Here is a 46,529-nt window from a genome sequence, read left to right as displayed (position 1 = left end):
AAAGGCAGCCGGGCGGGTGGAAGAAATTGACCCGCGGCGTTGCCGGGAAAGGGTAGGCAAAATGTTCCGGTCGGAGGCAATGGTGGCCGCTTACGAACAGATGTATATGAAAGCTCTGTCGTAAAATTATTCTTGAACGAGGTGCGGTATGCTTTTAAGACTATCGTCAGATGAGGGATGGACCATATCCGGGGATAGTATTGAGACAGCAAGAATGGGGTTTTGGGAAACAGTATTCACCCTGGGAAACGGCTACCTGGGGTCGAGGGGAATTCTGGAGGAGGGGTGCGAAAAAGGTTGCGCGGGCACTTACTTTGCGGGCGTATATGACCGCGGCGCAGGACAGTCTTACGAGCTTGTAAACGCGCCCAACCCGGTCCGGGTGGAGATATGTGCCGGCGGTAGAAAGCTTTCCGTGGACGATATGGAGGTTGTTGAACACCACCGCATACTGGATTTAAAAAAAGCGGCCCTGTGGAGGCGGACGGTTTTTAAAGACGGGGACAAAAGGTACGAGTACGAGTCAGTGCGCTTTTTCAGCCTTTCTGACATGCACGCGGGAGCAATGGCCTTTTCTTTCCGGTCGCTGGATGGTGACGTCCAGGTGATTGTGCGGCATATTATCGACGGGACGACGGAAAACGCGGGGCAGGCCGTCGGAAGTCCGATCAAGCATTATGCCGTGACGCGGGCGGAGGCTTTCGAAGCCGGGGGCGAAGCGGTATATTTGGAAGCGAAGACAAATGACTACGGGATTGCGCTGGGCATTGCCGCTGCTTTAGACATGAAGGCTGCCAGGCTAAAAGCGCGGGCCGGGTGGCAGAACCTTATGGGGAAGGATTATGCCGGGAGGCAGTGTGCTTTTAAGGCCGGGAAGGGAAAGAAGTACCGCTTTGACGTGTATCTTTCCCTGTATACTTCACGCGAAAAAAAGCAGGGGGTTAAGGAAGCCTGTCTTGACGAGCTAAGAACTGCCGGAAGGCGGGGGTTCGCTTACCTGTTTAAAAAGCACGTGCATGCCTGGGAAAACAGGTGGCGGCATTCCGGCGTCGAAATCGAGGGGGATAGTTTTTTGCAAAAGGCTGTCCGCTTCAATATCTACCACCTGCTGGCGGCGGCTCCTCCGGCAGACATAGATGTGAGCGTGGGAGCCAAGACCCTGTCGGGCGAGTGGTACAAGGGGCATGTTTTTTGGGATACGGAAATCTTCGTGCTTCCCCTTTTTGTGTTTACCCAGCCGGAAGTTGCGAAAAATTTCCTCCTGTACCGGTACCGCCGCCTGCCGCAAGCGCGGGAAGGGACGCGGGCGCAGGGCTACAGGGGCGCCCTGTGGCCGTGGGAATCGGCGGCCGGCGGCCGGGACGAAACGCCGCAGACGTGGGTCAATTTTGACGGTACGGTAATACCGGTGCATACTTCCAAGAGAGAGCACCACATCGCCGGCGATATAGTTTACGGCATTTCCCTTTACCACCGGGCCACCGCCGATGACGATTTCATGTGGCGGTACGGCGCCGAAATGGTTTTTGAAACCGCCCGGTTCTGGGCCTCCCGGGTTTCTTACGACCGGACCGGGGAGTGCTATGAAATCAAGGGCGTCATCGGCCCGAATGAGTTTCAGGAGTGTGTGGATAATAATTCTTATACCAATGCCCTGGCCCGGTGGGTTTTGAGGTACGCGGCCGATCTCTATTACCGCCTGCAAAAGAGCCGTCCGCGCCGGCTTGATTTTATCGCTAAAAAAATCGGGCTGAGCGGTAGTGAAGTCGACGCCTGGCGGGAGACGGCCGAAAGGATTGTCTTTCTCGTTTCACCTGACGGCCTGATTGAAGAGTTTGAGGGCTACTTTAAAAAAAAGGATGTTACCATAACTGAACTGGATAAGAACGGCATGCCGGTCTGGCCTGCCGGGGTGAGCCTGGCTGAAGTAAAAGAGACGCAACTGGTCAAACAGGCGGATGTAATCCTGCTTTTGCAGTTGTTTTCAGGTGAATTTTCGCCGGACGTAAAAAAAATAAACTTCGATTATTACATAAAAAGAACGACGCACAAGTCGAGCTTGAGTCTTTCCAGCCACGCCATAATTGCCCTTGAACTGGGCGATGAGAAAAGGGCCTATGATTATTTTATCCAGGCGGCTAAGACCGACCTGGTCGATCTGTACGGCAATACGGACCTCGGCATCCATGCGGCGGCCCTGGGCGGAGTATGGCAGATTATCGGGTACGGTTTTGCCGGTATAGCGCTGCCGGACGGCATGCTGAAAGTAAACCCGGTTTTGCCCCGGCAGTGGCGCCGGCTTGCTTTGCGGCTCTGGTTTAAAAAGACGCTTGTCGAGCTTGCTGTTACAAAAGACACGACAAAGGTGTTTATAGTGAAGACGAAAGCAAGGAATCCGGGGTTTGATATAGAAATTTATGGTAAAAAGTATTTCTTAGGGCCGGGTGAAGAAATAATCGTAAAGAGGTGATAAAATTGGCAATCAGTGTGGGTTTTATCTGGGACATTGACGGCGTTGTGGTGGACAGCCCCCACATTGTAATAAAATAGAATATATATACACGGGCACAGGCAATTGCCTGTGTATTTTTGTTTTGTTAAAAGCATAATAAAAAGAGTTAAAATGATGGAGGGGGTTAAAATTATTGTTTACGTCGGAAATTGTGCCGGAACCGGAAACTGTGCCTTTGCCTGATCCGGACGTGGATCCGGAACCGGAGCCGGATCAGCCTGAAAATCCCGACCGGAAAGCCGACCCGGAGCGGGTTAAAGTAACCGGTCATTCTAAAAGTTCAATGGAAGCGATGAAGGAGATGGGCGCTGTTGGGATGCCGGAGGTAAAGAGCAACATCCACTGTCTTACTATCGTAGGCCAGATCGAGGGCCACCTGGTTCTGCCGCCGCAAAACAAAACCACCAAGTATGAGCATATGATCCCTCAACTGGTGGCGCTGGAGCAGTCGCCGGAGGTGGAAGGGGTGCTGATCCTGCTCAACACGGTGGGCGGTGACGTGGAAGCCGGTCTGGCTATTGCCGAAATGATCGCCGGCATATCCAAACCGACGGTGTCGGTTGTTCTCGGCGGCGGTCATTCCATCGGCGTGCCTATACCACCCATGACACTACCCTACGCGAAAAAGCGAGAAATACCAAGGCTTACAGGGCAAAAAACGCTTAAAGCGGTCACCTTTTTCGGGCTGACCGCTTTTTGTTTTTCACGAAAAAATATTTTTTTCCACCTCTCCATAAACGACCTCCGCCGCCCGGCGCGATAAACCGTAACACTCCGCGAACCGGAAAACGTCATAACCGCACTCCTCAAACCCATCCCTGTTCCAAAGCAAAAGGTAAGTGAGGGCAAACAGGTCGGCTTCGGTCTCATACCTTCCAGGCTGGAAAAATGTAGACCGTTCAAGGAAAAAACGATTCACGCCGGGGTGCAACAAGAAGTGCCCGACCTCATGAAGCAGCACGCCCCTGCGATATTGATTGGACAGCGAAGAATTCAAAGCGATGAGCCGCCTGCCCGCGATAGTCATGGAACATCCCCTCACCTGTTTTGTGTTTACGTCTAAGGTGACAACATTGAAACCACCTGCTAACTCTTCAGGCGGCAATAATCCATACCGGGAGATAACCGATTTTACTATGGCGAATATTTTATGGAACACTCGCGTGCCCCCCCTGTTTCTCCTGCTTCTCCCGCGCTTTTCTCCCCAAATATGCAGTAACAATAGTTTTTACGTCTTCAACCGTATCATTGTTAAATTCATGGAGATGTTTTCCATCGAACATGATGTGCGTCGATTGGAAAACCTCGGTTAGCGCCTGATCTATGTCTATTAGCTGTATCGCCTGCGCCGGCCGCGGCGCCGGGTCGTCAGTGCGGCCGAAGAGATAATCAATTGAAACATTAAGCGAATCCGCAAGTCTGTTAAGTATTTTAACGTCCGGGTTATACTTACCGGCCTCATATCGGGAAAGTGTTGCATGAGAAATTCCGACCTTTGCGGACAACTCCTTTAGCATGTATCCTTTTTTTTGACGCGCAGATTTCAATCGCTCGCCGAAAATTATATTTTGTTGTTCTTTATCTTTAGCCATGGGCGTTCCTCCTTTCCCGTTTTCAGTTTAAGTAAAAATTACGCACACTGTAAATTATATATCAGAAAAATAAATTTGTAAATAAAAAGTTACGCAGAGTGAGTGAAAAGGTATTGACATGTGCTTAGAGTGCACCTATAATTAAATTGTAGGTGCACTGTGCGTAACTCACATCGAGAAAACGCCAGGAAAGAAGGTTTTCGGCTTGGTTTACGAGGTTGACCTGCAAAAAATAAAAGAGATACGTAAGAGGAAAAGAATCAAGCAACGCGAGATTGCCGAAAAACTGGGTTACCAGTCGTGCGTCAGCTATCACCGCCTGGAAACCGGCTGCTGCGAAATAAAAGCAAAACAGCTTCCAGTCATCGCTTCTATCTTGGGAGTATCCATTGGCGATTTGTACATAGCCGCCGAAGGGGTGTGCGAGATCCCCGGTTGCAACCGGCCCGTTTTCGGCGAACCGCCCGAAGAGAAAAGGGGACTGAAAGAAAAAGAAAACCGGGGGAAACAAAGCCTTCCGGCGGCAATTAACGCTGCCCGGCGAAGAACGAGGTTTCTGCGCCGGAGGAGGAAAACAATTCCTCGCAAGCCTCCCTAAAACGCTCTAATTGCTTCGTTAACCAATCTATTAAAGAAGGTTGGTGGTGCTTTGGAGCTAAACGTACCCTTGGAAATATTAAGCTCTCAACAAGAACAAATACAGAGGTTGTTAAACGAGGGGTACGGTTCAAAAATAATATCGAAAAAGATAGGAATAAGCGTAGACCATACGAAGCAACAGATTAGAAGAATCAAAAACAAAAAAGAAGCAACCGGGGGGGGTAACAAAAATGACCCAAAATACCTCCGACGCAATACCTCTGTGCAAAAATCTTCCATATGTTGGGAAACAACAAAAGAAATAGCCGGTATTATGGAAGATGTTCCCACAACACGCATGTCTGTGGGAGAATATCAGGTCCTGCAGTTGGCCGGAAACGGTATGACGGTTAAAGCCGTTGCCGGCAGGATAGGAAAAAGCGAGAATGCTATAAGGCAGATATTAAAGCGACGGAACGTAAGCGTGTGCGATTATAAGAAAATTGATATTAAAAATATAGTTATTCCTGATGTATTATCGCCACTGGAAAAAGAAAAGACATTCATTGCAGATGCAACGAATGTCAGAATAGCCAGGTTTTATTTCTCAAACTACAATGAACCGGTTTCGGAAGAAAAAGTCCTGGCTGAAATTAGTTTGCGGGCGGCGGGAAAAATATTGAGGACGCCGGCGATATTCAAACGCAACGCGGAAACATTAAAGCGACTGCTGGCGTTATCGTCAGGTAAAAAAGTGGTTTGTATGACGCCGGAGCAAAAAAGAGATGTAGCGGAAGAGATCGAGCACTACAGGCCGCAGAGGTTGTACGTTAACATCGATTGCGTCGTTGACGATGCCGGAAAAGTAAAGAAAACAGAATATCTCGCAATGGAAAGCGGCGCATGGCAGTATTTTCAACAGGCTTTCGCCGCTTCAAACGTAAAAGATTAACCCGGTTCGTCCGGGTTTTCTTTTTTTTAAGTAAAAAAACATTTTGCAGGTGGCGCAAGTCGGCCTGCAGCAAAAAAAGGAAGGGGTGGTAAACCTGGAGCAAATCAGCGGCACAATCCGCCGCTTTATTTATCGAAACGACGACTTCGCCATCGCTGTCATGTGCGACAACATCATGTGTGACAGAACCCAGGATATTATTGTTTTGGGTTCTTTGTTTGGCGTAAAACAAGGCGAAGAAATAATCGCAAACGGTACTTGGGAAAACCATCCCAAACACGGCAAACAGTTCAAAATCGAACACTGGGAAAGGCCGATGCCGACCACGGCGGAGCAGGCGGTCGAGTTCCTATCGTCAAGCCTGGTGAAAGGCGTCGGCCCGGTGAGCGCGGAGCGGATAGTCGAGAGGCTCGGTTCGGACGCGATAACCGAGATTGTGGAAAAAGGGCCGGATGTCCTTAGAGGAATCAAGGGCATAACCCCCCAAAAAGCTGAAGCAATTCACACCAGCTTACTGGAAAACTACGAAATGCAGAAAGTCGTCGCCCGGCTTACGCCGCTGGGGTTGACCGTCAAAATGGCGCAGAAAGCATACAAGCATTTTGGCGGCCTCGCGGTTGAGCGCATCAGGCAAAACCCTTATTGCCTGATGGACATGGACATGATAGGTTTCGTAAGAGCCGACGAAATAGCGGTAAAGGCGATGGTATCGAAAGACTCGCCGTACCGCATCAAAGCCGCCGTCCGCCACGTCCTCGAAGAAGCCTGCTGGGGATTGGGGCACTGCTACCTACCTTTTGATGAACACATAGCCTCAACGTTGAAACTGCTCAATCGAGACGCCGAAGATGTTTCAGAAAGCGATGTCAAAACAGCGCTGAAAACAATGGTAAGGGAATTAGAGATGGTTGTCGAAGGCAACGCGGTATACCTTGCCTGGTTGCACAAGGCCGAAGCGCGGACGGCTGAGAGGGTCAAAACTCTCTGCCGCGCCGGGAGCGCCCGGAATGGTATGCGCGTACCGGTCTGGTCGAAGGAATTTGAGTTGAGATACCGGGTAACGCTCACGGCAGAGCAGAAAGAAGCGGCTGAAAGGCTGCTCGGGGAAAACCTGCTCATCCTGACCGGCAACCCCGGCACAGGTAAAACTACGACGGTCAAATACGTCCTTGAAACCTTTCGGAAGCTAAAACCTGACGCTGAAATACTGCTGGCCGCGCCGACCGGGAGAGCGAGTTGCCGGCTGGCCGAAGTCGCCGGCATGGAGGCGTCGACGATACACTCCATGCTGGGCATACGCCCGGGAGAGGGACCCGCATACAATAGAAACAACCCCCTGCCGTGCGACCTGCTGGTGGTGGACGAAGTTTCCATGCTCGACCTGCAGCTTGCGAACCTTTTGTTCGACGCCGTAAAACCGGGCACGAAAATGCTACTGGTGGGAGACGCCGACCAGTTGCCGGCGGTCGGCCCAGGAAACGTCTTAAGAGACATGATTGACGCCGGCCTCCCGGCGGTGCGATTAAAAGTAGTGCACCGTCAGGCGGCGGAGAGCCAGATTATCACAAACGCCCACCGCATTTTGAACGGGCGGATTCCGGCGGCCGACCACTCCAAAGGCGACTTTTACTTCATAGAAAAAGAAGCGCCGGAGGAGATTGCCAGGGTCATCCTGGCAAGCGTCGTGAGATTCCTGCAGTTGGGCTATAAAATGTCCGACATTTTAGTCTTGTCACCAATGAAAAGGGGACCGATAGGAACGAGGGAAATAAACGTTCTTATCCAGAAAACCGTTAACCCGCCCTCCGCCGCAAAGCCGGAGGTAATATATGGAAGCACAGTGTTCCGGGTTGGCGACAAGGTTATGCAGACCAGAAATAATAAGGAGGCAAACGTCTCCAACGGGGATATCGGTATAATCGATAAAATCGAAAAAACATTTGACGAAGGCGGAGTGGAGACCGGAGAAATATCCCTAGTGGTTAGTTACCCCTATGCCGGCGAGGTAAGATATGGCAATGGTCAAATGAAAGACCTGCTGCCGGCCTACGCAGTAACAATTCATAAGGCGCAGGGGAGCGAGTCGCCGGTGGTTATCATGCCGGTGAGCACGCAGCACTATATTATGTTGAGCCGCAACCTTTATTACACTGCTGTAACCCGGGCGCAAAAAAAAGTCGTTATGGTCGGCGCGAAGAAGGCGCTGGCGATAGCGGTGAAAAATGATAAGCCGGTGCAGAGGAATACCAGATTAAAAGAGAGACTGAGAGAAGCAAGGGCCGCATCTGGAGAAGGACAGGGGATGGTTGCGGGGCGATAAAGCTGGGTGGTATGCGCATACCACCCGGTTTTGTTTTTGGTGGGGGTGGTTTTTATCATGACGCGCCGTAAAACCCCCGACTTCAGCCGTGGGGATATAAGGCGCGCCGGGCGTTAGCCCGGTATCTTTTTTGCTTTGTATGTAGAAGGTGGTGGAGAAATGGAACAGGTAACCACACTCAAACTCAAGCTGTACAAACCCACGCAGGCCAAACAAGAGGTGTACCAGACGATGGCAGGCAGGTGCACAGAATTTGCCAACACATACCTTGGTTTGGTTAAGGAATTACGACCCAGAACATCAAAGCAAGCCGGGGAATACTCCGGCCCCCTGCCGTCAGCCGTTTTGAACCAGGCCATCCGGGACATCTGCTCAAAGAAGAAGGCCAGGAAATTCAAGCATCTCTGGCCCGGCTTTAACAGCCAGAACTTCCGGGTGGAAAAAGAAATATCCCAAGATGGCGGAGCCGTCTGGAAAGCGTCTTTTCCCACGCTGGAAAAAAGAGTAGGCGTACCTGTTGTGGTCCAACCATACCAGGAAAAGCGCCTGGACAGGCTGCTGTCAGGCGAAGCCAGGCAGGGAACTGCTTACCTGGTAAAGAAAGGCGGAAGCTGGTATATCCACCTGTCAATGACCGTCGCTGTCGAGCAAGAGCAAAAGCCTGAGAAAATCATGGGCGTAGACCTGGGGCTAATCGACCTGCTGGTAGCCAGCGTGTCCGGCTATACCCTTTTCTTCCCCGGAGGAGAGCTGGCTTACGTCCGGCGGCGTTACGCAAACCTGCGGCGCGAACTCCAGAAGGCCGGGGCGCACCGGGCGCTGAAAAAACTTGACGACAGAGAACACCGCTGGGTGACTGATGTAAACCACAAAATCAGCCGAGCGCTCATAGACTTTGCAATTACTCAAGGAGCAACAAAAATCCACCTGGAAGACTTAACCGGCGTCCGGTGGACAAAACAGCAGCGCCGGAAACAGAGAAAAGACCCCGGCAGGAGCCTGCACAGTTGGGCTTTCTACCAGTTGCAGCAGTTCGTCGAGTATAAAGCAGCCCTTGCGGGCATAGCGGTAGAGTACGTCAACCGGGACAAAACCAGCGTCGCCTGCAGCCGGTGCGGAGAAGTAGTAGAGAGCAGGCCCAGAGGCCGGTGGTTCATATGCCCCCGCTGCAAGAAAATCAAGCACATCGACGCGAACGCCGCGGACAACATAGCCCAGGCGATAAGCGGCCTGGCGGCGTAAATCTTAGCGGCATGGTCACAGTGTCGCCGCCCGGTTGGGTAGAAGGCAAGTGGTCTTTTGAACCGACCGGGGCGGGCCGTGTTGGCGCGGCCCAATGGGTGAGGCGGTGAAGCCCGGCAGAAATGTACAGGCGGAGCTGAATCCCGACCACAACCGGGCGCGAACCCGAAAAGGGTACGTAATTCCCGGGGAATCCTCTGAATTCAGTCAGGGGAGGACGTCAAACGAATTAGATAATATGCAAATGAATCGAAGAAGCCGGGCCGGATAAATATGTGCCCGGCTTGTTTTTGGTGGGGGTGGTTTTTGTGGACAAGAAAACAGGCGAAAAAACGTTGATAATTCTTGATCCTGTGCTAAAAAAGGGTTTCGTAGCTACCCCCAACCTAATTTTAGCCGCGCCGGGGTTATCTTTGCCGGCAAAAGCGTTGTACTCCATTCTCTTAATGTTTGCTTGGCAGAAGGAAGAATGTTTTCCCGGTCAGGAAAAACTGGCGGAGGTGGCTGGATGCACCGACAGGACGATAAGAAAATATCTCGACGAACTTCGGGAATATGGTTTGATCTCGTGGACGCAGAGGGGATTAAACCAGACAAATATTTACTACATTAACGATATTTCAAAAGTCGGCAGGCTGCAAGCCTTGTGCTGCAAGGACCGGAAAGAGCTTTCCGGTCCGGACCGGAAAGGATGTTCCGTTCAAAACCGGAAAGAGCTTTCCGACAAAAAAGACTCAGATCAATATAATGTTGTTGTAGAGAGCCCCGACTGCCACAAATTGCCAGAGAAGAAAACACTGACTGCCAGAAGGTGCCTCTCAGCTGACACTAAAAGGACAGGGGATGATTCACAAGAGCCTCCAGTTGTCTCGATGGAGGCAGACAGTGAAGAGGATGACAAGGTAGACTCACCTGCTGTCCAAATAACGGAGGCTGACGTGGTGAGAGATCTCCAGAGTGTAGTAAAGGCTGTTTGCGCCTCGGAGATTCCGGAGGACGTGCTGAGAAAACTTGCCCTGTGCTACGGGATTGTCAAGGTTAAGGAGAAACTCCGCCTTCTGCAGTATGTCTCCGAAGTAAACAACGTGGTCGGGTGGCTGATTTCTGCTCTCAAAAATGACTACAGGAGAGTTCCGGGGTCAAATCAATCGCGCAGGCAGACCCGCAATAACTGGCCGGGGAAAAAGAGCAGGCCGGCGGAGCGGCGGATAACGGAGGACAGGTACAGCGAGAAAGAGCGGGAGATAATTAAGTCTCTGTACCTTTCGTAAGGCAATGTGGATCTGGAGAACAGGGCGTTGTTGGAAGTGTCGCTTGGTCAATTCCCGAAGAAAAGGGAACTGAAAGAAAGACAGAAACCGCACTTGGTCGGGTGAAATTTCTATCCCCAGTTCTTCCGCTACTCCCCTTATCATGACGCGCCGTCCTCCCCCCTGGCTTCAGCCATGGGGAGGACGGCAACGCTGTCCTGTAGAGGGGTCCGGCCCGCCGTTTGGGCCGGCGTCTACCGGTTTGCTGGATTCCTCAGCTTTAATGCCACACGCCGGACAGGTGGAAGAAGTGTTCTCTTCCCCGACCAACACCATCTCAATCTTGCGGGCAGCCAGCTTGTATTTGAGCAAACTGAACATCTGCCGAACATCCACTGGCGCATTCGCTGGTTATGCCGGCGCCCATAATCTTTTTTAGATGACTATTGGATGCCAAGCTGAAACAAACCTGGCTTTTTTTGATCTTTCCTACTGCTTCAGAAAGGAGTGCATGTACATGTCTTTAGTGGCTCAAAGCATACCCGCCGGCAGAAAGATAATTCAATCCGTCCGCTCGGGAGACTGCGAGATCCCCGGCTGCAACCGGCCCGTTTTCGGCGAACCCCACCACATAAAAACCAGAGGCTCCGGCGGCCGCGACATCAGGCCCAATCTGATCAACCTTTGCGCCGAACACCACCGGCAAGCCCAGGAGTACAAAATCGACCGCTTGGAGTTAGCGCAAATCGTAGCCGGCCGGGAGGACATAACGCCAGAAGAAGTTTGCGTCGCCGCCGGCCTACCCATCCCTGACACCTTCCCTGTCCTGAAAGAAAAACCACCAGAACCGTCCATAGAAGAACTCATTCAAGCGTACATAAGCCTGGAGGAACAAGAGCGCGAGTGCAAGTGGGCCAAAGGCCAGATTTTGGACGCCATGCTCCAAACAGGTGTGAAAGCTAGTTGGATAGCCTCACAGGTAGGCGCGAGCGCAGCGCAGGTCCGGGAACTGGTCAAAGTCCACCGTGCATTCCCCGACGAAGGTATGCGCGTACCCGATTTAAGCTGGTATCACCACCGCGTTGCGGCAAATACCGACCGCCCGGTTGAATGGATAAACCGGGCGGTCGGTGAACAGATGAGCACCAGAGAGATGAGAAAAGCAATTTTACAAGAGGAGGCAGGGGATGAAGCAAAATCTGCTGCGGAACATTTCGCGAGAGTGGAGGAAGAAAAAGAAGTTCAAGAAGCAAAAAATGTATTCGCGAAAACCAAGAAAGTGCTTGCAAAAGGAGGAGCCGGAGCTGAATGGCTCCGAGGAAAATTAAAGGATGTTTTCCAAGAAAAGGAGGTTTGTCATGGTACAGTGGACCTGTCCCAAATGCGGGAAAACGATGCATAGCTCCTGGGACATGCGCGACCGGGAAGCGGTCAAGTGCATCCATTGTGGGACGATTTTCATAAACCCCTATCACGAAAAGCCTGGCTAAGTCCGGGCTCTTTTTTTAACTAAAAAAACATGCGGGCGGCTTAAGCAAAGCCCGTCAAAAGGAAGGAGAAGAAAAGTTGAGATTATCCACTTCATTCCTTATGCCGGGCATGAAGCTTTCCCGGCCCATTTTCGGTTTAAACGGAGAACTGCTCCTGCGAGCGGGAGCGGTATTGACGGCGCGTAATATAATGTCGCTGCGCCGCAACGGGGTCTTGGCCGTCGAGATAAACGGCCCCATCAGCTTTGAAGGCGACAGAGACGTTATAACCGACGAAGTGCGCCGAAATATGATGGGCGTCGTCCGCGAATGGACGTTCAAACGTTGTGACGAGGTTGCTGTTAAAACCGGCAAAACGGAATTGGTCGAAATCACGAAATCAGTGGAAGTAATAGTCGAGGAAATCCTCTCCGGTAAAGAAGTCGCCGGGAGCCTGGCTGAAATATGCTCGTGTGATATTTACACGTATGCCCACTCGGTTGATGTGTGCATCCTGTCGCTCATGGTAGGAGTTAAATTGGGCTACCCAAAGCCCAAGCTGCTTCGATTGGGAGTGGGTAGCCTGCTCCACGACATAGGCAAAGTAAAGGTACCAGCGGAGATACTGAACAAACCGGGCGAATTAACCCCAAATGAATTTGCCGAGATTAAAAAACATCCTGAGTACGGGCGCCAGATGTTCGTAAACATACGCAACGCCAGTTCACAAAGCGCGGCGATTATCCTGAACCACCACGAAAGGTACGACGGCAGCGGCTATCCGCGCAGCTTGAAGGGGGACAAAATCGATGAAATGTCCGCCATATGCGGCGTCGCCGACGTTTACAACGCAATAACCACAGACAGGGTTTACAGGAAAGCGCTGCCGCCGCACGAAGCTTACGAGATGATAATGGCTTCCGGCGGCTTTATGTTTAATTTTAAAGTGGTAAACGCTTTCCTGGAATGCGTAACGCCGTATCCTGTCGGTTCGATGGTCAGGTTAAGCAACGGCCTGGCCGGGGTCGTGTGCAAGTTGAATGTTGCGCCCTTCAGGCCGGTAGTCAAAACGGTTGAAGGCGAAGAAATTGATCTGCTGGATAGGGCTAACATAAGCGTTGTTATTGCAGATGTTATGCATCCGGAGGAGTTGCGGAACCTGGCAAGTAAAGAAACAGACACAATCAACGCGGCTGCTCACGGGAAAAAGACGGTGCAGGCGCGAGGGTAAAGTAATCAGGGATATCAAAAAAACCGCGAAGAAAGGAAGATTTTTTTGGTTCAAAACACTGGAAATGCGGCAATCTCCTGGGGTATAATATTCCCAGGGGTGGATGTTATGGATATAGAAAAAATCAAAGAAATAGCCGTCCCGATATTGCGGCGGCACGGCGTAGCAAGGGCGTCTATCTTTGGCTCCCACGCGAAAGGAAGAGAAAACGAAATCAGCGACGTAGATGTCCTGATTGAGTATGCTCCTGGTGTTAGGAAATCACTCCTCACCCGCGCCAGAATAATTGACGAGTTAAGGGAATCTCTTCAAAAAGATGTGGACGTGGTAACGGAAGGTGCTTTGTCCCATTATTTCCGAGAAGAAGTATTACGGGAAAAAAAGGTGATCATGTGAAGGAAAAAGGCGATAAGGTGCGGCTTAACCACGTCTTAGAAAGCACCGGCTTAATTTCGAAATGGGTCACTGGCAAGGGAAAAGAAGGCTTTCTTGGTGACAAGATGCTTCAGGAAGCGGTAATCAGACAAATCGAGGTAATCGGAGAAGCGGTCAAGAGTGTGTCGAACCAGCTTAAAGAAAAACATCCAGAAGTACCGTGGAGAGAAATAGCAGGAATGAGGAATATCTTGATCCACGAATATTTTGGGGTGGACTTAGAAGAAGTTTGGGGAACAGTTATCGAAGACATTCCTGAATTGCTTAAACAAATCAAGATTATCCTTCAAGAGATGGATTAATAGCATAATCCTAAAAAGGTCAACAAGTCATGAGTTCGAGACACCTTCGAGCTTATGACTTGTTTTTTTTGGAGGGAGGATTCACATTTGCTAAAACAAAACCGTTTAAATAACCACGCCAATCGCGGTAAAACACTTGAGGATCTGATCATATCATCCAACCAACTATACAGAGAGAAAAAAATCGCTTTGATCCATAAAGTGCCGACAGAATGGTTGCCCATAAGAGATCGTTCTGGCAAAATAATGTCCGCCAAAGTGGACAAAAAATCTGCGGTGGACTTCCTTGGGCACATTAATTCGCCGAAGGCAATAATTCCCCTATCCTTCGACGCGAAAGAGGTGGCAAGGGGAGACAGATGGCCCCTCCCGAAGCTCGAAGATCACCAGTACGAATACCTGAAAGACAGCGCCGAAACCGGCGCTTTTTCATTTCTCCTGATTGCGTATTGGGAATTGCAAAAATTCTTCGTGCTCCCTTTTCCTGAATTGGAGAAGCGATGGCAGGCGTGGAAAACAAAAACAGGCCCCGCTTCGGTTAAAGCCGGTGAAAACGGATTAATCGAAGTGAGGTTCATGCGGTATTTAGATTTTTTGCCGAGAGGTGATTAAATGCTTGGCCGTACTCATATTTTAGCGGGCTTAACCGCCGGACTGATTGTCTCAAGGTACACCGGCCAGGGCGGAGAGTTAATAACAATGGGCGTTGCGGCGGCAGCGGCTCTCCTGCCGGATATAGACTCGTCGAAATCGATGATAAGCAGGAACGTTCCGGTCGCGCCCTGGGTGCTTGAGAACACAATGGGGCATAGGGGGGCTATGCATTCAATTGCAGGGGCTCTGGCGGTTAGTTTGCTGATTTCTTTTCTACTGCGTCAATGGTATCCGGCTGCAATAATCCAAAGCATGATACCTGCTTTCATGGCAGGGTATCTATCTCACCTGGTTTTAGACACCCTGACCAACTCCGGCGTTCCCTGGCTCTGGCCCCTGCCGCTGAGGATAAGATTGCCTCTGGCGCAAACCGGAGGATTGCTGGAAAGAACGGTGGTGATGCCCGCGCTGGTTTTGGTGTTTCTGGTTCTGATTAGTTCTTTTTGGAGGGGGTTGTTTTGGTGAAAACCACAATCGACGACGAACTCAGAAAAAAGGTCTTAACCCTGTATGACAAGTATCACCCGAAAACCGTCATGGAAGCGGTAAGAATAGCGGCAGGCTGGAGCCCCGTGCTCGGAGATGGAGAAGCAGAAAGAGCAATCAAAGCAGTCAAAGCCTCAATCTGCGACCTGGAACAAGCGACCACGAAAACATCGTTTTTTTCAGCGGTGGAGCAGCTGAACAAAAGCGCCCACCGGATACAATGCCTGGCAAATTGCACACATATTTGTGAATCCGAGCCGTCGTAAAATCGCCGGCTCTCTTTTTTAGTAGCAACGGGGGAGTACAAAGAGGGATAAAGCGGAAGGGGGTGAAAACGTTGATTTGTCTGGAGAAAATAGACTATAAGAACTTTAATTTGATTGCAGCAAAAATGTTTTTAATCGCAATCCTGATAGCCGCGCTTTTTTATGGCGAAGAGCGGGCGGAAGGCGCCCCGCCGCCGGCTGTTATTGAAACTGCTGTTGATAAGAGCGACGCCGGGAAAGAAGAGACTCGATTGCCTCAAAAAATCCAACCCAATAATGGAGGCCAAAGCCAAAAAGGTTCATCTGCAACAAACGGAAACTTTGGAATTAAACCCGTATCTCCGGGAGAGTTCGTCGGGAAAGTTGAAAACATAATAAGCGGCGCGAACGTGGCTTTGGGAAGTATAATAGTCCAGCTAGCCATATTTGGTATGTTGGTTAGCCTTGCCGTGCTCGCAGTTGGTGGATTGTTCGGAATCGGTCTAGTAAAGCGCGTAGGATTCGGAGGGTTGTTAATGAGCGCATTTGGACTTTTGGTTTACTTTTTGATACCTGTAATTTTAGGATTGATTAAATCTTTCGCCGGTCAATTTGAAAATTAAAAAAGAAAGGAGTCAATGAAACATGTTTAACATTCAAAACATCTTTTGCCGCGCTTTTTGGTTTTACGTTTTGACCATGCCTTTCGCCGCCGCAGCGTATGCCGAGCCCGTGACACCGGTTGACGCGACAACGCTGGGAGACAAAATAGCTGAAATCGTCAAAACCATCGGCATGCCGCTCGGCGGCGCAATATTGTTTTTAGCTGTCTGTCTGATAGCAATAAAGATGATGCTCAGCGGCATAAATCCCGACCGTAAAGCAGACGCCATGAGCGGTTTGTTCTACGTCGGCTTGGGAGGGATAATCCTCGGGGCGGCCATGTTCGTCGCTGGAGCGATACTGGGCATCGGCCAAAAGCTGCAATAACTTCAGAAAGGACGGTGTGCAGTAATGCGGTTTTTCCCTGTCCCGCTTGATTTGAACGAGGAGGAAAAAACGTTCGGCGGTATATTCTCGGTCCGTCAAGTTGTCTATATGCTAATAGGCGTCATATTAACGGTGTTGGTCCTGCTTTTACCAAAAACCCTGCCGTTGCCGGTCAGGGTTTTTTTGAGCGCGCCGTTTGCCGTAGCCGGAGTATCGCTTGCTTTTGTAGAGCTTTACTCCGTAAAGCTCGATAGGTATGTAGTGCTGCTAATCAACTACTGCCGCCGCCGAAAACAGTTTGTCTTGCGGGGTGATGATTAAACTTGGTCGGAATAATATTTGTGATTCTAGCAATCCTGGTGGGCGCGTTAACGCCTTTTCTAAAAAAAGTAGCCGAGAACAAGGCCACCGGAGGTAGGACGGCAAACCCGACAAACGTTAAAATAAGGAAAAATAAAAAGTTAAATTTGAAAGAACTATGGGACATAGAAGACATAAAAAACGATGTAATTCTTTTAACCGGAAACCGGTACCGGGCAGTAATACGTGTCGGGTCGGTTGATTATCATCTCATGTCAGAGCCTGAGCAGCATTCGGTTGAATCCGCTCTAATGTCGCTATCGCTTGCGCTCGGTTTTCCAATACAAACTATTGTCACAACTGAAATGGTTGACGCAAAGCAGTCAATTTCTGAGATATATGAGAGCACAGGCGGCAATGCTCCGGCGGAGTTGAAAGAGTACGCCTTGCATATAGCAAGCAGCCTTGAAAATATAATGCAAGACAGGGCTGTTTATAGCAGGCGAAGCTACGTCGTTATAATGAACGACACGATAGAACCGTTTGAACGGACAAGGGCGGAGTTGATCAGGCGCGCCGGCGTTTTTATGGAATCGCTCAGCCGCGCCGGCGTGACGGCGGAAATGTTGAGAACGGAAGAAATAGTTGACTTGCTTCACAGAATATTAAACCGCGGTCGCACGGTTAAACCCTCGGAACTGGTCGCGGCAGGGGGGATGGAATTCTACCATGTTTAAGGCGTTTAAGAAACCTCAAAAAACAGAAATCGATATAGAAAAAAACGTGCCCAGGCTTCATGATTTGTTCAGCCCGGACGGACTGGAAGAGCGGTTCGATATGCTTGCGCTAGGCGCATCCAAATACTGCCGGGTTTATGTTTTGACAGTGTATCCCAGAGAAATTAGCGTCGCCTGGCTGGATAGAATATTTTCTCTCGGCAGTGTGGACCTTTCAGTGCATGTTGATCCGATCCCTGACCGGAAGATAGTGTACAAGCTAACAGAAAAGGTTGCTTCAGCTCAGGCGCAAAGGGTGGTCGACATGAAGGCCGGTAATATCCTGCGTTTGCCTTACCTGGAAAACGTCATCGGCGACCTGGAGTCCGTGCGTTCGGCGATCCAAACGAACAGGGAGCGCATGTTTTACGTCACCGTCGTTATTGCGCTGCACGCTTTTTCTGAAGAAGAACTCGAAAGAAAAAGCAACATATTAGATGATATATTGGCGAGGAACTCGGCGTACTTGCGCGTTCTGGTGATGCGCCAGGTCGATGGCTTGAAGAGCGCTCTGCCGGTGGGAAACCTCGTTATACAGGACTATAACCGCAACCTGACCACAGGAGGCGTGGCGGCCATGATGCCCGTATCAAACCCGGACCTTTCGCATCCGGGAGGGGTGTTTATAGGGTACAGCATGTTCACCGGAGCGCCGGTGTTCTATAACTCTTTCATCGGCCCTCCGCATTTGCCGAACCAGCATATGGCTTGCTTCGGGTTCTCCGGCAGCGGAAAGAGCACCGCGCTGAAAATTCTTGTTGCCAGGTCAACGCTGGTCGGCATTAAATCGGTCATAATCGACCCTGAAGGTGAGTACCGGAGCATGGTGGAAAAACTCGCGGGCGGAGAAGTGGTTAAAATTGCTCCGGGCCGGCCAACCGGGATAAACCCTCTGGATCTGGAGACGGAAGAAGAGAAGGACGGCCGCGAGGTTATAAATATAACTGACAAAGTATCCGAAATAAGGGCTTTGTTTTCGGCGGTGGTCCAGAACTCCGCCGGCCGAGGGCTGGACCCGCGCGAAGCGGCGATGCTGGAAGAGTCGTTGAGAGAAGAGTACGACTTCCGGGGAATAAAATCAAACCCCGACAGCCTCTACGAGCCCGGAGGGAAATCGGAAGACGGCAAGCACTACATTAGCCCGGTGCGAAAAAAAATGCCGACGCTGTCGGATTTGTATAAACGGTTGATCGCTAAACCGGGTTGCAGCGACCTTGCGGTGTTGCTGAAACCGTTTCTGGCTGGATCAAGCCTGGGGATGTTCGACTGCCAGACGAGCGTCAATCTGAACGCTCCGGTGGTGTGTTTTGACTTAAGCGACATCAGGGACGAATTTACCAGGTTCTACGCGACGTTCGTGGTGCTGGGATGGGCGTGGCAGAAATTCGCTCAGAAAGAGCGACACGTGAGAAAGCGGATAGTCGTTGACGAGGCATGGATGTTTATGAAGTATAACGAGTCGGCGGAATTTCTGGAAATAGTGGCGCGCAGGGGGAGGAAACATAACACCTCTCTCCTGGTGGCGTCCCAGCACATAGAAGAATTCCTGGGACGCGAGAAAGGGAGGGCGGTAATTTCCAACTGCGCGACGATAATGCTGCTGAGGCAATCGCCTACAGTAATAGACGATGTGGTCGAAGCGTTCCACCTTGCATCCGGCGCGAGGCGTTACCTGGAAGATTTCGTGCCTGGGGAATGCCTGCTGTCCCTGGCCGGGGCGACGACGGCGGTAAGGATATCGTTTACGCAGTACGAGCAGCCATTTGTTACGACGACGCCGGGGGAAAGCGCGGTTTAAGGAAAAAAGGAGGTGGTCGGGATTGTTTTCATGAGTAGAAAAAAAGTGATATTTTTAATACTTGTATTTTTGTTTGCGCTGAACGCTCCGTTGCCGGCTTTCGCAGCGTCGATAACAGGCGCCGTCAGGAACCCGGACGGGAGTGTTACCGTGACCTGGACCGACGGGGAGCAGGGTAAGACGCTTACGATCGAACGCTCGCTGAGACCGGGCGGCGGCCATGTTGATATCGCCGAAGTGCAGCAGGTGGACGGCTCGTACACAGACAGAACCGCCGACCCGGATGAAACGCTTTACTACCGACTGCATTACGGAGTCGGGAAGTTTACGCCGGATGTAGAAGTACAGCCTTATAAACCGCCAGACGTACCGCCGCCGGACGCGGGCGTGCCCGAGAAACCCAGAAGGCCGACGAAGGACGAAGGGGGAATGCTGGAAAGAGCCATAGCCGGCGTGGTAAACGGCTTCGTCGTGTTTTTTGAGTGGCTTGAGAATGGGGCTGACCTGAAATCTCTTGATAAACTTATCTTCAATATCGGGGTTTCGGAAGAAGACAAGGAAATGTCTCCGTTTACCCGCACCGAATGGGACAGGTTGAACGTTTGGTACAAAGGGATGTCCGCGGTGATGGGCGCCCTTTTGCTGATAGCAATTATTATGACGGCTTTTAAGCTTTTCGCCGCTGCCTTCAAACCAGCCGACCGGGCGGAAGCCGTAGAGAGTATGTGGAGGTGGGTATGGGCGCTGTTCATAATTGCCGCCGCGCCGATACTTTTCTACGTGGTGTTCAGCGTCAACATCGCGATGGTGGGCAGCATGTTGAGCGTTGCTGAAAATGTGCTGAATATAGGCGCAGGCGGTTTAAAAGAAGTAAGCCTGCAGGGCGGCGTCATGAAGGGCCTGATAACCGGGTCAGTCCTGGCGACGGCTATCGTAAAGCTGATATTATGTGGGATAATTTTTCACCTCAACATACTGTTTTTGATCCGCAAGTACGCTTTGATGGCTATCTACGTGTTCACGCCGATAATGGCCTGGATGTGGGCCATGAACAAGAACGTGAACGCGGCCGGGATATGGCTGGGGGAGTTATTGTCAAACGCTTTCATGCAGACCGCTTACGCGCTTGTTTTTTTATTGTTTTTAACATTTTGCGATGTTCAGAATTGGTTTCAACTTCTCGTTTGGCTTATGATATTGCTTCCTATAGCCGAGATGCTCAGGAACTCGGTGCAGGGACTGTTCACCCGCATGTCCGGCATTGACGAATCAGGCGCGGCGGGTAAGGTTATGGGCGCGTTGGGGCTCGGCGCGATGGTCGGGATGGGGAGGCTTGCCTCGACGGCAGCCCCAAGAAAACACCCGGTTCAGCCGCCCAGCGGAGGCCCATCCGGCGGTCTTTCGCTTGGAGGGCGCGAAGCGCCGCCGTCTCCACCTCCGATAAGTCCGCCCGGCGGATCGCCTGCCGGCGGCTCGTTCGGCGCGTTTGGCCCCGGTTCGACGACGGTATCGTCAGGGCCGGCCGGCAACGTCGGTGTTGCAAGAACGAGCGTTTCGGGCGCGTCAGGATTGGGCGAGCTTGGCTCCGGTTCGGCGACGCAAAATCTTTATGGAGCGCAGGGCGCCAGGCTCTCGCAAGTGGTGAGTACGTCGAGGGCGGTCGGCGCGGCGGGGGCGAAGGCGCTGGCGGCGCCGGCTGCGGTGATGTTCGCGGCGGTACCGGGAGGACAACATATGGTCAACCTTGCATCCGCGGTGGGCGGCGCCGCCGGGCGCGCCGTTGGCGCCGTGGGCGGCCTGGCGTATCAAACGGCCAAAGTAAGAAAGGAAGAAGGGGTTGGCGTAAAAGAAGCCTTTAAACAGGTAACCGGCGGAAAAGACGCGGCGCGCAGTATAGGCAGAGCAGCGACGGTAGTGGGGGCGGAAGTGGTTTCGCCGGGGTTGTCCCCAGCGATTGCGGAGAGGTGGTCGCAGCCGAAACAACAGCCGTCGCTGGACGGGTATAGGCACAGGTAGGAAATTAGGAAAAAGGGGTGTTGCAAATCTAAATAATCTCGGAGCAAAATCCACAAAAAAGAGAGTCAGCCGCCTCTGACTGAAGCCAGGGCTTATCTCTGTAGGGGGCAAGGGTAACAATTTGGGGATTCTACAATTGCCGGGTACGCGCGTACCCGGCTTTTTCTTTGTTAAAAAGGAGGTGAAAGAAATGAGACTAATATTGCTGCTTATGTTATGTGTGTCGCTGTTGGCGCTGCCGTTAGCCGCGCACGCGCATGACGCCGGAATACCGCCGGGCGAGTGGCCGGACCCAATTCCGCTGCCCATAATAGAGCCGAAGCCGGTTAACCCGCCGGGGTACGGCGTGCCCAGGATGCCGGAAGCGCCGAAGATGCCCATTGTTACATTTGCTCGCTAAAAAAGTATTTCAGTAGAGCAAAAAGAAAGGGCCGGGTCTTCCTGGCCCTTTCTTTTTTTGAGGTGATGATAATGAAACTTAAAGCAAGCGCCGTCGGCGTTGTCAAAGAAGGCGCTACGTTTGATGTGTTTAAGTTTGAGTCGAACGAAAGCCTGCCGCCGGGTTCGTATGTTACCACTCCTGTAAATAGTAACTCTTTTGTTTTGGGCCGGGTAATCAACGCTTTCAGGACGGCGTCCGGAAGCATGTATGAAGCAAGCGCATTGGAGCAGTTTTTTGAAGAAGGGAGAGCGATATCCCTGTCCGAGCCTAAAGAACCCGCCCGCCCGGGAGCGTCGGTCCACGTGGCAGGAGGGGAGGTTATAGCGCAGGCGGTGGGGTTTGGTGAAAACAGCCGGCGGGCTATTTATATCGGAGAGTCCGGAGCGTGTAGCGTCTTGCTGAGGCCCGAAATATTGATCCGACATGTGTTTATCGGTGGAACTACCGGCGTCGGAAAATCGTATACTGTGGGGATAATCCTGGAAGAGCTGTCGCGGTTGGGGATACCCGCGGTTGTGATAGACTCCCAGGACGAGTATACAAACCTGGCACAAGACTTAAGCGGCGTAGTTGTAAGACCGGGCCGGGACTATACGGTACAACTGTCTTCTCTTACAAATGAGGAAGCCGTGGCACTGGCGGCGTCTCTGCGCGGTACGTCGGGTTATGAACTCTTCAATTTTTCGTTTCTAGCGCTCAAAAGGGAGGTAGCCGAAGGCCGGAGGGCGGAGTTCAACTTGGCCGACCTCCTGAGAAAGATGGAGTCTGACGCCCCATCCCTCGGGCTGGACGGCTACCAGATGCGGATGGCGGCGTCGCGCGCGGAGTCTTCCATCCGCAGGCACGATTTCCTCGGTGTGATGGGAAAGAAGCTTGACTGGGCCGGACTCGTAAAAAAAGGCTTAACTGTGAATGTAGATTGCTCAAGGCTTGACCTGCTCCAGTTGCAACTGGTGACCGGCGCGACGCTGCGTGAGTTACAGAAACTGCGGTTGGACAAGAAAGTCCCGCCTTACGTTCTGGTATTAGATGAGGCACACCTTTTGGCGCCGGAAGAGGGGGAATCGCCTTGCAAGCAAGTCATCAGAGAAAACGTAAGGATTGGCCGGCACTATGGGATATGCGTCGTAATGGTGACCCAAAACCCGCTGGATATAGATAAAAAGACCATTTCTCAGTGTAACACAAGATTTATATTTGCGCTTGAGCCGGACCAGTTGTCGTCGCTGCAGGGAGTGAAAGCTGACATAACTGAAGATATGTTCAGAAGAATACCGAAGATGCCGAGGGGAACCTGCTTGCTCTCGGGGACTCATGAAACAGTTAAGCACGCCGTAACGGTAAAAGTGCGGTCGGACAGGAAAACGAGGCGCAGGGAAAGCGAGGGGTTTTTATGAAGAATCAAATTAAAAGCGCGGCTAAGAACGCGGCTAAAACGATAGGAAAAGCAGCCGGTAGAAAGCTTTTGCTTCTACTTGCTCCTTATTTGCCGGTCATAATAATGTTGCTTATTGCGGCAGCGCTGGTGACTACGCTCATCGCTGCTACATACGCCGCCATGACGCCGCAGAGGGCGCTGACCGGCGTGGAACCGTCGCCGGAAGACGCAGCCATACAGCAGAAGTATGAAAATCTTTGCAGTAAGTATAACGTGGAAGATACCTGGCTCGTCAATAGAGAAACCGTTGAAATCGGCCAAAACGGTAAATATGAAAGTTCCCCCCAAGATCCGTATTACCCCGGCCAAGGCGTAGGGAACCTGCATCAGATGGTGGACCGCTACGGAAACGATCAGAAACTGAAGCTAAAATGGGGCATGGTCCACGCCACGTCGCTGTATTGGGCTTATGTAAAAAATAAGCCTGGAATACCGGATACCATAAGAGAAAAAGTGGCCAAGGACATCCACCCGTACTTCTACTATAAAAAGTCATTAGTGGAGGTATGCGGCAAGGACGGATGCGAAATGTATGAAGTCTACCTTCTTATTGAGGCTTACACCATATTCGGACATTACCAGTATCACTACGAATGGGTGACGGAGACCCATGGTGAAGGCGAAAATACATACACAATAACATACGAACGACTGAAGGATATAAAGACGCTGTCCGAGTGGAAACGCCTGGAGCAATACCTGAAAGAGTTCTATGACTTAAAGCCGGACGACGACATGGCGCTGAACCGCATAATGGTTGTCGAAGCCGGGAATGGCTTCAACGAGCGTAAGGAATGGCTGGACTGGCTGCTGGCGCAGTATTCGCCGTCGGAATACGCCTCGGAAGCGATGATCCCGCCCGACCTGCTTCCCTATTTTAAGGAAGCGGAGCAGCGGTACGGCATACCCTGGTGGTTCCTGGCGGCGGTGGCTTTTAAGGAAAGCAGCTTCAACCCGCAGGCTGAGAACCCCAAGACCCACTGTTACGGGTTGATGCAGGTATCGCCCGAAAACTGGCAGTATTACGCCCCGCTTCTGGGTTTCGACGTAAACCTGGATAAAAACAACCCAAGGGCTCAGATAATGGTGGGGGCGTGCATGTTGAAGGGGTTGGGACTAAAAGACATAGACTGGGACGGTCCGGATTGGAAAGAGCGGACGCTGGGCGTGCTGGCTTTCTACGGGGGATTTCGCGGGGACGACGCGCTGAAAAGGTGCAGAAAAGAGTATGCTGAGCCCATATGGGAGTTGGCGGAACGGTTTAAGAGCCCGGCGGCCTGGCCGGTGCCGGGACACACCGCGATATCATCGTACTTCGGCTGGCGGAAAGACCCGATCACCGGGGAATTAAGGCATCACGACGGGATTGATATCACTGCGCCGGAAGGGACGCCTGTTGTGTCCATATCCGGCGGCGTGGTTGAACACGCCGGGTGGCAGGACCCGAACGACCACAGCCGGGGATACGGAATGTACATAAAAATCATGGACGGCAGCCACACTTATGTCTATGCTCATTTAAGCAGTATTGACGTGTCGGTCGGCTGGTCCGTGCAACCCGGGCAGCAGGTCGGAGGCGTGGGCATCACCGGGCGTTCGACCGGGGCGCACCTGCACTTCGGGGTGCTGGATCTGGAAAGGAACACCTGGATAGACCCGCTGATGGTGGCGAGGCCGTGACCGGTCTCACAAGTATCTTTTTTTGGATCGTAAAGGGGGTATGTAAATGCAAAGAATAATTACAGCCACTGGCACGGAGAGCCTGGATAAAAGCATAGCCAGGGAATTAAAAAAACAAGGGATGGAAGTAGTAGGCGAATGCTACTACCTGGAGGCTTCTCTGACCATGGCGCAGCAGCGTGGCGCGGACATTGTGGTGTTGTCGCGGCTCTTAAAGAGAGGGCAAGAATTTTTTGAAGTAGTGGAGCAGTTGAGGCTTCAAAACGTTAGAGTGATCCTTCTGCCGGGCCGGCGCAACGACCCGGAGGCGAGAAGCGTGGTCAGAGACGCTGCCCTGTTGGGCGTGTACGATGTTGTATATGACCCCGTGGAACCCCGGGAAATTGCCCGGCGCATAATGACGCCGGGAACACTGGCGGATGTGAGAAGCGATATGGATAACGACGGAAGCAGCCGCCAAAAGGCACGAGGGTTTAGCCTTCTAAGTATATTTAGAAAGGACAGGCCGGTAAAACAGGAAGGAAAAGCTTCTTCCATCGCGACGTTTAAATCCGTATGCCTTATCGGCCCGAACTCGCAAAAATGCGCGGACTTGATTGTTAAGAAAGGATGGGAGATAAAAAAGAAGCCTGACAGCGCGGATGCTGTTATAGTTGATATTGAGGAAATTGCCGCACTGAGAAATGGCAACGGTTCTTTTTTAATTGCAATGGGGAAAGTGGGAGAGGCGACGCCTGATATCTGGTCTGAAGCAATACGGCATAATGCGGTGTTAAAGACCAACGCGACAGGCGCTCTGGGAGTTCTTGAAAAGGTATTTAAAGTGGATGGGGTTGGCGGTAAAGGGAGCGTGGTTGCTTTCTACTCATCGACGAAAGGAGACCAGGGCAAAACCACGCTGGCGATAAACACAGCGTTCGCGTTGTCAGTGAACCATAAGACAGTAGTTATAGACATGGATAATATAAACAGCGGCTTAACCGCTCTTACCCGCGGCGGCATAACCCCGAAAAGCGATTTAGAAGTTGTGTTCATTGACGAGGTGGAGAGTCTTGAAAGTATCCACGAGTTCATTGCTAAAAAACGCAGCGAGTATGAATATGTTGTTCTCGATTTCGGATCGGCCCTGCTCTCTAAAAAAACAGAAGAAGCGCTGAGGATGGCGGATAAAGTAGTGCTGGTCGCAAAGCCAAGCTGGAGCACAGTGAACGTCGTGTCTATGTACCGGATGGGTAGAGCGTCGTTTCTTTCGGAAAAAGAGATGTCTTTGGTGGTAAACTGCGTGAGCGCGAGATCCGAAGTGAGCCCGCAGGATATTTCCAACATTATGAATTTAGATGTATGCGCGACAATACCGGACGACCCGGCGCTGATGGAGAAATCGAGGAAAGAGTCACAAAAAAGAAACATTTACGTGCCGCCTGTAAAATGGGGAAAAACCAGGTTCGCAAAATCAGTAAAATTATTGGTTGAAAACCTAAAAAAGGAGATGAAAGGTTAAATGGAGCTGAAATGTCTTGCTTTGCCGCTGGACGATGGTCAAGTAAAAAAAATGGAGAGGGCGGCGGGGTTGTCGTGTATGCCTTTTCCAGTAAGTTTAAAAGAGATTGAAAAGGGAATGGTTGCGGTAGTGTTGCGCAGCTCAGATAAGGTTCAAATAAATGAGGATAAAGCGCTTGAATCCGCGCTGCGAATGAATGTTCCCGTGGTTGTTCTGGTGGGAGATAAGGACCGGCGAGGAAAAGAGATGGAAGAAGAAGCGCAAAGCGCCGGGGTTCCTCCAGGATGTCTTTTGTATGTAAATAACGGAAAAGTGGTCGATGGAGCCGGGAATATAATAACCGACGCGGTTTCGCAGCGGGGAATAGGGATAAAAGCTGTTGTGGCGGCGGCAAGAAGCGCCGCCGAGAAAGAGCTTTATCCCGAGCCGGTCCTGTGGTCGCCGGGTGAACCAGGTGAAGATAATTCTATAGATTATTCTTTATGGGAAAAAGGGAGTAATTTAGAAGAAACGCGGTGTTTAGCGGCAGATAGCGCAGTTCAAAAGACGCAGCGTTTTGATGAGCCGCTTGGCGGTCTCGTTAAAGGCGCCGAGCACGTCGTCCTTGTAGTCAGGGCCAAGGGCGGCGTCGGAGCAAGCACTATCTGCGCGTCGCTGGCAGCTTCGATGAGTGATTACGGCGCGCTGCATCTAGAAGTTGGAAAAGAGCCCGGCGGGTATATCTATTATGGATCAAGCCCCGAGTCCGCTGCGAAACGCGATTATGTTTTCTGTGATTCTTTGGGGCAATTGGCCGAGTGCAAGGAGGAAGAGAAAAAGATAGTGATAATAGACACCGGGGAAGGAGCGCCAATAGGAGATGTGTTGTCCCGCGCCAGTTGCGTAATAATGGTCACCGACACGTCGGTTATGGCGTTTGAACGGGCGCGCTCATGGGTGGAATCCGGTTGGCCTCTGCACGTTCTCGTAGTTAACAGAATGCTGTATGGAGTTGGCCTGTCCCCCGAGGTTTACGCCGGGGAGTTGGGTGTGAAAAGAGTTATAGGCGTGATAGGAGGCTCCGAGGAGGAAGTTGCGCTCAACTCGGCCCAGCGGGAGAATAACCCTCCTGTGGGAATAAGCGTGGAGTACGACACATCCGTCAGCGAGCTATCAAACGCCGTATGTGAAATTTTAAAAATTTAGGGGGGATAGACGTATGGTCAAAAACTACAAGTTGTGGCTGGCCGTAACGGTCCTGCTGGCATCGGCTGCAGCCCTGGTAACCGTAGCGACCGTGCAAAGGTACACCGGCACGGTCAGAGTGGTGACGGCTAAAAAAGATATGGGCGCGGCGCAGGTCGTGACCGGGGAGTTCCTGCAGTATGAAGATGCTCTCAGGATGGGGCTATACGAAGATGTTGTTATAGAACCGCAGCAGGTAGCCGGGATGGTGGTAAAGGGCTTTGTTCCTGCGGGCACGGTGTTGAGGAATTCGATGTTCGAGCCGCCGCAGAACGCGATGATGTCAGGAAAACTCGCCGCCCTGGGCGAAACGTACAGGGCCGTCGCTCTGCCGAAGCAGCTTTCCACGACGGTCGCCGGCTCTTTGAACGAGGGCGATATTGTGGATATCTACACTAAAAAGAAAAACGAGAAAAAGAAAGATGAGCCGGCGGTTGTAAATATAGCCTCAGACGTTTTAGTAGCCAGAAACCGGTACGGCGAGAACGAAAGCGAAGGGCTTGTTCTGGCTTTTAAGTCGGATGAAATAGAAAAAGTTTTGCCGTATTTTTACGAGCCCGGCGATATTACTTTTGTTTTAAAACCGAAGCCGAAGGTTGGTGGTGACGAATGACGCCACGGATAATCATAGGCGGCAGCCGTGAATTTGTGGAAAGTAGCCGGCGCGCTGCTGGAGATAAAATAGCAGTGGCCGGCGAAGTGTTTACGACTGAAGGGTTGTACGCGCAAGTTGACGTTATTAAACCAGACGGCGTGCTGGTGCCTGTGGAATGGTCAAAGGCAGCGATTGACATAGCTTACCTGCGTCCGAACATAAAGGTGTTCACGGCGGGAAGCGTAGATATGGATACATACAACAGGTTATCGTCCAGCCAGGTAATGACCGTACCGGAGAATCCAGTAAAGTCATTGAAGACGATTTATTCCATTTTGTCAAAAATGTCTCCGACGCGGTTCGAGTTTGAAGACAAAAAAGAAGGTAACAACGAGATTAGTTTCAATGCTTCAGGGAAAGTAGAAGTTGTAAATACGTTCACAGCAGCGGTTTACTCAACAAAAGGCGGCGCGGGGAAGACTACTATTTCCACCAACTCCGCCGCAGCCGTCGGAATGTGGGCGAGCAAGATTGAGAAGGACAAAGGAAAGATATTCCGGACGGCACTAATCGACCTCAACACGGATTATGGGTCTGGAGATGTGGCAATGGGCTTCGCCGGCATGGACGAGATGAAGACGGTCGTCTCCTGGCAAGACCTGAGCTTATCATCGGGTTGGGAAGAAGTGCGGCAATGTATGAATTATCATGAGAAAGCGAATGTATATTATCTGGCGCCTCCCCTTTTGCCCGGTGAGAGATCTTTACTTACCGCTGAAGTCGCAGAAAGAATAATGCTCATAACAAAAAAGTATTTCCATTTTATGTTCATTGACCTCGGGGTGGCGCTGGAAAGAAGGGACGCGGCGATTGTCGCTCTGGATAAGGCGTCGTCAATACTGTTGGTTATAGACGTTGACTATGAAAGCGTCAAAAAATTAGCAAAGTTTATCAAATACGAAGCGAGGCAGATATTCGGAGACATGTCAAAGGTGTCTTTGGTAATAAATAGAAATCATAGTACATGGTTCACCGTAAAACATATATTGAACTTATTTGAAGAAGAAGCCGGCATGGTGCTGCCGCCGCGCGCCCAGTTGCCGGAAGACAAGGAAATAGAAAAACATAAAGGTAAGGGCGCCCCCTTGATGTGTTTAAAGCCGGACTCTCCTTTTTCGGTTGAGATAATAAAGTTATGCAGTTCGCTGGTAGGAACGGAGATGCGCCGAGAACACAAGAAAAGGTTGAGTCTGAAAAACGTATTTTCTTTTAAAAACAAAAGAAAGGTAGACTGAAAATGTCGCTTTACGAAACAAGGTTTGGTGCAGCCACACGGACGAACCCACTCCTGTCAGAAAAAGTGTTGGACGAAGTGCGCGCTGAATTTTTTGTGCGCGCATGGAGGGAGCGCCCAGACATATTTAAGGACGGCGAACAGAGCGCGGCGAAGGGGCTGTTCAGAGAGATAATAAAAAATCGCGCCGCCCCCAACCATGTGAACGAAGCTTTGGAGTTGCTGATCAGGGATATGTATGGATACGGACCGATCAACGAACTAATGTCCAACCCGGATGTAACCGACATATGGATTCACCGCTATGACCTGATAACCTACGAAGAAAACGGGGAAGTAAAGGAATGGCAAAAAAATTTCCTGTCGGAGGAGCATCTCCGCCGGACGGCCGAGAGAATGGCTGCGTCGGTCGGCAGGAAAGTAGACGAATTCCAGCCTATCGAAGACTGCCGGTTGCCAGACGGGTCGCGCGTCGTTATCACTATCCCGCAGCCTTCAGTGCGCGGGACCAGCGTGACGATACGCAAGTTTTCCAGGTTGTTTACATTGGAAGAGCTTGCCGAGAGGAAGCTCTTCCCGGAAAATTTGGTCAAGATGTTCAAGCTTTTTGTGAAAGCTAGGCTCAATATATATGCTGCTGGAGGGATGGGCTCCGGCAAGAACACATTTTTGAACGCATTGATGCTGTGCGTCGGTCCGAAAGAAAACCTGGTCTTTGTGGAAGACCCGGCGGAATCAAAGGTGGGTCAGCCGGACCCCTCTCGACCCTGGCTGCCGACGCCGGTCGTAAAAGTATTCGAGCCGCGCCGCGCCAACGCGGAGGGGGTCGGAGAGGTGCCGATAGATCTGATATTTGAAAAGGCGTTGCGGATGAAACCGACGCGCGTGCTTGTTTCGGAAAGCCGATGCCCAAAGACGACCTACTACACGCTTCAGGCGATGAACATAGGTCATCCCGGCTCGATGAGCACTGTGCATGCAGAAAGCCCGGAGGAAGTGCCGCAGCGGCTGTCCGATATGCTTGCGGCGTATCCGGACGGCTCTTACAAAGATTTGACAGCGCGCGCCGGAAAAGTGGCGGCGGTGGAATTGATCGTTTATCTTTCACAGCTTGGTGGTCATAGAAGGATAACCGACGTAGTGGAGGTGCGGCGCGCGGAAGAATCTTTGCCGGCGATTGTGCCTTTGTTTGAATGTGACCTGAAAGGTTTTGCGCCGGGTGAAGAGCCGATAGGCGAACTGAAAGCGTTGGGTAAAACGCCGGGCTTTTTACTTCACCGCAAGCTGAAGTATTTCCTGACGGACAGAGAGAGGGAAGAACTCGGTTTATTTTTCAAGGGGGTGGTCTAATGTTATTGGTTGTCGGAATGCTCACGTTTTTTACAGTGTTATCAGCCGCGTATTTCGTTGCCGGTTATGCATCGCGCAACCCGCTCGTTGAGCGGGAGCCCGGAGCCAGGTTGTCGAAAGCGAAAAGAAGCGTTATGGAAGATTTGTATCGTATATGGGGCGTGTCGCGCGACACAGCGATGTCCCCCGATGCGGCGTTCACGGCGGCGGTAATCGGCGCTGTGGTGAGCGCGATGGCCGGGTGCCTGCTGGGCGGCGTACCCATAGGTGTAGCCTTGGGGATGCTGGGGTTCATGTTTGCGCCGCGCCCGGCGTCTACATTTGTGACAAAGGCAAAAGTAAAAGCAATTAAAACCAACATGGAGTTTGTGGTGGACATACTCCTCGGCTGTCTTGAGTCCGGCATGGGTATAAAAGAAGCGGTGAGAGAGACGGCCCGCGTAGCTCCCAGAGAAGTGCAGGATGAACTGTCCCGCGTTTATATGGCGGTTGAGTATGCGAATGTTCCCCCGTCTGAAGCCTTTGCCGGCATGGCGAGGCGCGTGCCATGCGTTGAGACCGAAGAATTGAGGGACGCTGTGGAGCTGTATATGAAAGTAGGCGGAAGAGAATCATTAGAACTAATCAGGTCGGTAATAAGAAATATAAAAGAAGGAACGAATGCGAGGTACCAGGTTGACCAGGAGACAAAGGGTGTGAAAATGTCCGGATTGATAGTTGGAGCGATGCCTCTGGCATATATTGTGGCCATGTTCTTCGTTGCGCCCGACTTGATTAAGGTTCTGTTCAACCATCCGCTGGGTAAAAACGTGCTCGGCGGGTGCGTCGTGTTATATATTTTTGGTGCGTGGTTAATGTGGACGATTATCAAAGGGGTTGAGGAATTTTGATTATCTTAATGGGAGCGCTGGCGTTTTTTACTGTGGTTGCAGCCATGTGCGCGCTGCGCGCTGCCGCGACCACAAACCCTCTGTTGGTTGAGCGTAAATTTCAGCCCGGCGACCCAGCCGCCGTTTTACGGAATCTGCTGGGAAGACATTCTTTTCTTGTGAAACTGTTCGGACCCGCTGACGCAAAAGAATTGATCGAGTTGGCCGGGCGGCCGAAAGGGCTGACGCCCGAGACATACGACGCGGTAAGATTTGCGGCGCTTGGCGTTTCGATAATAATGGTATTTGCCTCTTTCTTGGGCGAATACTGGGCTCTGGCTTTCATATTGACGCCAAAACTGCCGGACTGGTGGCTCAACTTTCAGGTTGCTGAGCGCCGCCGGAAAATGAAGAGAGAGTTCCTGACGGTCGCCTCCCGGCTTTCCGCGGCGCAGGCCGGAGGCCTCTCGCTGGAAAAATCGCTGGAGTGGACGGCGTCTGGGATGAACAAAAAATACGCGCTTCGCGACGAACTTAACGTTTGCATCGCGAAAGCCAGGATCGGCCTGCCGTTTGAACAAATATTCGACGGATTGGCTGAGAGAACGGGCGTCCCGGACGTCCGGCGATTGGCGATCGCCGTGTTGCAGGCCCGGAAATATGGGGTCTCAATAGTAGAATCCCTGCAAACGGCCGTCAGCGATGCAAGAATACGGAGAAGGGCCGAGATAATCGGCCAGGCGAAGGCGGCGGAGCAGAAGATGCAGTTGGCGTTGTTCATAATGGCTACCCCGTCTATTATATTAACTCTGGCGCCGATGATAATCACCCAGATGCAGACGGGAGGGGGGTTGCTATGAGGCGATTTTTAGAAGACGAACGCGGCATGGCGGTGCAGTGGATAGTTTTGGTTATAGTGGCGGCAATAATGGTAGGAGTGTTTTTTAAAAGGATAAAACCCGGGACGAACAATTTTTCCAGGGAACTGGGGGAGTCGTTCAACCGGATAGTTAAATGAAAGTGGGGCGCGGTTATGTTCAGGAACTTTATCAAAGACGAGCGCGGTATGGCCGTGCTCTTTTTATATTTCATGATTATATTTCTGGTGCTCGGCGTCGTCACGTTTGATTTTTCGCGCGCTCACGCTGTCAGGGCGAGGCTGCGGACGGCTGTAGACGCGGCGGCTCTAGCCGGGGTTATGACCGCTCGGGCTCAGTGCGAGTATGATTACGTCCCAATCGACGAGGACGGGGACGGCGTGCCGGATAGGATCGAGCAGAAGCTTAAGGCCGTCCATATGAGTGTGTATGACAAAAACAGAGCCGATAAAGACGCAGGAGAAACATACGGCAAGAACATGCCGAAAAGCAACAAATGGGGCGTCCGGACGGAACCGGGCTCCATAAAAAGCGACGTAATCCCGGACACCTATTATAAAGAAAAAAAGGGGGTGCATTGTTACGGCGATTCTTACGCCTACGAAGCGGTCGCGAGGGTTAAAGCGTTTCTGATGAGCGGCGCCCTGGCCGGGTGGCTTGTTGGCGTTGACGAAAAAGAGCGCGAGATACCGGTAAAGGCAAAGGGCACGGCGCAGGTCGTGCCGACTTTGTGAATTTCCTCCGGGACGAGCCGCATGGGTTTTCAGGGATAGTTTTTTATAAAAAAGGGGGTGATACTTGTGTTTAATGCTCTAAAAATCTTCCTAACTGACGAATCCGGCGTCGCCGTTGAATGGGTGGTAACCATCATCGCCGGGGTAATAATCATAGCGGTCGCTTACATGAAGTTGAAAAACTCGCCGGGTAGAATTGGAGACTCTATATGGCACGCCGGCGCGTGGGGCGCACATGCAGTGAACGGCATCAGGGCGTATTAGAGAAAAGAGCCGGGGAACCCCGGCTCTTTTCTCTTTAAAGGAGGTGGAAAAATGCTGAGCGTGGTTGTCCCGGCGTACAACGAGGAACAAAGGCTTCCGGAGACTTTACGGCAGTTAACGACATATGGACCTGTAGGCGAGATAATTGTCGTGGACGATGGTTCAACCGATAAAACGTTTGAATTGGCGACTAAATACGGGGCGACAGTTCTGCGCAATTCGGTAAACTACGGCAAGGGGTACTCGGTGCGCAGGGGCGCGCTAGCCGCAAAGGGCGACGTGGTGTTGTTTACGGACGCCGACATGGCCACGCCGATTAAGGATGCGGCAATGTTGATGAAGGCGATAAGAGACGGCTCGGATATAGCAATCGGGTCAAGGTACATGCCCGGGTCGATTATCCACGACTGGTCGCCGGCGCGCCGGTTGGCAAGCAAGATGTTTGCCTTGTTTGTCCGCGCGGCTACTGGACTGCGGTACAAAGATACGCAGTGCGGTTTTAAGATGTTCACAAAAGACGCGGCGCAAGAGATATTTTCACGTTCTTATGAGTACCGGTTTGCTTTCGACGTAGAGGTGTTGCTGCTGGCTAAAAGCATGGGGTTTGACGTAGCTGAAGTGCCTGTCGAGTGGAGCGACGCGCCGGGTTCAACCGTAAAGATGTGGGGAGACGGAAGCCGGATGCTTGGGTCTGTCGTCGGGCTGGTTCGCAGAGATCCGGCGCAAAGATTTTTTAAAAAAGTTTTATGAAAGGAGGCAATACTTGTGTTTGGTGCTCTAAAAACCTTCCTTACCGGCGATTCCGGGGGAGCGGTTGAATGGGTAGTGACCATAATCGCCGGGGTAATAATCGCGGCGGTCGCTTACGCAAAACTAAAGAACAGCCCCGGCAACGTCGGCACGTCTATCAACGACGCTGGAGCAAACGCCGCAAAGGCGGTGGACGGTATAAGACCGTATTAAGAAAAGATCCGAAAGAATTTTTAAAAAAGTTTGAAAGGAGGCAATACTTATGTTTAATGCTCTAAAAACCTTCCTGGCTAATGAATCCGGGGGAGCGGTTGAATGGGTAGTGACCATAATCGCCGGGGTAATAATCGCGGCGGTCGCTTACGCAAAACTAAAGAACAGCCCCGGCAACGTCGGAACATCTATCAACGACGCTGGAGCAAACGCCGCCGCGGCGGTGAACGGCATCAGGGCGTATTAGAGAAAAGAGCCGGGGAACCCCGGCTCTTTTTTTTGTAAAGGAGGTGGTTAAAAATAAGTTATGCGTTTGCGGCCATAGCGGTGCTCCTCGGGTCGTTCGGCCAGCTATGTATGAAAATAGGCGCTTCGGGGTCGTCTTTAGGAAAAGCGCTTCTATGTCCATACACAATTGCGGGATTTTTTCTCTACGGCGCGTCGTCCCTATTTTGGCTAAGAGTTTTATCCGAACTACCGCTTTCAACAGCTTATCCGATGCTTGCGTTAAATTTCACGCTTGTGCTGCTTTTATCGGTTCTTGCGCTTAAAGAACCCATAAGCGCAGTAAAATGCGTTGGAACAGTTTTAATCGTTTTGGGGGTGGTAATGATTGGGAAAAGTTAAAATCAATGTCTGGCATATTTTGTTCCTTGCGGCATTGGCATATATCTGCGTTGACGCGGGGAGTCCATTGATCGAAGGAGATACGCTATGGCACGTCAAAACCGGACAGTGGATTATAGAGAACCGCATGATTCCCGTTTCTGACTTTTATTCCTGGACGGCTTGCGGAGCTCATTGGACTGCGCACGAATGGCTTTGGGAGGTGTTGGCTTACTTGAGCTACGCTTACGCCGGGAAGTGGGGAGTGTGGCTTTTGACGTGCGCCGGGATAATCGCTTATGCTCTGTCGTTATTTGGACTACTCGTAAGGAGATGCTCTCTACCACTTGCGTCCATGCTCTCTGCGCTTGCCTTGATCGCTGCAAGCTACGCCTGGGACGCGAGGCCGCACGTGATGGCGCAGGGTTTATTTGCCCTCACTGCTTACCTGGTGTTAACCGCGAAAGACAACCCGAAAAAGCTTTATCTGCTGTCCTTTGTCGCGCTCGTATGGGCCAACATCCACAGTTCAGCCCCGCTGGGCGTGCTGTTTGCGGCAGGGGTCTTCGTATATCCCTATTTATTTAGGGGTGCGCCGCTGGAAAGAGGGACCGAAGCACACAAAAAACTGGGCGTGTCCACGGCAGCGATGCTGCTGGCGAGTTTTTGCAGCCAGCAGGGGACGGGGATCTGGTATTACACATTTTTCGCGTCGTCGCACCCGGAGATTACCAACAACGTAGGCGAGTGGTTTTCGCCCAACTTTCATAACCCGGTGCTTCTGCCGGCGTTAGTATTGCTGCTTTTGGTGCTTGTAGTCGCGGCGTTGGGAAAAGAGCGGCCTTCTTTGTTTGAAGCATTATTTGCCGCGTCAACATGCGCCCTGTGGCTCGTCTCCCTGCGCCACGTCCCTTACTTCACTTTGGCGGGGGCATTGTTAATAGCGTCAACCGTCAAAGGCGTGTCGGCAAACCATTTAAGCAAGGCGGCTGCGGCTTTTCTTGCCGCGGTGTTCATAATTTTCAGCGCATGGTCATGGCCGCCGGCGTGGGTGGACAACCCGAAGGAAGGCGTCTATTTCCCTATTAAAGCCGTGTCGTTCATGAAGGAAAACAGGCTAACGGACAGAGTGTTCAACTATTACTCGTGGGGCGGCTATTTAATATGGGAAGGTATACCGGTGTTTATTGACGGCAGGGCGGACATGTACGTATCGTCAGGAAAAGGCGTGTTTAAGGATTATCTGCACGCCGCTGCTCCGGGGTACGGAAAAGATGTTGAACAACTGGAGAACCCGGTTGAAATATTAAACGGTTGGGGCGTTAAGACGGCGCTCATCCCGTCGAACGGCCCGCTGGATTGGATATTAAAGAAAGATAACTGGAAGGAGGTCTACAGGGACGATGTGGCGGTTGTTTATGCAAGAGACGCGTAATTTTACAAGAGACGAACGCGGAGGGGTTGTCGAGTGGTTGCTGGTGTTGATCGCCTGCGCGATTTTATGTTCGATTATATTCAAGAACCTCGCGCCGGGGATAAAATCATCAACTCAAAAGATGGGCAACGCTTTGAATGGAGGGTAAAAAAGAAATGTTGGGATATCTAGTTGCTTCAGTATTTTTACTGGCTGCTTCGCACATAGACATGCTTTCGTACAGAATACCGAACTGGCTGAACGTTGCGGGGGTCGTCGCTGGAGCGGCGCTGAGCATAAAAAACCCGGGCTTTTTTATGCACGGCCTTATATGGGGGGCGGCGTTCGGTTTGTTCTTCTATTTTCTCGGCGTCTTCGGCGCGGGAGACGCGAAGATGCTTATAGCTTTGGGGAGTATCGTAGGGCAGGATGAAATATTCGCCTTGTTTTTATTGTCTATTACGTTAATGGCGCTGTGGTCAATCCCGGTGCGTCTTGTGAAATGGGGGTTCAGGCGCACGTGGGAGACAGAGAAACAGGGTCTTATGTTTCTGTTGCTAAAGATAAAGCTGCAGCGGCCCGAAATAGAGAAGCTCGACGTTGCCAAGGCGCCTTTCGCGCCTTTTGTCTTGTTTGGGTATATCGCGGTTCAATTAGCGCAAATGTTCGGGGGTGATATTTTTGCGTATCTGCAAGTTCTATAAAGACAAAAACGGCAGCGCACCGGTAGTGGCGACGGTTTTATTGTTTCCCCTGTTGATCGTTTTGATTTACAGCGGAGTCATGTACGGCCAGATGGCTGACGTATCCAGCGTCGTCGAAGAGGCCGCCCGGGCCGGGGCGAGGTATTACGCGGCTCACTTCGGCGAAAAGAAAGCTAAAGATGAGGCAGGGAAAAAAGCGAAAGAGGTCGTCGTCGGGTCGGTGAACGTCACGCCGGTAAAGGAAATTGAGAAGAAAAAGCTTACCTTTAATGAAAAAACAGACATCAAGGTAAAAAAGGACGGGAGCTACGCATATTGTGAGGTAACCTATCACTACCCCACGCCCGTAAAAAAGCTGACGCGGTTGATAGGAGGGAACGACTTGACGGATGATATGAAAATCACGGGAAAAGCGTACTTCAAAATTAGCGAGGGGGGATAACTGGTGCGCGGGGAAAAGGGCTCTGCAATTATATCCTGGGCGCTGCTTACGCCTCTCATCTTTTTTGTTGTTTTCGCCGGCTTCGTCATGATCCACTTGAACCAGATAAGGGCCTGCGCGGCGATGGCCGCGCGCGAATCGGCCCGCGACTACGGGATAAACCACAAAGAGAGCAATGCCCGCCGGGTGGCGTGGGACGTCTTAAAGCAGGAAGGACTGCTATCCGAAAACGCCGCGTACCCAAAAGGGGGAAGCAGGAACTTTAACGCCGACAACGACGTGAAGTTCACGGAGGACGGGGCTTGGGTAACATGCGTGATAACGTACAGGATGCCCAACGCGCTGCCGCTGGTCCCGCGCCTGGCGGCCGCCGAAGACAACCCGTCGTGGTGGCCGAAGGAGTTTATATTTAAGGCGGCGGGGTCGGCGAAGCATGAGTACGAGGATTAAAAATTTGGAGGGAAAACATCGGCGTATTTGCCATGATCAAATACAATCCAACTATTGTCGAGTTTTGTAAGCTGAAAGAACCAATATATATCTCTGGTAATGCCCGGAAAACTGGAAATACCACCGAGAAGCAAGCCGTAGAATAGCCATCCTGGAAAAAACTTATTGAGCAGCAAAAGAAGTAATATAGAAGCAAGTAGCGTAAACAAAGGTGCCAGGCAAACATATTTGTACCGGGACACTTGGCATCCAGCAAGAGCCTCACAATAAGTAAGGTATACCTTCCACGTAACACCTGTTAACCTAAAACCAAGAGCATGGCTATATTCATGTATCGGGAGAGTAAATAGTAAGAGGGCGATAACGAAGCAGAGAAAGAATAAGATCATATCTGAGGCGTTTAGTTTTGCTTTTGTAATAACAAGTCCTGAAAAAGAAAGGGTGATAAAAAGCAATATCATGAAAAGGCGCTTTGGGGGACTTTTTAACTTAATCGGAAACAACACAGGATACATAGATATTCCTCCTGTTGTAGCTTCGGCTGCCGGAGTTGTAATAATATCTTTGGTTAAAGCCTATCTGGAAAAAATAATAAGCATCTATTGCCTCATAGTGTTGGCGGTTCTTGTTTTAATTCCTTCAATCATATTGTTTATCCGGGATAAAAAAATGTAACGAAAGGTGGCAAATGATAAGATTTTGCAGATTGTAGATAAAACAGAACATCGCTTGCCGGCGCGTGCATTGTTCAGTTACGCCGCCGTTTTTGTTTTCGTCTTTACCGTTTTTCTTTATGCGGGATACAGTTTCCACCGCGAGGCGCTCGCCGCCCTCTCGCCGTCCGTAAATACGGCTATAAGCATGGTCGAGGCGGTGGACAGGGCGGGCGGCAACCTGCCGCTTATCCTAGCGGGAGCTATATTCGCCAAAAACATTGTAGTGGCGTTGCTTGTGCTGGCGTTCGGCCGCCGGCTTTTCGGGTTGTTCCCCGCGTTCGTGCTGGCGGTCAACGCCGCGGTCATAGGAGCGGTGTACGGCGATCTGACGGCTTCCGGCGCTCCGTGGCAGGAGGCGGTATCGTATTTCGCGCCGCACGGGGTCATCGAAATACCCGCATTGATCGGGGCGTGCGTGCTGGCTGTATGCCTTAAAGGCGCAGGGCTTAAAGAAAGGCTGTTGCGCGGAATGACATACGTCGCCGGCCCGCTGGCCGTAGCGGCGCTGGTCGAGGTGTATGTAACCCCGGCGGCGCTGTTCGCGGCAAAAGTATTATATAGGGGGAGTTAAAAAAATGGATAGGACAAGAATAGTATTACTGATAATAGCCGCCGCCGTTATTGGCGCATGCTTGGGCGTGTTGGGCCACTGGTACTTCACGGACATTGCTCCGGCGAAAAAAACAAAGATAATAGCCCAAAAGCAAATGGAGCAGATGAAAAAGATGGTGCGGACCGGAGAGGTGACCGATGTCACATCCGATTCTGTAACCCTGGAAGTGAAAAAAAGCGGAGACGATTCTTTAATCGGTCAGAAATTAACGTTCAAGATCGGTAAAACGACGACCGTCCAAGCCGGGATGAACGTTTTAAACCGGCCTGACGAAGCGATCGATTTAGGGAGATATGTTAAGGCCGGCATGACGGTTGACGTCCTGGCGGAAGGCGACAGGGCGCTGGCAGTGCACTGGGAGGCGCCTTTCAGTTCCCTTTTCTTCGGGAGTGCAACGGACAAACACTTCTGACAACGCCTCGTCCCCTGTCCTTTAATCATACCACTTTTGGTAGAAGTGTCAATTATCAACGCCTGAAGGCAGGGGCTTGAGAAAGCGGTCCTGAGAGCCTTCGCTTTACAGGCGGGAGATTTGCGGGATCGGGAGCATAAGGTGCTCTTAAATTGGCTATAACTGACATTTGCAAAGAACGCGGAGGCAAAAAATAGGACAGGGGAAAATCGCCCGCGGCGGATAGATGCTGCGGGCGGTTTTCTTTATTAAGGGGTTGATAATCTTGTCTATCAGCCCGGTATGCGCGTACCCTGTAGGATGGAGGTGATAATGGCAAAATGTACGGTGAAATATCCGGAAAACTAAGAGAAGCGATTGAAGCCAAATATCTGGACAAAGAAAAAGTGTTCGAGTTCGCCGGGAAATGCCTGGAAACGGCTGAGCAGGAAGGACAGGTGGACAATTTGCTGAAACAATTCCCATACCTCTACGAGGTTGTAATAACCTTCGACCGGTATTTCCATTCGGAGAAGAGCTTGTAGTTGCCGATATTTCGGAAGCGTTTTCTTCTCATGATCTCGAATTCGCCGCCGCTGATGTTGTGAAACTGCCTGAAAGCCAGTTCAAGAGAATAGGCGGAGGCAGGTGATAACTCGGCTTTCGACAGCACGGCAAAAAACGTTTTAACGTCAGACATGTTTAAAATATACATTTCCCTGACCTCCTGGGGAAAGTCTTTTGCCTTTGCTGTGTTCAATAGAGCTGATTTGAGGTCGGCGACATCACATCTTGCCAACGCTATAGGCTGGTATTTTTGTTTTGTTAAAACAATATCGAGAATACGGACGCTATCAGGAATTATGCCGGTTTCTTCTGTAATTTCCCGGACAGCGGCTCTGCTTAAAACATTGCCCTTTTCGCCCACCAAGTCGCTTTCAATGACCGTGCCGGTTGATGCAACGGAGTAGATGCTACCTGAGATAGCAAGCGAAGAAGTCCGCTTAACAATCAAAGTGTTGCCCTGGCTGTCCATTACCATTGCGCTTACCGCCAGGACATTGGCGAGGCGGTTGTTGCCGATGATCTCCGGGAACTCGGGATCATCTTTACCACTGAATATCTTATTCTTGTACTCGGCGAGGACGCTGTAGTATCCCGGCAGGTAAGAGAGAAGAGAAATGTATTTCCAAAAACCGCTGTAACGCACATTGCCGGGGAAAACAGTCATGTTAGTCGAAAGCAGGTCGTAGAAACCAACGGTGGATAGTTCCAGCGTCAGACAATCGTTTTCCACCGTATATCCGTCAAGACGCACGCATGGGCCGTTGAAGGAGCGTGAGCCGGTCAACTTGTTATAATATTCCACCAGGAATTCAATGTGCCATTCGGGTATGATGTTTTTAAAACGGCTTTTTGTGTGATAGCGGGTGTTTATATCTGAATGTTGGCAGAAATACGATGTTAAAGCGGGGTCATCAACTATCATCTGAGAGTAAGGTTTTCTGTTTTTTAGGATAGACAGTTTTCTTGCGGAAACGGCTGCAAGAAAAGCAACCAGGGCAAGAAATATCACCGTAAGTATATTGCCCGCCAGGTTAGAAACAACGCTTAAAGCAAAATCAGTAAAAGGCATAATCGCGTTCCTCCGTTAACAGTATATACTTTTCGTATTGTTTTTGGAAGAACCGAAACAACGGCGGTTCGGCAAATGACCGGGACAACCCCGGTTTTGTATTTTTCAGGAGGTGTTTTTTCATGAACCTGATACCAATTGCACTATTAAAACCGCATCCGAAAAACAAGGAGTATTTTCCCGACGCCTTGCCCGAAAGCCTCTGGCAAGAACTTGTCAATGACATCAAAGAAGAAGGCATAATTAACCCGTTAATCGCTACAACCGATTACACCGTGCTGGCGGGGCACTTGAGGTTGGAGGCAGCTAAGCAGGCTGGGCTTACGCACGTGCCGGTAGTTATCAGGGATGTCTCTGCCGACAGCGACGAGGCTGTAGAGTTGTTAATTAAGGACAACTTGCTGAGGAGGCAGCTGTCGGACATGCAGGCGGCGAGGCTGGTCAGGGTGCTGAAGGAAAAGTATGGGGTGAAACACGGTGGGTACCGCGAACCAAAAATGGAAAAAGATGATGGGTCAAAACGACAAAATGTCGTTTTGAAAATTGCTGATGTTGTGGGGATGACCGAAAGGCAGGTTCAGCGTTGTGACAAACTCAACGACCTCGTTCCCGAATTCCAAACTCTTGTTTCCTCCGGCAAACTCGGTTCCACCGCCGCCTACGAATTGGCTTTCCTTTCATCGGAGACGCAGAGGCAATTGCTAGACGCTTACGGTGAGAGCATAACCGGCCTTAAGCAATCCGAAGCGAAGGGACTGCGCGCCGGAATCGAGGCTGAAATTCGGGCTGAGAGCGAGCGGCAGATAAGTGGATTAAAAGAGGCCGTAGCCAGGCTGACTGAGCAGAAGGACGAGCTGCAGATAGCCGGCGGAGAACAGGAACGGGAGCTTAGAAAAGCTATAACCGACATGCAGGAGCAATTAAGGGAAAGTTTACCTGTTGATAAAGCATCTGTCTTGCAGGAAGAATTGAGCGAAAAGGAGCGGGAGTTGGTTTTTGCGCAACAAAGAGCGTCCGAAGCCGAAAACAAATACAGAGCAGAAGCAAACATACTGAAAAAGCGGGTCAAAGAACTGGAGGAACAGAAACTGCCCCAGCCGGAGGTTATCGAGAAAATCGTCGAAAAAGTGGTTTACCGCGCTGACCCGGTCTTAGGGGCAGAACTGGAAGAAGCCAGGAACAGGGCGGCATCTTTGTCGCAAGAGCGCAACTTTTTCCAGGAGCGGATGCGGGACATGGCTACGGACGGCGAGCGGAAAGAAGTAAAGCTCCGGGAATTAAAGGAGCGCGTGGAGGAATTGGAGCGCCGGGAAGAGATTCTGAAGAAAAGCTTGACTCGAAAAGAGAACAGGCCGAAGAGTGACCCGGCTCAGGAGGAAATGATGAGCCTGATGAAAAAAGCGCGGGAGGCGGCGATCGACCTATCGGAAACGCTGTCCCTCATGCTCCAAAAATATTCAAAGGAGATTCTGTTCATTACTCAGAGAAAAACGGCTTCTGACCTACATGACGCCGTTGATGTTATAGCCGGGGCTACCTCCTTTAACCTATTTGAAGTGTCGCTTGAAACATTGGCAATGAGAATGGGCCAATGTTTTGAGTTACTTGAAAGCAAAAAGCCAGCGCTAAGGGTTCTAAAGGGAGGTGAAAAGATTGATGGCAAAGAAAAGCCGTAAAAGAGCGACAATGGCTGACGCATTCCTGAAACTGTTGGAGAAAAACTATCCGGAAGGTGTGCCTGTAGCTGAAGCTGCAATGATCATGTACAGGAACAGCGGTTTACGTGCAAGAGCGAGGATCTACGGTCTGGCGCGCAGCCTGCGGGACGTCGGGCACTCTGTCTACGCGCTTGGTGGGATATATCACATCTGCAACGGTGACAGCGAAAAGCTCCTGCGCGTCGGGGAGCGGAAAGAGATACAGGCGATTGGAAACATCAAGAGTTTCGTCAGGGTTCTGGACGAGACTATCGACGCGCTGAGCGCCAACCCGGACATGGTAAGGCTTTGCTTGCTGCAGGAGCTTCGCGGAAAGGCGAAAGAAAAGCTGGTCGTTATGGTGAAAAAGCTTGCATGAAGCCCGGAAGGCCGGGCTTTTTGGAAAGTGAAGGGAGGCGGCGGGTGGAAACGAAAACAGCGCTTCTTTTAATGAGGGAACCAGTTTCGGCTCTTTTTTTTGCTCGCCCGGCACGTCTGCCAAGTAGAAAGCCGGAAATTATCCGGCTTTCTACTTTTTTACAAGGAAGAAGGAGGTGAGAAAATGAGACAGATTTTGCTGCTAATGTTCTGTGTGTCGCTGCTGGTGCTGCCGTTAGCCGCGCACGCGTATGACGTCGGAATACCGCCGGGCGAGGGACCGGATCTAACTCCGCTGCCGATACTGAGCCTCCCCATGGCTAAAGCCAGGGGGTTCCTGACCTTAAACCACAAGTATCTGCCTGTCAGCCTGCCTCTTTCCGCCGGACGAACCTGGCAGAGCCTTAGCATGTTGCATCATCCAGACAACTTTCGCGGCGACCCGCTCCAACCTGCCGTAGGCGTCCTTAAACCGGCTGATGAAACCGGTTTTAGCTCTCGCGGGTTCGGCATAAGGCCCACCTTCGCCGCACCAGGACGACTCCGCCCTGCCCGGCTGCCCGGGTAGATGAGCCCGTGATAAACTTTTACAAACCGAAACTTGCAGGCGCTTTATACCAATATTTTTTACGAACATCTTCAATCGCGGCATCAAGCAAAGACTTGACTGCCGGCCACTCTGCAGCCGCTGAACCAATATCCAGGTAGCGTTTGCCGTTACCGTCCTCCTTTATGTGTCTGGCAAGGAAAGCTGAATACAAGTCCCTCTGGGCTGTCACGCCGCAGTCGCAGCTATGCCACCGGGCGGAAAGCTTCTTTTTTAATTTCCGCCCGCAGTGACACCTCTGTGAGAGAGCGGTGCTGCCAGTGGGAAACTCAATCACCTGTCCGTTGCCGGAGTCGGCTTTGCGTTTTAAACCGGAAACAAACATGCCGGGAGCGCGGCAATTGACCGACCGGCCAAATACCCTTTGCCATGCTTTATATGATACTTTCTCCAGGTAGATTTCGTCGCCCCGGCGCAGGATATCGTTGATTAATTTTCCATGAAGCGATTTTCTATGCGCCGCCTGGCGGCGATTCAATTCGGCGAATTTGGCGCAGGTTCTTAAATAGCCTTTTGAACTGACCCATTTCTTTTTGCCCTTTTTGACCGTGCCGTCCGGGTTGTAGTTGTCCGGATTGTTTATCCTGCGTTGGCGGTCCATCTTACGCTGACACGCCCCAATCGTCTTCTGGAGGTTGTCCAACTCGCGGCAGAACAGGTCGAGCCCGGCGCCGGCATTGTTTACTTCCCCTATGGTGGAAGGTCCCACGTCCAGGCCAATTTTACCCCTGGCGACTTTGTTTTTTTCCTTCCGGTATGGCTTGCCTTCACAAACCAACTGGACGTAGAATCTTGTTTTTCCGCGGATAATCTTCCTGACGATCCGGACGTATTTTACCGGACTGGACAACCCGTGGGCTATAACGGGGTCTTTTACGTTAATTAACGTTTCTAGCTCCAGGCTGTTCCAAACAACCTTGCCGTCTCTCCAGCGAATGCCGGAAGCGTTGTTCTTGCCCTCCAGGGATTCGAGCTCACCGCGGCGTTTGAACCGGACTTTTTCGGCGTCTCCAATGACGGTCTTATTGGCAGCGTCGAAAGCCCTGGTAGCTGCTTTCTGCGCGGCGAGAGAATCTATGTGCTCGCCTAACCATGATTTCCGGATTATCCCAACATAGTCATGCAAAGAGTATTCGGTGAAGCCATACTTCTCCCTGGCTTCTTTGAAGGCTTTCGACCTGGCTTTTGCTTCTTCCTCGGTTTTATGGGGCATAGCCCGGGCCGCCCGGTAGATTTTCGACCGCAGCATCATGTCGCGGCGCTTTAATACTTCTCCCAGGCAGGCATTGTATATTTGCCGGCCGGCTTCGAAGCGGGAGTTAAGGACGTGTTTTTGCTCTGAATTGGTTGCCAGTGGGAATTCAGTGATAAACGACGGCGTTTTGGACCTGCCCATATGTTACACACCCTTTTGTTGTTCAATGTACTGCTTAATTACTTCCAGCGGCGCGCCGCCCACGGAGCTGACAAAGTAACTGTTTGTCCACAACGTCGGCAGCCGGCTCTTGAGCCAGGGGAACTCCTCCCTCAGTATCCGGGAGGAGCGGCCCTTCAACCACTTAACAAACTTATGGATACCGAACTGCGGGTCAACTTCGCAGAGGATGTGTACGTGGTCCGGCATGATTTCAAGGTTGATTATGTCCACGCCATGCTCTGCAGCGAATTCATGTATGATATTTTTTAGAAGCCCATCTACTCCATCTGTCAGAACTTTGCGCCGGTATTTCGGGCAAAATACTATGTGATACTTACAGGAATAGACTATGTTGTTGTTGGATTTGTAGGAGATGGTATATTGCTTCATGAGAGTATTATACCATACAATGCAGCATAATACAATCATATGTTCGCTATGAGACAGTTATTTTGCCAGGCTTTCGCCTGGCGCGCCTTATATCCCCATGGCTAAAGCCAGGGGCTTTACGGCGCATACTGGTAAAGCCGAAGCTGGTTAACCCGCCGGGATACGGCGTGCCCAGGATGCCGGAAGCGCCGAAAATGCCTATTGTTACCTTTGCTCGCTAAAAGGACGGCGCTGGAGAACTGAGGAGCAAATTTCACCCTGCGGAGGCAGACCGGCGCTAAGGCCGGGGCGGGAGGGGCCGGATGCAAAGGGGGATTATCCGGCGCCGCAAGGGTGAAATATTTTTGAGGGAAAGAGCCGGTTTCGGCTCTTTTTTATCCCGTAAAAAAAGGAGGCTGAATAATGTTGCAAAAAGACGAGTTGGACTTCTATATTCGCCACGGTGTTGTTAACGAGGTGGCTGTAGAGATTATCGACATGATGGCGCGAAAAAATATGATTCTCCAAGAAGCCTTAGAGGTCATCAAAAGGATTGAGTATCAACTTAAGTTCATCAAAGTATTTATGCCCAAAGATTAAGTTGTTTAGAGAGCAGTGCCTTTAATTTGGATGTGCCATATTTCTCTTGAAACGGTTTTCGGCCAGCATCTTGCAAGACTGATCATTGCCTGAAAAAGCTCTTTTGAA

At 51.2% G+C, this 46,529-nt stretch carries 53 protein-coding genes and 1 pseudogene; 46 read left to right on the top strand and 8 right to left on the bottom strand.

The annotated features are described in order from the left end of the window. A partial coding sequence (locus C4542_02275; GenBank protein RJO62805.1) for a glycosyltransferase family 4 protein occupies positions 1-124 on the top strand: 124 nt, incomplete at its 5' end. Between the two features lie 24 nt (positions 125-148). Then, a complete protein-coding gene (locus tag C4542_02270) occupies positions 149-2,470 on the top strand; it encodes a glycoside hydrolase family 65 protein (protein ID RJO62804.1) in 2,322 nt (773 codons plus the stop codon). 24 nt (positions 2,471-2,494) lie between these two features. Here C4542_02270 and C4542_02265 read toward each other — a convergent pair. After that, a pseudogene (locus tag C4542_02265) lies at positions 2,495-2,719 on the bottom strand (hypothetical protein). A 76-nt stretch (positions 2,720-2,795) separates the two neighbouring features. On the opposite strand from C4542_02265, the gene C4542_02260 reads away from it, so the two are divergent. Beyond that, positions 2,796-3,275 carry a hypothetical protein gene (locus C4542_02260; protein RJO62808.1) on the top strand — a complete coding sequence of 160 codons (480 nt, stop codon included), beginning with the start codon at positions 2,796-2,798 and terminating at the stop codon, positions 3,273-3,275. Here C4542_02260 and C4542_02255 read toward each other — a convergent pair. Further along, positions 3,216-3,734: an ImmA/IrrE family metallo-endopeptidase gene (locus C4542_02255; protein ID RJO62803.1), complete on the bottom strand. Its 519-nt coding sequence runs from the start codon at positions 3,732-3,734 to the stop codon at positions 3,216-3,218. The genes C4542_02260 and C4542_02255 overlap by 60 nt on opposite strands. Next, positions 3,661-4,104, bottom strand: a complete 444-nt coding sequence (locus C4542_02250; GenBank protein ID RJO62802.1) for a helix-turn-helix domain-containing protein — start codon at positions 4,102-4,104, stop codon at positions 3,661-3,663. The genes C4542_02255 and C4542_02250 overlap by 74 nt, the downstream gene beginning before the upstream one ends. A 205-nt stretch (positions 4,105-4,309) precedes the next feature. Between C4542_02250 and C4542_02245 the strand changes: the two genes are divergently transcribed. The 5 genes from C4542_02245 (at position 4,310) to C4542_02225 (ending at position 10,468) form a co-directional block, all read left to right on the top strand. Then, positions 4,310-4,702 (top strand): XRE family transcriptional regulator, encoded by a 393-nt coding sequence (locus C4542_02245; GenBank protein ID RJO62801.1) that lies wholly within the window; start codon positions 4,310-4,312, stop codon positions 4,700-4,702. 108 nt (positions 4,703-4,810) lie between these two features. Further along, a complete protein-coding gene (locus tag C4542_02240) occupies positions 4,811-5,635 on the top strand; it encodes a hypothetical protein (protein ID RJO62800.1) in 825 nt (274 codons plus the stop codon). 94 nt (positions 5,636-5,729) lie between these two features. Continuing rightward, complete coding sequence (locus tag C4542_02235) at positions 5,730-7,955, top strand: ATP-dependent RecD-like DNA helicase (GenBank protein RJO62807.1); 2,226 nt, start codon at positions 5,730-5,732, stop codon at positions 7,953-7,955. Between the two features lie 159 nt (positions 7,956-8,114). Continuing rightward, positions 8,115-9,197: a transposase gene (locus C4542_02230; GenBank protein ID RJO62799.1), complete on the top strand. Its 1,083-nt coding sequence runs from the start codon at positions 8,115-8,117 to the stop codon at positions 9,195-9,197. Positions 9,198-9,472: 275 nt separating this feature from the next. After that, positions 9,473-10,468, top strand: coding sequence for a helix-turn-helix domain-containing protein (locus tag C4542_02225; GenBank protein RJO62798.1), 996 nt, complete (start codon positions 9,473-9,475; stop codon positions 10,466-10,468). Between the two features lie 168 nt (positions 10,469-10,636). Here C4542_02225 and C4542_02220 read toward each other — a convergent pair whose 3' ends face one another. Beyond that, positions 10,637-10,828 (bottom strand): hypothetical protein, encoded by a 192-nt coding sequence (locus C4542_02220; protein ID RJO62797.1) that lies wholly within the window; start codon positions 10,826-10,828, stop codon positions 10,637-10,639. A 136-nt stretch (positions 10,829-10,964) separates the two neighbouring features. Between C4542_02220 and C4542_02215 the strand changes: the two genes are divergently transcribed. The 33 genes from C4542_02215 (at position 10,965) to C4542_02055 (ending at position 37,997) form a co-directional block, all read left to right on the top strand. Beyond that, positions 10,965-11,849 (top strand): HNH endonuclease, encoded by an 885-nt coding sequence (locus C4542_02215; protein ID RJO62796.1) that lies wholly within the window; start codon positions 10,965-10,967, stop codon positions 11,847-11,849. A gap of 188 nt (positions 11,850-12,037) precedes the next feature. Next, entirely contained in the window at positions 12,038-13,147 is a 1,110-nt protein-coding gene (locus C4542_02210; protein ID RJO62795.1) for an HD-GYP domain-containing protein, read from the top strand. A gap of 108 nt (positions 13,148-13,255) precedes the next feature. Next, positions 13,256-13,543 (top strand): hypothetical protein, encoded by a 288-nt coding sequence (locus C4542_02205; GenBank protein RJO62806.1) that lies wholly within the window; start codon positions 13,256-13,258, stop codon positions 13,541-13,543. After that, a complete protein-coding gene (locus tag C4542_02200) occupies positions 13,540-13,884 on the top strand; it encodes a DUF86 domain-containing protein (protein RJO62794.1) in 345 nt (114 codons plus the stop codon). Before C4542_02205 ends, C4542_02200 begins: the two co-directional genes overlap by 4 nt. Positions 13,885-13,938: 54 nt before the next feature. Then, on the top strand, positions 13,939-14,496 hold the full coding sequence (locus C4542_02195; GenBank protein RJO62793.1) for a recombinase: 558 nt from the start codon (positions 13,939-13,941) through the stop codon (positions 14,494-14,496). Next, complete coding sequence (locus tag C4542_02190) at positions 14,497-15,003, top strand: metal-dependent hydrolase (GenBank protein RJO62792.1); 507 nt, start codon at positions 14,497-14,499, stop codon at positions 15,001-15,003. Continuing rightward, positions 14,997-15,290 carry a hypothetical protein gene (locus C4542_02185; GenBank protein ID RJO62791.1) on the top strand — a complete coding sequence of 98 codons (294 nt, stop codon included), beginning with the start codon at positions 14,997-14,999 and terminating at the stop codon, positions 15,288-15,290. Before C4542_02190 ends, C4542_02185 begins: the two co-directional genes overlap by 7 nt. 71 nt (positions 15,291-15,361) lie before the next feature. Next, positions 15,362-15,892 (top strand): hypothetical protein, encoded by a 531-nt coding sequence (locus C4542_02180; GenBank protein RJO62790.1) that lies wholly within the window; start codon positions 15,362-15,364, stop codon positions 15,890-15,892. A gap of 22 nt (positions 15,893-15,914) precedes the next feature. Next, positions 15,915-16,259 carry a hypothetical protein gene (locus C4542_02175; protein RJO62789.1) on the top strand — a complete coding sequence of 115 codons (345 nt, stop codon included), beginning with the start codon at positions 15,915-15,917 and terminating at the stop codon, positions 16,257-16,259. A gap of 24 nt (positions 16,260-16,283) precedes the next feature. After that, a complete protein-coding gene (locus C4542_02170) occupies positions 16,284-16,580 on the top strand; it encodes a hypothetical protein (protein ID RJO62788.1) in 297 nt (98 codons plus the stop codon). A 2-nt stretch (positions 16,581-16,582) separates the two neighbouring features. Next, positions 16,583-17,296 carry a hypothetical protein gene (locus C4542_02165; GenBank protein RJO62787.1) on the top strand — a complete coding sequence of 238 codons (714 nt, stop codon included), beginning with the start codon at positions 16,583-16,585 and terminating at the stop codon, positions 17,294-17,296. Further along, positions 17,289-19,133: a DUF87 domain-containing protein gene (locus tag C4542_02160; GenBank protein RJO62786.1), complete on the top strand. Its 1,845-nt coding sequence runs from the start codon at positions 17,289-17,291 to the stop codon at positions 19,131-19,133. The genes C4542_02165 and C4542_02160 overlap by 8 nt, the downstream gene beginning before the upstream one ends. Before the next feature lie 30 nt (positions 19,134-19,163). After that, the gene (locus C4542_02155; protein RJO62785.1) at positions 19,164-21,149 is read left to right on the top strand and encodes a hypothetical protein; all 1,986 of its coding nucleotides are present in this window, start codon (positions 19,164-19,166) and stop codon (positions 21,147-21,149) included. A gap of 136 nt (positions 21,150-21,285) precedes the next feature. Further along, positions 21,286-21,549, top strand: a complete 264-nt coding sequence (locus C4542_02150) for a hypothetical protein (GenBank protein ID RJO62784.1) — start codon at positions 21,286-21,288, stop codon at positions 21,547-21,549. Between the two features lie 65 nt (positions 21,550-21,614). Then, on the top strand, positions 21,615-22,988 hold the full coding sequence (locus tag C4542_02145; protein RJO62783.1) for an ATP-binding protein: 1,374 nt from the start codon (positions 21,615-21,617) through the stop codon (positions 22,986-22,988). Then, entirely contained in the window at positions 22,985-24,709 is a 1,725-nt protein-coding gene (locus C4542_02140) for a peptidase M23 (GenBank protein ID RJO62782.1), read from the top strand. Before C4542_02145 ends, C4542_02140 begins: the two co-directional genes overlap by 4 nt. Positions 24,710-24,755: 46 nt before the next feature. Further along, on the top strand, positions 24,756-26,210 hold the full coding sequence (locus tag C4542_02135; GenBank protein RJO62781.1) for a hypothetical protein: 1,455 nt from the start codon (positions 24,756-24,758) through the stop codon (positions 26,208-26,210). After that, the gene (locus C4542_02130) at positions 26,211-27,395 is read left to right on the top strand and encodes a hypothetical protein (GenBank protein ID RJO62780.1); all 1,185 of its coding nucleotides are present in this window, start codon (positions 26,211-26,213) and stop codon (positions 27,393-27,395) included. 13 nt (positions 27,396-27,408) lie between these two features. Next, the gene (locus tag C4542_02125) at positions 27,409-28,047 is read left to right on the top strand and encodes a hypothetical protein (GenBank protein RJO62779.1); all 639 of its coding nucleotides are present in this window, start codon (positions 27,409-27,411) and stop codon (positions 28,045-28,047) included. Then, a complete protein-coding gene (locus tag C4542_02120; GenBank protein RJO62778.1) occupies positions 28,044-29,324 on the top strand; it encodes a hypothetical protein in 1,281 nt (426 codons plus the stop codon). Before C4542_02125 ends, C4542_02120 begins: the two co-directional genes overlap by 4 nt. A gap of 2 nt (positions 29,325-29,326) precedes the next feature. Further along, positions 29,327-30,673 (top strand): CpaF family protein, encoded by a 1,347-nt coding sequence (locus C4542_02115; GenBank protein RJO62777.1) that lies wholly within the window; start codon positions 29,327-29,329, stop codon positions 30,671-30,673. Continuing rightward, a complete protein-coding gene (locus C4542_02110; GenBank protein RJO62776.1) occupies positions 30,673-31,563 on the top strand; it encodes a hypothetical protein in 891 nt (296 codons plus the stop codon). The genes C4542_02115 and C4542_02110 overlap by 1 nt, the downstream gene beginning before the upstream one ends. After that, complete coding sequence (locus C4542_02105) at positions 31,560-32,402, top strand: hypothetical protein (protein RJO62775.1); 843 nt, start codon at positions 31,560-31,562, stop codon at positions 32,400-32,402. The genes C4542_02110 and C4542_02105 overlap by 4 nt, the downstream gene beginning before the upstream one ends. Positions 32,403-32,575: 173 nt before the next feature. Beyond that, on the top strand, positions 32,576-33,154 hold the full coding sequence (locus C4542_02100) for a hypothetical protein (GenBank protein RJO62774.1): 579 nt from the start codon (positions 32,576-32,578) through the stop codon (positions 33,152-33,154). Between the two features lie 66 nt (positions 33,155-33,220). Continuing rightward, the gene (locus C4542_02095) at positions 33,221-33,418 is read left to right on the top strand and encodes a hypothetical protein (protein RJO62773.1); all 198 of its coding nucleotides are present in this window, start codon (positions 33,221-33,223) and stop codon (positions 33,416-33,418) included. A 51-nt stretch (positions 33,419-33,469) separates the two neighbouring features. After that, a complete protein-coding gene (locus tag C4542_02090) occupies positions 33,470-34,168 on the top strand; it encodes a glycosyltransferase family 2 protein (GenBank protein ID RJO62772.1) in 699 nt (232 codons plus the stop codon). A 15-nt stretch (positions 34,169-34,183) separates the two neighbouring features. Next, complete coding sequence (locus C4542_02085; GenBank protein ID RJO62771.1) at positions 34,184-34,381, top strand: hypothetical protein; 198 nt, start codon at positions 34,184-34,186, stop codon at positions 34,379-34,381. 49 nt (positions 34,382-34,430) lie between these two features. Beyond that, positions 34,431-34,628 carry a hypothetical protein gene (locus C4542_02080; protein RJO62770.1) on the top strand — a complete coding sequence of 66 codons (198 nt, stop codon included), beginning with the start codon at positions 34,431-34,433 and terminating at the stop codon, positions 34,626-34,628. Positions 34,629-34,681: 53 nt separating this feature from the next. Continuing rightward, on the top strand, positions 34,682-35,008 hold the full coding sequence (locus C4542_02075; protein ID RJO62769.1) for a multidrug transporter: 327 nt from the start codon (positions 34,682-34,684) through the stop codon (positions 35,006-35,008). Further along, positions 34,995-36,422: a hypothetical protein gene (locus tag C4542_02070; protein ID RJO62768.1), complete on the top strand. Its 1,428-nt coding sequence runs from the start codon at positions 34,995-34,997 to the stop codon at positions 36,420-36,422. Before C4542_02075 ends, C4542_02070 begins: the two co-directional genes overlap by 14 nt. A gap of 137 nt (positions 36,423-36,559) precedes the next feature. Further along, positions 36,560-37,105 (top strand): prepilin peptidase, encoded by a 546-nt coding sequence (locus C4542_02065; GenBank protein ID RJO62767.1) that lies wholly within the window; start codon positions 36,560-36,562, stop codon positions 37,103-37,105. Continuing rightward, a complete protein-coding gene (locus C4542_02060; protein ID RJO62766.1) occupies positions 37,074-37,547 on the top strand; it encodes a hypothetical protein in 474 nt (157 codons plus the stop codon). The genes C4542_02065 and C4542_02060 overlap by 32 nt, the downstream gene beginning before the upstream one ends. A gap of 3 nt (positions 37,548-37,550) precedes the next feature. Next, positions 37,551-37,997 carry a pilus assembly protein gene (locus C4542_02055; protein ID RJO62765.1) on the top strand — a complete coding sequence of 149 codons (447 nt, stop codon included), beginning with the start codon at positions 37,551-37,553 and terminating at the stop codon, positions 37,995-37,997. On the opposite strand, the gene C4542_02050 is transcribed toward C4542_02055, so the two are convergent. After that, on the bottom strand, positions 37,994-38,512 hold the full coding sequence (locus C4542_02050) for a hypothetical protein (GenBank protein RJO62764.1): 519 nt from the start codon (positions 38,510-38,512) through the stop codon (positions 37,994-37,996). The two genes, C4542_02055 and C4542_02050, sit on opposite strands and share 4 nt — an antisense overlap. Positions 38,513-38,678: 166 nt before the next feature. On the opposite strand from C4542_02050, the gene C4542_02045 reads away from it, so the two are divergent. Together C4542_02045 and C4542_02040 are read left to right on the top strand one after the other, a co-directional pair. Beyond that, entirely contained in the window at positions 38,679-39,284 is a 606-nt protein-coding gene (locus C4542_02045) for a stage II sporulation protein M (GenBank protein ID RJO62763.1), read from the top strand. 4 nt (positions 39,285-39,288) lie between these two features. Beyond that, positions 39,289-39,738, top strand: a complete 450-nt coding sequence (locus tag C4542_02040) for a hypothetical protein (GenBank protein RJO62762.1) — start codon at positions 39,289-39,291, stop codon at positions 39,736-39,738. A gap of 469 nt (positions 39,739-40,207) precedes the next feature. Here C4542_02040 and C4542_02035 read toward each other — a convergent pair whose 3' ends face one another. Then, on the bottom strand, positions 40,208-41,353 hold the full coding sequence (locus C4542_02035) for an NUDIX domain-containing protein (protein RJO62761.1): 1,146 nt from the start codon (positions 41,351-41,353) through the stop codon (positions 40,208-40,210). Positions 41,354-41,475: 122 nt separating this feature from the next. On the opposite strand from C4542_02035, the gene C4542_02030 reads away from it, so the two are divergent. From C4542_02030 to C4542_02020, 3 genes are all read left to right on the top strand, one after another. Continuing rightward, positions 41,476-43,029, top strand: a complete 1,554-nt coding sequence (locus C4542_02030; protein ID RJO62760.1) for a hypothetical protein — start codon at positions 41,476-41,478, stop codon at positions 43,027-43,029. Then, the gene (locus C4542_02025) at positions 43,010-43,429 is read left to right on the top strand and encodes a hypothetical protein (GenBank protein RJO62759.1); all 420 of its coding nucleotides are present in this window, start codon (positions 43,010-43,012) and stop codon (positions 43,427-43,429) included. Before C4542_02030 ends, C4542_02025 begins: the two co-directional genes overlap by 20 nt. Positions 43,430-43,612: 183 nt before the next feature. Continuing rightward, the gene (locus tag C4542_02020) at positions 43,613-43,996 is read left to right on the top strand and encodes a hypothetical protein (protein ID RJO62758.1); all 384 of its coding nucleotides are present in this window, start codon (positions 43,613-43,615) and stop codon (positions 43,994-43,996) included. A 19-nt stretch (positions 43,997-44,015) separates the two neighbouring features. Here the strand turns inward: C4542_02020 and C4542_02015 are convergent, their stop codons facing one another. Beyond that, positions 44,016-45,431: a transposase gene (locus C4542_02015; GenBank protein ID RJO62757.1), complete on the bottom strand. Its 1,416-nt coding sequence runs from the start codon at positions 45,429-45,431 to the stop codon at positions 44,016-44,018. Between the two features lie 3 nt (positions 45,432-45,434). Next, entirely contained in the window at positions 45,435-45,842 is a 408-nt protein-coding gene (gene tnpA, locus C4542_02010; protein RJO62756.1) for an IS200/IS605 family transposase, read from the bottom strand. Positions 45,843-46,529 lie beyond the last annotated feature (687 nt).

It is taken from the genome of Dehalococcoidia bacterium, assembly GCA_003597995.1.
GTDB lineage: Bacteria > Chloroflexota > Dehalococcoidia > Dehalococcoidales > UBA1222 > SURF-27.
The sequence above is the reverse complement of the archived record's forward strand: the minus strand, read 5'-3'. Positions and strand labels throughout refer to the sequence as shown.

Excerpts from the sequence above, each read along its gene's own strand:
- C4542_02270 (RJO62804.1), top strand. The coding sequence starts at position 149 with ATGCTTTTAAGACTATCGTCAGATGAGGGATGGACCATATCCGGGGAT.
- C4542_02260 (RJO62808.1), top strand. The coding sequence starts at position 2,796 with ATGGAAGCGATGAAGGAGATGGGCGCTGTTGGGATGCCGGAGGTAAAG.
- C4542_02250 (RJO62802.1), bottom strand. The coding sequence starts at position 4,104 with ATGGCTAAAGATAAAGAACAACAAAATATAATTTTCGGCGAGCGATTG.
- C4542_02230 (RJO62799.1), top strand. The coding sequence starts at position 8,115 with ATGGAACAGGTAACCACACTCAAACTCAAGCTGTACAAACCCACGCAG.
- C4542_02220 (RJO62797.1), bottom strand. The coding sequence starts at position 10,828 with ATGTTCAGTTTGCTCAAATACAAGCTGGCTGCCCGCAAGATTGAGATG.
- C4542_02215 (RJO62796.1), top strand. The coding sequence starts at position 10,965 with ATGTCTTTAGTGGCTCAAAGCATACCCGCCGGCAGAAAGATAATTCAA.
- C4542_02210 (RJO62795.1), top strand. The coding sequence starts at position 12,038 with ATGCCGGGCATGAAGCTTTCCCGGCCCATTTTCGGTTTAAACGGAGAA.
- C4542_02205 (RJO62806.1), top strand. The coding sequence starts at position 13,256 with ATGGATATAGAAAAAATCAAAGAAATAGCCGTCCCGATATTGCGGCGG.
- C4542_02195 (RJO62793.1), top strand. The coding sequence starts at position 13,939 with ATGACTTGTTTTTTTTGGAGGGAGGATTCACATTTGCTAAAACAAAAC.
- C4542_02190 (RJO62792.1), top strand. The coding sequence starts at position 14,497 with ATGCTTGGCCGTACTCATATTTTAGCGGGCTTAACCGCCGGACTGATT.
- C4542_02175 (RJO62789.1), top strand. The coding sequence starts at position 15,915 with ATGTTTAACATTCAAAACATCTTTTGCCGCGCTTTTTGGTTTTACGTT.
- C4542_02170 (RJO62788.1), top strand. The coding sequence starts at position 16,284 with ATGCGGTTTTTCCCTGTCCCGCTTGATTTGAACGAGGAGGAAAAAACG.
- C4542_02160 (RJO62786.1), top strand. The coding sequence starts at position 17,289 with ATGTTTAAGGCGTTTAAGAAACCTCAAAAAACAGAAATCGATATAGAA.
- C4542_02155 (RJO62785.1), top strand. The coding sequence starts at position 19,164 with ATGAGTAGAAAAAAAGTGATATTTTTAATACTTGTATTTTTGTTTGCG.
- C4542_02145 (RJO62783.1), top strand. The coding sequence starts at position 21,615 with ATGATAATGAAACTTAAAGCAAGCGCCGTCGGCGTTGTCAAAGAAGGC.
- C4542_02140 (RJO62782.1), top strand. The coding sequence starts at position 22,985 with ATGAAGAATCAAATTAAAAGCGCGGCTAAGAACGCGGCTAAAACGATA.
- C4542_02135 (RJO62781.1), top strand. The coding sequence starts at position 24,756 with ATGCAAAGAATAATTACAGCCACTGGCACGGAGAGCCTGGATAAAAGC.
- C4542_02130 (RJO62780.1), top strand. The coding sequence starts at position 26,211 with ATGGAGCTGAAATGTCTTGCTTTGCCGCTGGACGATGGTCAAGTAAAA.
- C4542_02125 (RJO62779.1), top strand. The coding sequence starts at position 27,409 with ATGGTCAAAAACTACAAGTTGTGGCTGGCCGTAACGGTCCTGCTGGCA.
- C4542_02120 (RJO62778.1), top strand. The coding sequence starts at position 28,044 with ATGACGCCACGGATAATCATAGGCGGCAGCCGTGAATTTGTGGAAAGT.
- C4542_02115 (RJO62777.1), top strand. The coding sequence starts at position 29,327 with ATGTCGCTTTACGAAACAAGGTTTGGTGCAGCCACACGGACGAACCCA.
- C4542_02110 (RJO62776.1), top strand. The coding sequence starts at position 30,673 with ATGTTATTGGTTGTCGGAATGCTCACGTTTTTTACAGTGTTATCAGCC.
- C4542_02100 (RJO62774.1), top strand. The coding sequence starts at position 32,576 with ATGTTCAGGAACTTTATCAAAGACGAGCGCGGTATGGCCGTGCTCTTT.
- C4542_02090 (RJO62772.1), top strand. The coding sequence starts at position 33,470 with ATGCTGAGCGTGGTTGTCCCGGCGTACAACGAGGAACAAAGGCTTCCG.
- C4542_02080 (RJO62770.1), top strand. The coding sequence starts at position 34,431 with ATGTTTAATGCTCTAAAAACCTTCCTGGCTAATGAATCCGGGGGAGCG.
- C4542_02065 (RJO62767.1), top strand. The coding sequence starts at position 36,560 with ATGGAGGGTAAAAAAGAAATGTTGGGATATCTAGTTGCTTCAGTATTT.
- C4542_02050 (RJO62764.1), bottom strand. The coding sequence starts at position 38,512 with ATGTATCCTGTGTTGTTTCCGATTAAGTTAAAAAGTCCCCCAAAGCGC.
- C4542_02040 (RJO62762.1), top strand. The coding sequence starts at position 39,289 with ATGGATAGGACAAGAATAGTATTACTGATAATAGCCGCCGCCGTTATT.
- C4542_02035 (RJO62761.1), bottom strand. The coding sequence starts at position 41,353 with ATGCCTTTTACTGATTTTGCTTTAAGCGTTGTTTCTAACCTGGCGGGC.
- C4542_02030 (RJO62760.1), top strand. The coding sequence starts at position 41,476 with ATGAACCTGATACCAATTGCACTATTAAAACCGCATCCGAAAAACAAG.
- C4542_02025 (RJO62759.1), top strand. The coding sequence starts at position 43,010 with ATGGCAAAGAAAAGCCGTAAAAGAGCGACAATGGCTGACGCATTCCTG.
- C4542_02020 (RJO62758.1), top strand. The coding sequence starts at position 43,613 with ATGAGACAGATTTTGCTGCTAATGTTCTGTGTGTCGCTGCTGGTGCTG.
- C4542_02015 (RJO62757.1), bottom strand. The coding sequence starts at position 45,431 with ATGGGCAGGTCCAAAACGCCGTCGTTTATCACTGAATTCCCACTGGCA.
- tnpA (RJO62756.1), bottom strand. The coding sequence starts at position 45,842 with ATGAAGCAATATACCATCTCCTACAAATCCAACAACAACATAGTCTAT.